Below are 54,340 nucleotides of genomic sequence, written 5' to 3' on the forward strand. Positions count from 1 at the left end.
TAGTCAAGGATTTGGGGCGGCTTTCGTGCTCCAGGCTCGCTGTCGTCGCCCGGCTTCACCGGGCGATCCAGTACGCCGAGACGGCCGTGATTGACCAGAGGGGCCGCGGCGTACTGGATGCCCCGGTCAAGCCGGGGCATGACAGCGGAATGGGGGGACGGAGCTGCGCGCTACTGACCCACCCTCCGATCACCAAAATGGCAATGATTAGCGCGCCTTACCATCACATAAAGGGCGCAATCGCCGCTGATGAGTTGGCTCAAGTTCCGCAGCCGCGCGCCCGGACGCATTGCCTGCCGCCAATTTCGGCTTAAGTAACTCTTCGATTGGCGCCCCGATTGGAAAGCTTCGTGCCCACCCCAACCCTTTTTTCGCCCCGGCTCGGCTCTGCCGGCCGGCTGGTCCTGGCGGCTCTTTGCGCGCTGGCCCTGGCATGGGAAGCGCGGCCCGCGGCCGCGCAGGGCAAGCTCGAGGCGCAGTATGAGGCAACGCTATCAGGCATTCCCGTCGGCAGGGGCGCCTGGAACATCGACATCGGCGACGACGTGTTCGCGGCCGCGGCCTCGGGCGGCACCACCGGGCTTTTGAAATCGTTCGCGGGCGGGTCCGGCACCGGCGCCTCGCAGGGGCGCGTGGTCAACGGCGCGCTGGTGGCGACCGGCTACCAGGCCTCCACCACCACCTCGAAGAAGACCGAGGAGATCCGCATCACCCTCGACAAGGGCAATGTGAAGGAATTCGGCATCCTGCCGGAGCCGCCGGTCGATCCCGACCGCATCGTCGTCACCGACGCGCATCGCCGCGGCGTCTGGGACCCGATGACGGCCTCGATGCTGCGCGTGCCCGGCACCGGCGATCCGGTCTCGCCGGAGGCCTGTCACAACGGAGCGCCCGTGTTCGACGGCCGCATGCGCTACGACCTCAAGCTCGATTTCAAGCGCATGGAGAGCGTGAAGGCGGAAAAGGGCTATCGTGGCCCGGTGGTGGTCTGCGCGCTCTATTTCGTCCCTGTCGCGGGCTACATCCCCGACCGCCCCGTGATCAAATATCTCGCCGCCCAGCGCAACATCGAGATCGCCTTCGCCCCGGTGGCGGGGACGCGCATCCTGGTCCCGTTCTGGCTGAAAGTGCCGACCCCCCTGGGGCCGGCTATGCTGGAAGCGACCAGCTTCATCACCTCGCCCCAGCCGCCGCGCGTGGCGAAGACGCAGTAAACTCCGCCGTCATTCCGGGGCGCGCGCAGCGCGAACTACGGTGCGCAATTGCGCACCTGAGAATCCATCGGGCCACAGAGACGGCCTCACGATGGATTCCGGGTTCTCGCTTCGCGAGCCCCGGAATGACGAGGAGATGATTTTCGAAATCTAAAAACTCTTGTAAGTACAATAACTTACCTACTGTGCATGGGGTTGTTTTCGCACTTTTTGTTTCGCCGGGGTCAGCGCTTCCTGAATCCATTTGACTCCACCCCGATTCTGATTCGACTCCACGCCATCCCCAACTTAAGGGATTCCGTCATGGAAACGCCGCTTGTGCGACAGGGCAAAACTCCATCTAGTGCGCAACCAATACGAGTCCCGCGACATGTTGCGTGAACGGAACAGGACTCAAATGGGAGTCAGCGATTCGGCCGCGATTCGTTCTAGAGTCGTTCCGAAGCTTAAGGCCAACGGGAAAAGCGTCGCAAAGTGAAACAGTTGCGCGAGGTTTGGGGAAGGCGCTCCTACCCATTCGGTGTCATCGCCCGGCTTGACCGGGCGATCCAGTACGCCGAGGTGGCTGTGGTTGAGCGGATGGGCCGCGGCGTACTGGATGCCCCGGTCAAGCCGGGGCATGACCGCGGGGTGCGTGGTCGGCGCCATGCACCTCATCGCCCCAGACAGCACTGACATTCGCCCCAATCGCCACTACCTAATCCCTGGACATGGCCTTCTCTCCCTCCCCCTTCGCTTCCGAGCGCGCACCCGGCGCGGGCGTCACCGCGGTGCTCGGGCCGACCAACACCGGCAAGACCCATCTCGCCATCGAGCGGATGCTGGCGCATCCCAGTGGCATGATCGGCCTGCCGCTGCGCCTGCTCGCGCGCGAGGTCTACAACAAGATCGCCGCGCGGGTCGGAGCCGAGGCCGTCGCGCTGGTGACGGGCGAGGAGAAGATCAAGCCGAAGAACCCGCGCTATTGGGTCTCGACCGTCGAGGCGATGCCGCGCGATCTCGACTTGTCGTTCCTCGCCGTCGACGAGGTCCAGATCGCTTCCGATCTCGAACGCGGCCACGTCTTCACCGACCGCATCCTCAACCGCCGCGGCCGCGACGAGACGCTGCTGCTGGGGGCTGCGACGATGCGCCCGATCATCGAGCGCCTGTTGCCGGGCGTGTCCATGATCACGCGGCCGCGCCTGTCGCAGCTGGAATTCGCCGGCGACCGCAAGATCACGCGCCAGCCGCGGCGCACCGCCATCGTCGCGTTCTCCGCGGATGAAGTCTACGCCATCGCCGAGCTGATCCGCCGCCAGCATGGCGGCGCCGCCGTGGTGCTGGGCTCGCTGTCGCCGCGCACCCGAAACGCGCAAGTGGCGATGTTCCAGAATGGCGACGTCGACTATCTCGTCGCCACCGACGCCGTCGGCATGGGCCTCAATCTCGACGTCGATCACGTCGCCTTCGCCTCCGACCGCAAGTTCGACGGCTACCAGTTCCGCCGCCTGACGCCGGCCGAGTTCGCGCAGATCGCCGGCCGCGCGGGACGGGCCACGCGCAACGGCACCTTCGGCACCACGGGCCGCTGCGCGCCGTTCGAGCCCGAGCTCGTCAATGCGCTCCAGAACCACACCTTCGACGCCGTGAAGATGCTGCAATGGCGCAATTCGAAGCTGGATTTCTCCTCGCTCGGCGCGCTCCAGGTGTCGCTGAACCTCGCCCCCGGCCACGAGGCCTTGACGCGCGCGCCGATCGCCGAGGACATGCGCGTGCTCGACCACGCCGCCCGCGACGTCGAGGTGCGCGATATCGCGCATGGCAAGGCGGCGGTGGAGCGGTTGTGGGAGGCCTGCCAGGTCCCGGATTACCGCAAGCTGTCGCCGGCGGCCCATGCCGAACTCGTGACCACGCTGTACGGCTTCCTGATGCAGAAGGGATGTATCCCCGATTCCTGGTTTGCCGCCCAGGTCGACCAGGCCGACCGCGTCGACGGCGACATCGACACGCTGTCGGCCCGGATCGCGCAGATTCGCACCTGGACCTTCGTCGCCAACCGCCCGGACTGGCTGAAAGACCCCGAACGCTGGCAGGGGATCGCACGGGAGGTCGAAAATAAACTATCGGATGCGCTCCATGAACGCTTGACTGAGCGTTTCGTTGATCGTCGGACCAGTGTATTGATGCGCCGCCTGCGGGAGAACACGAGCTTGAATACGGAAATCGGCAAGACCGGCGAAGTCATCGTCGAAGGCCATGTCATCGGCCGCCTCGATGGCTTCACCTTTGCACCGGATGCGGCGGAAGCCGGCTCCGATGCGAAGGCATTGCAGGCTGCCGCGCAAGCGGTGCTCGCCGGCGAGATCAACGCGCGCGCCGAAAAACTGGGCAACGCGCCGGACGAGCAGTTCGTGCTGACCTCGGAAGGCACCATCCGCTGGACCGGCGATGCCGTGGCGCGGCTGTCTGCCGCAGAGGAGGCGCTGCATCCGCGCATCCGCATCATCTCGGATGAAAGGCTGACCGGGGCACCGCGCGAAAAAGTGCAGGCCCGGCTCGACCTCTGGCTCAAGACGCATATCGAAAAATTGCTCGGACCGATGTGCGAGCTCGGCAAGGCCGAGGACGTCACTGGCATTGCCCGCGGCATCGCCTATCAGCTGGTCGAGGCGCTCGGCGTGCTCGAGCGTCCCAGAATCGCGAACGAGCTGAAGGATCTCGACCAGCCCTCGCGCGCCACCTTGCGCAAATACGGCGTCCGCTTCGGCGCCTATCACATCTATTTCCCCGGCCTGCTCAAGCCCGCCGCGCGTGCGCTCGCCGCGCTGTTGTGGGCGCTGAAGCAGGACAATGTCGATCTCTCCGCGCTGTCAGGCGCGCAGCATCTGGCATCTTCGGGCCGCACCTCGTTCCCGGTCGACAAGCAGCTGCCGCGCGATGCCTATCGCGTGCTCGGCTACAAGCAGGCCGGCGAGCGTGCCGTGCGCGTCGACATCCTGGAGCGGCTTGCCGACCTGATCCGCCCGGCGCTGGCCTGGCGCGAGAACTCGCCCGGCGAAAAGCCCGCCGGCGCATTCGACGGCCGCAGCTTCGTGGTGACGCAGGCGATGACCTCGCTCACGGGCTCTGCGGGCGAAGATTTCGCCTCGGTGCTGCGTGCCCTGGGCTATCGCATGGAGAAGCGCCCGCCGCTGCCGCAAAAGCCTGTCGTCACCGAGACGGTCGCGGCCGAGGCGCCGCCCACCGAGGGCACCGCCGAGAGTTCGACCGAGACATCCCCCGAGACGGCCGCTGAGGCCGTCGCCGGCCTGCCGGCAGAGCCGGCTGCATCCACCGAGATCGCTGCTGAAGCCGTCACCGTCGAAGACGCGCCCGGCATGGAGCAGGAGGACGAGGGCGCGCACGAGGAGCCGGCGCTGGACGCATTGCCCGAAGCGCCCGTCACGCCCGAAGATGCCCCCGGCATCGCGCCGCCGGCCGAAGAGGCCGCCGTGCCCACGGAGGCTGCCGGCCTCGAAGCCGCACCCGCCGAGACCGCCGCGGTGGAAGCGGCTGCATCGGCCGATGCAGCAGCGCCCGTCGAGGCCGCAGCGACGCCCGCCGAGCCCGAGCTCGTCGAGGTCTGGCGTCCGGGCGGCCGGCACGAGGATCGCAAGCCGCGCCACGAGCGCCATCGCCACCAGCGTCATCATCACCGCCCGCAGGCTGGTGCTGAGGCAGGTGCCGCGCCCGCGGAAGGCGAGGCCGCGCAAGGCGCCGACGGCGAGAGGCGCGGCGAGCGCCATCGTCACGGTGGTCATCGCCGCGATGGGGCCAAGGACTTTCGCAAGCCGCGCGAGGGTGGTGCCGAAGGCGCGCCGCGCCAGGAGGGGCGCGACGACAGGAATCGCCGTTTCGAGGGCAAGGACCGCGACAACAGGGATCGCGATCGCAACCGCGACAACAAAGGCAAGTTCGGCGGCGATCGCGACAAGGGTCGCGAGCATCGTGGCCGTGACCGCGACAAGGGCCGCGACCGGCGCGACCGCGAGTCCGGCCCGTCGCTGCGGCCCTATGCCTCCAGCGCGAATCCGCGCGAACGCGATCGTCCGGTCGATCCGAACTCGCCCTTCGCAAAGCTCGCCGCGCTGAAAGAGCAGCTCTCCGGCCGGAAGGAGTAGCATAGCGTTTTTGAGCGAAGTGCGGAGCGGTTCGCGTGAAGAAAACGCGTCAGAAGGAATAGAGCCACGACCACCGAGCGGCAGCGCATCGACAAATGGCTGTGGCATGCGCGGGTGGTGAAGGCGCGCACCTCCGCGGCCGAGCTGGTCGTCACCGGCCATGTTCGCGTCAACGGTGCACGCGAGACGTCGCCGGGGCATGCGATCAAGATCGGCGACGTGCTCACCGTCGCGCTCGATCGCACCGTGCGGGTCTTGAAAGTGACCGCCTTCAACGCGCGCCGCGGCGATGCGGCCTCGGCACGCGTGCTCTACGAGGAGCTCGGCGACGCCAAGCGCAATTCGTAATCAATTGCGCTTTGTATTCATTTCTTGGCCGATCAAACGCACACAACTGTCATGATCGGCCGTTCCCGACCTTGCAGCGCCGGGCCATCCGCGCTACGCAAGCCGCGACTTTTAAAAGAGCTTTTCGGAGCGTTGGATGACTTACGTCGTCACTGAAAACTGCATCAAGTGCAAGTACACCGACTGCGTCGAGGTCTGCCCGGTCGACTGCTTCTACGAGGGTGACAACATGCTGGTCATCCATCCTGACGAATGCATCGACTGCGGCGTGTGCGAGCCGGAATGCCCCGCCGACGCCATCAAGCCGGATACGGAACCGGGACTGGAAAAGTGGCTCCAGGTCAACGCCGACTACGCCAAGAGCTGGCCGAACATCACCCAAAAGAAAGAATCACCCGCCGACGCCAAGGAATTCGACGGCATGGAGGGCAAGTTCGAGAAATATTTTTCTCCGAACCCTGGATCCGGAGACTAATCGGGCTCAAACTTAACCCTAATACCTTCGTCAGCGCTGAAAAGCAGTCACAAAAGCCCCTAAATCATTGATTTTTGCGGGAAATGTGCTATATTGGGCACATTAAGCCGAACCCCGTCAGCCCCGTTGGCCCCTCAGGGTTCCCGTGAAACCAAATGTCGAACAGGGGCGTGGCAGTTTCCGCGCGCAGGCTGTGTCACAGAAAACGCGTAAAAAGAGTACTTCAGCGAGGGCTTCCCATAAGGAGGCCAAAAAAGTCGCCGCGGCCAGCCGTAGCGCATCCAAGGGTCGGACCGCGACGAAGGCGCCGGCTGCAAAGTCCTCGAAGAACAAAAGAAGCGCAATGCCTAACAAGACTGCCAAACCGGCCGCGAAAGCGACCGTTGCCAAGCCTGCTGCCAAGCCCGCTATTGCCAAGGCTCACGCTGCCAAGCCTGCTGCGCCGAAGGCACCCGTTGCTGCTCCTGCCAAGGCTCCCGTCGCCGCCAAGCCGGCTGTGAAGCCCGCCGCTGCGCCGAAGGTCGAGGAAAAGAAGGTCGTGACCCAGCGTCAGGGCTTCAAGGCCAACGAATTCGTCGTCTATCCCGCTCACGGCGTCGGCCAGATCCTGGCCATCGAGGAGCAGGAGATCGCCGGTGCCAAGCTCGAACTGTTCGTCATCAACTTCATCAAGGACAAGATGACGCTGCGCGTTCCGACCGCCAAGGTCGCCAATGTCGGCATGCGCAAGCTGTCCGAGCCCGCGCTGGTGAAGAAGGCGCTGGAGACCCTCAAGGGCCGCGCCCGCGTCAAGCGCACCATGTGGTCGCGCCGCGCCCAGGAATACGAAGCGAAGATCAATTCGGGCGATATCGTCGCGATCGCGGAAGTCGTGCGCGACCTCTACCGCTCGGAGTCGCAGCCCGAGCAGTCCTACTCCGAACGCCAGCTCTATGAAGCGGCGCTCGATCGTCTGTCCCGCGAGATCGCGGTGGTCCAGCACTCGACCGAGACCGAAGCGGTCAAGGAGATCGAGGCCCAGCTCGCCAAGAGCCCGCGCCGCACCAACGCCAAGGCGGAAGCCGCCGACGGCGAGGCCGACACGGATGCCGAGGGCGATACCGACGATACCGATGGCGACGACACCACCGTCGCCGACGAGGCTGCGTAAGCGCCTCTCGCGTCGATCGCAACAGAAAAGCCCGGCCGTTCGGCCGGGCTTTTTTGTCGGACTCGTGACACGGTGGCGTCAGGTACGATCGGCCAGCTGCGAGCCGCGCGCTTGGGTCCATATTCCGATCGGCCGCTGGATTCCTCGGATGGTCTGCGGCTCCCGCGCCATCAATGGCTGAAATGTTTCGGCTGCGTTGCCAAGTTCGGCCTTGGCGCGGCTGACGAGATCCTCGCTTGCAACCAGCGCACAATCGAACGTGCGGGTCAGCGCCTCAAGACGGCTTGCCGTATTGACGGTCGCGCCGATCACTGCAAATTCCAGACAGGTCTGCCCGATATCGCCGAGCACCACCGGCCCATAATGCAAGCCGAAGCTCACGCGCAACGGCGGCTCACCGGAAGCTCGTCGTTGTTCGTTCCAGCCGTCCGCCGCGGTGATCATCGCCTGGGCACACCGCAGCGCGTTGCTGGCATCGTTCGCGCCGGCAAAGGGCGTGCCGAACGTCGCCATCAAACCATCCCCGAGATATTTGTCGAGGGTGCCGCCATGGCGGAAAACCTCCTGCTCCATCAATCCGTGGAATTCGCGCAACGTTCGCACCACCTCCTGCGGCGAGCGCGCATCGGCAAAGGCCGTGAAGCCGACGATGTCGACGAATAGCACCGCCGCATGTTGCGTGCGTACCTGCTTCAGCGGCTCGTCCTGCTTCGACAACTCCGCCACCACGTTGGGTGAGAAGTAGCGGGCAAGATTGCCGCGTTCGCGCTCCACCGCGGCATGCCGGACCAGCAGCTCATTGCTGCGGCGGACCGCGAGCGCCAAGGTGGCGGCCACGATCATGAACACGACGATTTCCTGGATGCGAACGTGGAATCCGATCGCATTGGGCGAGATCATCGCGAACAACCGGTGATCGCTGCCCACTGCGGCTGCGATGCGGGCCGTCAGCGCAGGATCGCGGTCGGGTGTCCACCATACCCAGGCCATGCCGATCATCCAGAGCGCCGCGGTCCACGTCCCCATCGCAATCACGGTCCGCCATGAATAGGCCAGCGTGGCGCCAGCGAGCAGTACGAAGAAATAGATGAAGTTGCCGAAATGGTACTGCATAGCGACCGGCCAATGCGCAGTTCCGAATGGATTGGGGACCACGATGATCAAAGTGAGCAGCGCAAGATCGCAGAACAGCAGCGCCAATTCTGGACGTGATACGCCCACTCGCCCAACCCTGACCTGGGCCCAGCCAATCAGCGCGAACAGGCCGAGCAACGCGACGTAGTAGAGCTGCTCCCAAGCGGGGTTGATAACCAGCAGCAGGCAGCCAATGACGGCGAGAGCGACATAGCGCGCCCGCACGGCAAGTTGCAGGCCTTCCTGCTTGGCGGAAACCAGGGCGGCTTGTGCGAACTGAACTGTTTCAGCGTCGCGCCTGCTCGGCGTAGCCGAAAGCGTGGCCGGCAGGTTGAAGCGCTCGACGAGCATTGTCACGGAAGTCTCCTCGCTTGGGTCCTCGGCCGCCTCAATTCTTCTGCGTCGTTGTCGAAACGCGAATTTCATCCCCACGGCCATCTCCGTCAGCCGTGGCCGCAACCGACGCCCACCAGTCCCCCAATCCATCGATCAACGGCACGAGCGAGCGACCGGCGGACGTCAGATCGTATTCCACCCGCAGCGGGTAGCCGGCGAACTCGGTGCGGGTGACGACACCGGCGTCCTCCAGCTTGCGAAGCTCAAGTGCTAGCATCCTGTGCGAGATGGTCGGATTGTCCCGGCGCAAGTCGCTGAAGCGCTTGGTACCCTGCTTCAGATAATAGATCAGAAGCGTAGGCCAGCGACCGCTCAGAATCTGCATCACCTCCTCGATGGGGCATCTGGAAACGAGATCTTTCATCGGCGACTCCAGGTTACAAAAAAGTTCGTAATTTACTTGACCCAGCGAGTGACTACGGTCCGCAGCAACGCTGCGCAGCGTGATCAGCAGAAATCACGGAGAATGGATCATGGATCCGATCTTAATCTATGGCTTCCCGATGGGAAGCTCCATGGGACTCGTCGCGGCGCTCGAATGGCTGGGCAAGCCATATCGGCTATGTCGCGTCGACATGCTAGGCGAGATGCGGAGCCCGTCCTACGCCCGAATCAATCCGCGACATGAGACGCCCGCGTTCATCACCGGACAGGGCGAGGTGTTGACGGAAACAATGGCGATCGTGGCATGGCTCGAAGCCAGGGACGCCGAACGGCGCATCAGCTTCGATCCGCTGTCGCGACAAGCCGACCGCATGCATCAGCTCATGGCGTTCGTGAATACCGGCTTTACCGCTGCCTTCGCGCCGCTCTGGGCCGCAATGGAAGGTGAAGCGATGGAGCCTGCCATAAAGTCGGCCCTGCGGGCCTTTGGCGCTCGGAAGGTGATTGAGCGCCACGACAAGCTCGAACAGATGATCGGATCGCGAGAATTCCTGCTCGGCGACCGGCCGACCCTTGCCGACGCCTTGCTCGCAGGCGTCGCGCGCTGGCTCGACGTCCACGCGGTTGCGGAGAGCAGCCGTTGGCCGAAGCTCGCGGCCGTGCGCATTCGCCTCGAAGCCGATCCTGCGGTCCTCTACGCCATGGCTCTGGAGAACGGCGACTCCGATCCGGGAACAGGATTGTGCGCAGGCCACATCGCGCTGGCCGATGTGATTGCGCGGTTTGGCAAATAGGAAGGCGGAGCGTCGAGGCAGCTCCTCTTACTTCACCGGCCGCTTTTCCAGCTTTCTCGCCAGCGTGCGCCGGTGCATCCCGAGCCGCCGCGCCGCCTCCGAGATGTTGAAATCGGTCTCGATCAGGGTCTGGTGGATGCGTTCCCATTCAAGGGTTTTGATCGAGGTCGGCCGCGCATCGAGTGCGACTTCGGCGTTGCCTTCGGCCTTGTGGAAGGCAGCTTCGATGTCGTCGGTGTTCGATGGCTTTGCCAGATAGTGGCAGGCGCCCAGCTTTATCGCCTCGACGGCGGTGGAGATGCTGGCAAAGCCGGTCAGCACCACGATCAGCATGTCGGGATCATGCGTGTGCAGCAGCTCGACACAGGCGAGCCCAGAGGCCCCGCCGAGCTTGAGATCGACCACGGCGTGGCCGAAAGAGCGGTCCTCCAGCACTTTCTGGACCTCTTCGATCGAGGCCGCCAGCACGACCTCGTAGCCGCGGCGCTCGAACGAGCGTTTCAGCGTGCGCGCGAAGCCGGCATCGTCCTCGACGACGATGAGCGAACGGTCAGGCGTCAAAATTCCCTCCGATCGCGAGCGTTGCGAGCGGCAGCGTCAGGCGGACGGTGGCGCCGCGCTTCCGGTGGTTCTCGGCGGTCACGGTGCCCCCTAGCTTGCGCACGACGTTCACCACCAGGAACAGGCCGAGCCCGCCGCCGGCACGGCCCTTGCTCGATTGATAGGGCTTGCCGAGCTGCGCCAGCATCTCCGGCGCAAAGCCCGGGCCGCGATCGCTGATCGACAGCACGAGATTGTCGCCCTCGCGTTCGGCGAGAAGCTCGACCCACTCGCGCGAGACCTCGTAGGCGTTGTCGAGCACGTTGAAGATCACCTGCTTCAGCGCGATGTCGGAAACGATCGCAACGTCCTCGCCGAACGTGTTGACGAAGTACAGCGTGCGCGCCGAGCGCGCGTTGCGCCATTCCTCCACCAGCGCGGTGACGAAGTCCGCCACCGTCGTCGGCGATGAGCCCTCGCCGCGCGCTTCGCCCGCCGACACCAGGATGCCCGTGACGATCGATTTGCAGCGTTGCAGCGAGGTTTCCATCTCCGCGAGATCCTCGGCGAGCTCCTGATCGGCGGCGAGGTCCGGCATGCGCCGCCAGTCGCTGAGGATCACCGACAGCGAAGCGAGCGGCGTGCCGAGCTCGTGGGCTGCGCCGGAGGCGAGCAGGCCCATGCGCACGATGTGGTCCTGCTCGGCCGCATGCTGGCGCAGCGCCGCCAGATGCGCGTCGCGCTCGCGCAAATTCCTGTTGATGCGGGTGACGAACACCACCAGCAGCACGGCGTTGAGCACGAAGCCGAGCAGCATGCCGGTGACGGTGAGGCTATAGGTCTCGCTGATGGGATTTGGCGGCAGGTCGAGCGGCCGGTAGGCGAGCGTCAGCCACACGAAGCTCGCGCAGGTCAGGGCGACCAGCGACCAGGTCGAGCGGCCGTCGAGCAGCACCGCGCCGAGCGTCACCTGGAGCAGGAACAGCGAGGTGAAGGGATTGGTGGCGCCGCCGGAGAGGTAGAGCTGCGCGGTCAGCGCGGCGACGTCGAGCATCAGCGCGACCAGGAGCTCGTTGTTGGTGATTGCGGCGCGATGGCGCACCCAGACCAGGCTGGAGACGTTGAGCAGCACCAGCGCGCCGATCACCGCGCCCATCCGTTCCAGCGGCAGGGGAATGCCGAGCCCGAAATGCACGCCGCCGATGGTCACGATCTGCCCGACCACCGCGGTCCAGCGCAGCTGGATCAGCAGCGCCATGTTCTTGCGATTGGTCTCGTCGTCGGTCGGCGTAGCGCCGATCAGCTCGGTGCGTGCATCCGCCTGCGATAGCAGCGTGACGACCGGCTCGCCGCCATGGGCAAGCATCCGGGGAAGCGACTTTCCGTCGTCAGGTCGGCTCGACGATCGTTCCAGCATCTGATCCCGTCCTGCGGGCAGCGGCATCCGAGCCGCCGGCCGGTTCTTGGACGAAGCGCCCGCGGCGGAACAGCCCGCCGCCGAACGTGACGAAAAGTTTACCGGCCAGCATCAACGCCAGGGCAAACCACGTCAGCGCGTAGATCAGGTGGTTATTGGGAAAGCGCACCACGGTCAATCCGCCGATTGGACCGCCGGCGCTTTGTGATCCGGCGTCGGCATCGATGAAGAAGGGGGCGACCTCGTGAAGGCCGCGTGCCGCCGCGATCGCAGCGACATCCCGCGAGTACCAGCGGTTGTGCTGCGGAACGTTGTTCCTGAGGAATCCGCCCTTTGGCTCGGTCATGCGCAACAGACCGGTGATCTCGACCTTCCCGTCCGGATTGCCGTCCCGGCGTGTCGATGCGTCGCGCCGTTCGGACGGCACGAAGCCGCGGTTGACCAGGACCTGCGTGCCGTCGTCGCGCTGAAGCGGCGTCAGCACCCAATAGCCGGGGCCTTCCTCGGTGACGGCCTGAACCAGCGTCTCGCGGTCGTGCAGGAAGCGGCCGGCGACGCTGACGTGCCGGTACTCGTCGTTCGCGGTGGAGACCATGGGCCATGCCGCCGGCGCGGGAATCGGCTGGGCCGGGGCATGGACGCGCTGCTCGACGCGGTCGATCAGCGCCAGCTTCCAGGCGCGGCGCTCGATCTGCCAGACGCCGAGAGCGATCAGGGCAACGAAGGCCGCGAGCGAGAGGACCGTGAGCCACAGGGAGGGGCGCGCAGCATTGCCACGCGTCCCGCCTGCCTTGCCCGTCACGGTCCAGGTCTTGTTCACTTCAGAGTCTCGCTCACTTCATTCCGCTCATCTGGTGGATCGGCATCATGTTGCTGTTGAGGTGGTTCATCACCCACAGCGAGCCGGACAGCGCGATCACCACCATGACGATGGTGAAGATCAGCGCCATCATGCTCCAGCCGTTCTCCGACGTCGTGTTCATGTGCAGGAAGTAGATCATGTGCACGACGATCTGCACGACGGCGAAGGCCATGATGACGAGCGCCGTGATCTGCTTGCTCGGCAGCGCGCCACTCATCACCAGCCAGAACGGGATCGCGGTGAGCACGACCGAGAGCACGAAGCCGAGCATATAGGTCGAGAACGTGCCGTGGGCGTGGCCGTCGCCGTGGTGATCGTCCGCGTGCGCTGTGTGGGTATCGGTGTTCATCGCAGAACTCCCAGGAGATAGACGAAGGTGAAGACGCCGATCCAGACCACGTCGAGGAAGTGCCAGAACATCGACAGGCACATCAGGCGGCGGCGGTTGGCCTCGATCAGGCCGAACTTCCAGACCTGCACCATCAGGGTCACCAGCCAGATCAGGCCGCAGGAGACGTGCAGGCCGTGGGTGCCGACCAGGGTGAAGAAGGCGGACAGGAAGGCGCTGCGCTGGGGCGTGGCACCCTCATGGATCATGTGGGCGAACTCGGTGAGTTCGATGCCGATGAAGGCGAGGCCGAACAGGCCGGTGATCGCCAGCCACATCTGCGTCTGCGCGACCTTGTTCTGCTGCATCGTCAGCATGGCGAAGCCGTAGGTGATCGACGACAGCAGCAGCATCGACGTGTTCACCGCGACCAGATTCAGGTCGAACAGATCCTTCGGTGCGGGACCGGCGGCGTAGTTGCCGCCGAGCACGCCGAAGGTGGCGAACAGGATCGCGAAGATGAGACAGTCGCTCATCAGATAGATCCAGAAGCCGAGCGAGGTGCTGTAGCCTTCCGGATGCGGGTGCTCGTCGGCGAGGTAGAAGACCGGCTCGCCCGATTGAGTGGGATTGATCGCGACAGTCATTTACTTGGCTCCGGCGAGCAGTTTGGTGCGCGCGTCCTCGGTCCGGATGACGTCTTCAGCCGGAATGTCGAAGTCGCGGTGATAGTTGAAGGTGTGACCGATACCGACGACGAGCATCGCGATGAAGCTCACGGCGGCCAGCCACCACATGTACCAGATCAGGCCAAATCCCATCGCGGTGGCGAGGCCGGCGAGGATGATGCCGGTGCCGGTGCTGCTGGGCATGTGGATCGGCTTGAACCCGGTGAGCGGCCGCTGGTAGCCGCGCTTCTTCATGTCCCACCACGCGTCATTGTCGTGAACGACGGGCGTGAAGGCGAAGTTGTAGTCCGGCGGGGGCGAGGAGGTCGCCCATTCCAGCGTGCGCGCATCCCAGGGATCGCCGGTGACGTCCTTGAGTTGCTCGCGCTTGAGCAGGCTGACCGCGAACTGCATCAGCATCGAGAGGATGCCGATGAAGACGAAGACGGCTCCGATCGCGGCGATGACGAACCAGATCTGGAGCGAAGGATCGTCGAACACGCGCAGGCGGCGGGTCACGCCCATCAGGCCGAGCACATAGAGCGGCATGAAGGCGAGGTAGAAGCCGGTGACCCAGAACCAGAACGACATCTTGCCCCAGAACGGATCGAGCTTGAAGCCGAACGCCTTCGGGAACCAGTAGTTGATGCCGGCGAAGGCGCCGAACACCACGCCGCCGATGATCACGTTGTGGAAGTGCGCGATCAGGAACAGGCTGTTGTGCAGGACGAAGTCGGCCGGCGGCACCGCGAGCAGCACGCCGGTCATGCCGCCGATCACGAAGGTCAGCATGAAGGCGATCGTCCACATCATCGGCAACTCGTAGCGGATGCGGCCGCGATACATCGTGAACAGCCAGTTGAACATCTTCGCCCCTGTCGGGATCGAGATGATCATCGTGGTGATGCCGAAGAACGAGTTGACGCTGGCGCCCGAGCCCATCGTGAAGAAGTGATGCAGCCAGACCAGGTACGACAGGATCGTGATGACCACCGTGGCATAGACCATCGAGGTGTAGCCGAACAGGCGCTTGCCGGAGAAGGTCGAGGTGACTTCCGAGAAGATGCCGAAGGCGGGGAGAACCAGGATGTAGACCTCGGGATGGCCCCAGATCCAGATCAGGTTCACGTACATCATCGGGCTGCCGCCGAAGTCGTTCGTGAAGAAGTTGGTGCCGACGTAGCGGTCGAGCGAGAGCAGCGCGAGCACGACGGTCAGGACGGGGAAGGAGGCGACGATCAGGACGTTGGTGCAGAGCGAGGTCCAGGTGAACACCGGCATCTTCATCATGGTCATGCCGGGGCAGCGCAGCTTGACGATGGTGCAGATCAGGTTGATGCCGGACAACGTTGTGCCGACGCCGGCGACCTGCAGCGCCCATATGTAATAGTCGACGCCGACGTCAGGACTGTAGCCGATGTTCGACAGCGGCGGATAAGCCAGCCAGCCGGTGCGGGCGAATTCGCCAATGAACAGCGAGGCCATCACCAGCACCGCGCCGCCGACCGTCATCCAGAAGCTGAAGTTGTTCAGGAACGGGAACGACACGTCGCGCGCGCCGATCTGGAGCGGCACGACGTAGTTCATCAGGCCCGTCACCAGCGGCATCGCCACGAAGAAGATCATGATCACACCGTGGGCGGTGAAGACCTGGTCGTAGTGATGGGCGTTCAGATAACCTTCGGAGCCGCCAAAGGCGAGCATCTGCTGGCCGCGCATCATCAGCGCGTCGGCAAAGCCCCGCAGCAGCATCACGATGCCGAGGATCATGTACATGATGCCGATGCGCTTGTGGTCGACGGTGGTGAACCACTCGCGCCACAGATAGCCCCAGAGGCGGAAATAGGTGAGGCCGCCCAGCAGCACGGCGCCGCCGAGCGCCACCACCACGAAGGTGCCGACGACGATCGGCTCGTGCAGCGGCAGCGATTCGAGGCCGAGCCGGCCGAAGATGAGCTTGAGAAGATCAGGAGACATGCGGGATCTCTTTAGGAGTCTGACTTCGGACGCTGTCCGAGGAAGAAGGACGAGGACTTCAGCGGCGTGAAGGTCGGCCGCTTCAGGCCGGCGCCGAGCAGCGGCGCGGTGTCGAGGGGTGCCGTGATGGAGGCGGTGGTCTTGCCCTGCGGTGCATCGGGCGTGCAGGTGCCGGCGACGAAGCTCGGCTCCGGTCCAAGCGCGGTGCCGCGGCGGGCGTACTTGTCGTAGGCCAGCGGCAACGTGTTGTTCAGGCCCTGATGGCCGGCGCCGCCCTTGGCGTCGATCGCCATCATCTCGCTCTGGCACATCTTGCCGGTCTCGACGCACATGTTGAGGATCAGGCGGTAGAGATCGGCATCGATGGTGCCGTAGCGGCGCACCGGCTCGTTCTGGCTGGGCTTCTCGAGCTGGAGATATTCGGCGCGGCCGAGCGAGCCGCCGGCCGATTTGGCGCTGGCGATCCAGGCGTCAAAACCCTTGTCGTCGAGGCCCTGGAAGTTGAAGTGCATGCCGGAGAAACCGGCGCCGCTGTAATTCGCGGAGAAGCCCTTGTAGGTGCCGGCATGGTTGACGACGGCGTGGAGCTTGGTCTCCATGCCCGGCATCGCGTAGATCTGGCCGGCGAGCGCGGGGATGTAGAACGAGTTCATCACCGAAGAGGCGGTGATGCGGAAGGTGATCGGACGATCGACCGGAGCTGCCAGCTCGTTGACGGTGGCGATGCCGTAGTCCGGATAGATGAAGAGCCATTTCCAATCGAGCGCGACGACGTCGACCTCGAGCGGCGCCCTGGACTGGTCCACGGCGCGCTCCGCATGGATGCGGCCGAGCGTGCGATAGGGATCGAGCAGATGCGTGCCCATCCAGGTCAGCGCGCCGAGGCAGACGATGATCAGCAGCGGCGCCGACCAGATCACCAGCTCGAGCTTGGTCGAATGATCCCATTCCGGCTCGTAGCGGGCCGAACTGTTGGACTGCCGGTAGCGCCAGGCGAACAGTACCGTCAGCGCCATCACGGGGGCGACGATCAGGAGCATCAGGACGGTGGAGATGATGACGAGGTCGCGCTGCTGGGCAGCGATGTCGCCGGCTGGCGCCAGCACGACGTAGTCGCAGCCGCTAAGCACGGCAGCCAGAGGTAGTAGCGCCAGGATCTTGAGACGAGACACGGGCCGAGCCTTATGAGAATGAGTTTCCTTTGCGGGGCCAACGGGTAGCTGCGACGCAGCAATCCGGACATTGGACAATTTGTCCAATGTTGCAGTGCGGAATGTTGGGTCAGAGAAGCCTAGATTGCCTGGCTCCCGCCGGGCGGTCGGCTTTGGTTTTCAGGACGTTAAGGGCGCACGAATGGCGACGGCACAGACCCCCGCAATGGCAGACCTCCACTCGGGCGAGCATGGCCATGACCAGGCCAGTCCCGGCGAGATCGCCATCGGCGTCATCATCGGCCGCACCTCCGAATTCTTCGACTTCTTCGTGTTCGCGATCGCCTCGGTGATCGTGTTCCCACGCCTGGTCTTCCCGTTCACGAGCGAGCTGACCGGTACGCTCTATTCCTTCATGATCTTCGCGCTGGCCTTCATGGCCCGGCCGATCGGCACCGTGATCTTCATGACGGTCGACCGGAGTTACGGCAAGGCGGCCAAGCTGGTCTCGGCACTGTTCCTGCTCGGCACCGCCACCGTCGCGCTCGCGTTCCTGCCCGGCTATCACGACATCGGGAGCGCCGCGATCTGGCTGCTGGCGCTGGCGCGTATCGCGCAGGGTCTGGCCTGGGGTGGCGCCTGGGACGGTATGGCCTCGCTGCTGGCGCTGAACGCGCCGCCCTCCAAGCGCGGCTGGTACGCGATGGTGCCGCAGCTCGGGGCCCCGCTCGGGCTGATCGTTGCGAGCGCGCTGTTCGCCTATTTCGCCGGCAACCTCTCGGCCGATGATTTCTTCGACTGGGGCTGGCGCTATCCGTTCTTCGTCGCCTTCGCCATCAACGTCGTGGCGCTGTTCGCGCGCCTGCGCATGGTGACGACGGAAGAATATGCCTCGCTGTTCGAGACCCGCGAACTCCAGCCCTCGCGCATCTCCGAGACGGTCGCGCGCGAAGGCCAGAACATCATGCTCGGCGCTTTCGCGCCGCTGGCGAGCTTCGCGCTGTTCCACATGGTCACGGTGTTTCCGCTGTCCTGGGTGTTCCTGTTCACCCGCGAGAGCCCGGTGCGCTTTCTGATCATCGAGATCGTCGCCGCCGTGTTCGGGGTCGTTGCGATCGTGCTCTCCGGCATCATCGCCGACCGCGTCGGCCGCAAGTCGCTGCTGATGGGATCGGCGATCGCGATCGCGATCTACAGCGGCTTCGCCCCGCAGCTGCTCGACGCCGGCGCGTTCGGCGAGACCATCTACATGGTGATCGGCTTCATCCTGCTCGGCCTGTCCTTCGGCCAGTCCTCGGGCGCGATCGCCTCGAATTTCAGGCAAGCGTATCGCTACACGGCTTCGGCGCTGACTTCGGACATGGCCTGGCTGTTCGGCGCCGGCTTTGCTCCGCTCGTCGCTCTGCTGCTCGCGACCAATCTCGGCGTCATCGCCTCAGGTGCGTATCTGCTGTCAGGCGCATTCTGGACGCTGCTCGCGCTCTGGCTCAGCGGCCAGCGCGAAGCGGGCGATATGGATGCGGGCAGATAGGCACAAACAGCCGCCATAAGGCAGACTTGTAGGGTGGGCAAAGGCGCGGAGCGCCGTGCCCACCATCTTTCAACGATCACGATGGGGAATGGTGGGCACGCTTCGCTTTGCCCACCCTACGGCAGTTATGCTTGCCCGACGACGGCGGAGCTTGTGGCCGTAGCCCGGATGGAGCGAAGCGTAATCCGGGTAAGTCTATCCGCGAGGGGCGATTCCCGGATTGCGCTGCGCTCCATCCGGGCTACGACGCGCGCTTAGCGCCTCAATCCGCCACGATCTTCACGCGGTCGCGCACCTTGACCTGCGCGGTGCGATCGAGGCCGTTGAGCACGCGGAAGCGTTCGGCGGGGTGATCGACGCCGGCCATGCGGTGGGAGAGCGATTCCACGGTGTCGCCGGGCTGCACGGTGATGACCTTGATGCGCAGCGGGCGCGCGGCCTGGATCTCGTCGAGCGTCAGGCGGCGGAATGAGTTGACGGTCTCGCGCGCGTTACGCTCGCTCTCGGTCGATTTCTGCCGTGCCGCGAAGATGAAGCGGTAGACGTCGCTGCCGAAGCGAAGCGCATAGACCTTGAACTGCCACTGATCGCCCTTGGCGGTGGCGGAGGCGGCCGGGAAACCGTTGATGGTGAGGTCCTCGGTGGAGGCCTTCTCGACGCCTTCCATCCAGCCGGAGTTCAGGTAATCGCCGAGCGACTGCTCGGCCGGCACCCGCACGACGTCGAAGCGCATCGCCTGCGAGCCGCCGTCGCGCACGCCGATCACCGCCTGCGCGGTGTTGTCGAGCGTGAAATTGTCCGGCGCCTGGAAGGTGAAGCCGAGCTTGGGATGCAGGAAACGCCGGCCGCGAACGAAACCTTCGCTGGGGTCTTCGCCATAGACGAGGTTGTCGATTGCGGCCAGATAGCTTTCGCGGTCGCGTTCGGCGCCCTCGGGCGCAGCATATTGCCGCGCAATGTTCTGCGCATTCTGCACGCGCTCGGGCGTTGCCGGATGCGACGAGGTGAAATCCTGCGCGCGCGGATCGAGCGAGGTCTTGCCGGCTTTCAGCTCGGCATTGCGCTCCATCGCCGAAAGGAACCGGGCAGCACCATACGGATCGAAATGCGCCTTGGCGGAAATGCCCACGCCAATGCCGTCGGCCTCGAACTCCTGATTGCGCGAGAAGCTCGCCATGGTGAGCTTGGTCTTGGCGAGCGCAAGCGCGGTGAGATCGGGGTCGTTGCTCATGTCGGTGACGACGCGGGTGACGATTGCGGCCTGGCGGGCCTGGTCCTCGCGCATCGCGGCGTGCTTGGACAGCACATGCGCCATCTCGTGGCTGAGCACGGACGACAGTTCCGACGTATCGCTGGCAAGCGCGAGCAGGCCGCGCGTGACATAGAGCTGGCCGTTCGGCAGCGCGAAGGCGTTCACCGCGCCGGAATTGAGGATGGTGACCTTGTAACCCTGGTCGGGGCGGTCGGATGCCGCGACCAGCCGGTCGACGGTCTTGCTGACGAGTGATTCGAGCCTGGGATCGTCATAGGTGCCGCCATAGCTGGCCAGGATGCGCTCGTGCTCCTTTTCGGTGGCGGGGGTCTGCGCGACAGCCGGCTTGGGCTTGGGCATCGCGACGGCGGGCGGGGCCGCCGCGGTCTGGAACCGGCCCATGTCGCCGCAGCCCGCAAGCGCCGTGCCCAGCACGAGGCATAGCGCCGCCGGCGCAGCCCGCAGGCGGCGGCGTTCACACCTCTCGTGCCCTTCTAGCACCCCATTCACGTCGCTTAACCCGTGCCTGGCCCGTTTTAGGGCCTTACCCCTGTCGGCTCGTTTGTGCCGAGCAACTCGACTTGTCCCACGAGGCGCACATCGATACGCGGCCCCGCATCCCCCTCGACCCAGCCTCGGACTCGAATACGCCTATTTTCCAAAGACTTAAGGGCAATCCCGGCGCCCTCGAATGCCGGTAACGTGCGCTTTGAAATAGTCACGGCAAAGCCGCGTGTCCAGTTCCGTCCGAAGTTGAGGTAGGTCATTGCCCCAGCTTGCCGGACCGACAGGACTTTGCCCTCGACCACCATAAAGCGCCCGATCCCCGCCAAAATATCGTCCGGACTTTCCGCGTTTTTTATGGCCGACAGGTCAGCCCAATTGCCCTTTTTTTGGCGCCGGGCCTCGGCTTCGGACGACATCAGGGCGGCCGCGCAGTCCTTGTCGGCGATTTCCGCGGAGACGATAGCGTCGCCCTGGGCGAGGAGCATGGCCTGCACCGGGATGTCGGCCTCGCCGACGAAGACCAGCGCGCCCTGGCGGCCATAGCGGTCGGGTGTGTCGTCGGTGCTGCGGAGGGTCACGTCGCGTCCGGCGAGCAGCGATGCCAGCGCCTGCTTCGTCGTCGCCGTCGGCTCGATTCCGGTGAGGCGGATCTCGCGGCCGTCATCGAGACGGACGCTGCGCGCATCGACGATGGCGACGACGCGGCCGTCGCCTTGAGACTCGAACTGACACGGGCTCGCGAGCGCGGTGTGACTCGCGACGAGAAGAATTGCGACGGTGAGATGAAGCAGTCGCGTCACGTTGCCCGGAGAGGTTGCGTTGCGCTTCCGTCTTAACTCAAGCGCGGCGGGATGCGAAGATGCTTCGTCACACTTCGTCATTGCGAGCACAGCGAAGCAATCCAGAATCCCCTCCGCGGAAAGACTCTGGATTGCTTCGCTGCGCTCGCAATGACGTGGAAGCATTTATCCGCGCCTGACCATTCCGTTTTGCGGAAAACGTGCGCGATCATCGTGCTCGCATAAGGTCGCTCGCGCTTGCTGCGCTCTCGCGCATGCGGCATGATTGCGGCAAGAGAAATAACCAAGCCGCCGTCAGAGCAAGGCGATCAAGGGAGGTCTTTTTCGATGAAGAGAATTTTGCCGGGCATTTTTGCCGCAGCGTTTGCCCTCGGTGCGAGCGCCGTGCAGGCGGAGGACAAGCCGCCGCTCAAGATCGGCGGCATCCTCGACATGTCGAGCCTCTATGCCGACATCACCGGCCCCGGCAGCGAGACCGCGGCCAAGATGGCCGTGGAGGATTTCGGCGGCGAGGTGCTGGGCCGCAAGATCCAGGTGCTGGCGGCAGATCATCTCAACAAGGCGGACCTGTCCGCCAACATCGCCCGGGACATGCTCGACAACCAGGGCGTCGAGATGATCTACGACGTCGCGGCCTCCGCGACCGCGCTTGCCGCCGGCGAGATCGCCAAGGCGCGCAACAAGATCATCATCTTCAACGGCCCGGGCTCGATCCGCCTCACCAACGAGGCCTGCGGTCCCTATACCGTGCACTACGTGTTCGACACGTTCGGCCAGGCCAACGTCACCGGCCTTGCCGCGGTGAAATCCGGCCTCGACACCTGGTTCTTCCTCACCGCCGACTACGCCTTCGGCCAGGACCTGGAAAAGGACACCAGCAACGTCGTGACCAAGACCGGCGGCAAGGTGCTCGGCGCCGTCCGCCATCCGCTCAACACGTCCGATTTCTCGTCGTTCCTGCTCCAGGCCCAGGCCTCCAAGGCCAAGGTGATTGGCCTTGCCAATGCCGGTGGCGACACCGTCAACGCCATCAAGCAGTCGGCGGAGTTCGGCATCACCAAGGGCGGCCAGAAACTGTCGCCCCTGCTCGCCTTCGTCACCGACATCGACTCGATCGGGCTGGAGACCGCGCAGGGCCTCTTGCTGGCGGAGGCGTTCTACTGGGACATGAACGACGAGACGCGCGCCTTCTCGAAGCGCTTCCAGGAGCGCGTGAAGCGGCCGCCGACCTCGGCGCAGGCCGGCGTCTATTCGTCCGTGACGCATTACCTCAAGGCGGTGAAGGCGGCCGGCACGACCGATGCCGCCGCCGTGATGAAGGTGATGAAGGAGACACCGATCAACGACTTCTTCGCCAAGAATGGCAAGATCCGCGAGGACGGCCGCATGCTCCACGACATGTATCTGTTCGAGGTGAAGAAGCCGTCGGAGTCCAAGGGCCGCTGGGACGACTACAAGCTGCTCGCCACCGTTCCCGGCAGCGAGGCGTTCCAGTCGCTGGAGCAGTCGCGTTGCCCGCTGGTGAAGAAGTGACGCGAAGCGTCATCCCGGGGCGCGAAGCGAACCCGGGATCTCGAGGTTCCGGGTTCGATGCTTTGCATCGCCCCGGAACGACGGAGATGAGCAACAACTAGAGGGAGACGTCCTGTGAGCAACGACATGGTCCTGCAGAAGCTCGAAGGCGGGCTGCTCACCATCACGATGAACCGTCCCGAGCGCAAGAACGCGCTCAACCCGGACATGGTGCGCGGGCTGGTCGAGGCTGCGCGGCGCGCGGCTGACGATCCGGAGGTGCGTGCGGTGCTGTTCAAGGGCGCCGGCGGCTCGTTCTGCGTCGGCGGCGACGTCAAGTCGATGGCGGAGGGGCGGGCGCCGCTGCCGTTCGAGCAGAAGCTCGCAAACCTGCGCCGCGGCATGGAGGTCTCGCGCATCCTGCACCAGATGCCGAAACCCGTGGTGGCGCAGCTCGACGGCGCAGCGGCCGGCGCCGGTCTGTCGATGGCGCTGTCCTGCGACCTGCGCATCGCCTCCGAATCCTGCAAGATCACCACTGCCTTCGCCAAGGTCGGCTTCTCCGGCGATTACGGCGGCACCTATTTCCTCACGCAACTGCTCGGCAGCGCGCGGGCGCGCGAGTTGTACCTGATGTCGCCGGTGCTGACCGCGAAGGAGGCCCACGCGATCGGCATGGTGACCAGGGTCGTGCCCGACGCCGAGATCGACGCCGCCGCGCACGAGGTCGCACTGTCGCTGGCCCAGGGGCCGTCGATCGCGCTCGGCTTCATCAAGCGCAACATCAACAATGCCGAGCATCTGGCGCTGGAGGATTGCTTCGATGGCGAGGCGATCCATCACACCCGCTGCGGCGAGACCGAGGACCACAAGGAGGCGGCCAAGGCCTTCGTCGAGAAGCGCAAGCCGACCTTCAAGGGCGCATGACGATGGCACCCTACATGCGGCTGCGGCAGATCTGCCTCGTCGCGCCGCAGCTCGCGCCCGTGATCTCCGACATCGCCGAGATCATGGGCCTCGCTGTGTGCTATCGCGACGGCAATGTCGCGAAATACGGCCTGGAGAATGCGCTGCTCCCGGTCGACACGATCCTGCTCGAGGTGGTCGCGCCCTTCAAGGATGGCACCACGGCCGGCCGCTTCATCGAGAAGACCGGCGGCCGCGGCGGCTACATGGCGATCTTCTGCTGCAACGATCCGGATGAGCGCGGCCGCAATGCCAACGCGATGGGCGTGCGCACCGCCAACGTCATTGACCATGCGCCCTATCACGGCGTCCAGCTCCACCCCCGCGACTGCCGCGCCGCCTTCATCGAGTTCAACCACACCGAAGGCAGCGACGACGTCCTGGGCCCCTATCCTCCGGCGGGTCCGGACTGGCAACAATTCATCCGCAAGGATGTGACGCAGGCGCTGACGGCCGTGGAGCTGCAGAGCCCGGATTCGCAGGGTCTGGCCGAGCACTGGGGCAAGATCATCGGCATTGCGCCGAGCGGCAATGCCGAACTGAAGTTGCCCAATGCAACCTTTCGCTTCGCCAAGGGCGCCAGCGAGATCATGAGCGCGCTGGAATTTCGGGTGGCTGATGTCGCGCAGGTGCTGCACGCCGCCAAGGCGAAGGGGCTCGCGGTGGCCGGGAACGAGTTTTTGCTGGGCGGAGTGACGTTCCGGGTGAGTTGATCGTTATCCGTCACCCTGAGGTGCTCGCCTCTTCGGCGAGCACCTCAGGATGACGGGTAGAGAGTGAGTGCGGAACGGCTGAAGAAAGACAAAAGGGATTACCCGGCCATGCCGCATCCGCTCGACAGCTTCTTCGCGCCCGCCAGCATCGCGCTCATCGGCGCCTCGCGCAATCACGAGAAGATTCCGGGCATCGAGCTCAACCCGGTGCTGGTGCACGCCGAGGGACAAGGCGTGACGATCGTCGATGCGCTGGTGGTGGGACGGAAGTAGCTAATTAGCCACAACCACCGCCGTCGTCCCGGACAAGCGCGCCTCAAGCGCGCGCCGATCCGGGACCTCCGCGCGAGCGCTTGCGCTCGTCGCGATAACCACAGGATTTGGTTTTGCGAAGACTCGTGGTTGCCGATTTTGCGTTACAACCGCTCCCTGTGGTTATGGGTCCCCGCGTTCGCGGGGACGACAGGGGAGAATGTCGCGGCGCCGGAGTAAAACGTTGACTACCTTCCCCTGAAATTCGCCGCCCGCCGTTCTTCCGTGGCCTTCACGCCTTCCTTGAAATCCTCCGTCGCGCGCAGGCGGGTCTGCTCGGCGAGCTCGTGATTGGTCGCGGCCAAGACGCGATCGGCGAGGCTGGCGCGCATCGTGGCGCGGGTCGAGAGCAGGCCTAGCGGCGAGCATTCGGCGATCTCGCCGGCGAGCTTCATTGCGGCGGCCTTCACCTGGTCCTGCGGCACCAACTCGTTGGCGAGGCCCCACTTGACCGCTTCTTCGCCGGTAACGCGGCGGCTGGTGTAGAACATCAGCTCGGCGTTGTTCTTGCCGATCAGCTCCGGCAGCGTCACGGTCAGGCCGAAGCCGGGATGGAAGCCGAGCTTGGTGAAGTTCGCAGAGAAGCGGGCTTCGGGACAGGTCACGCGGAAATCGGCCGAGACCGCGAGGCCCAGGCCACCGCCGATGGCTGCGCCCTGCACGGCCGCGACGATCGGCTTCTTGGCGCGGAAGATGCGCACGGCCTGGATATAGAGATGGCTGATCGGCCCGAGGTTGTCGGCCGGATCGCCCTTGGCGGTCTTCTCGGCCTCGCGCGCTTCCTGCGCCTGCCGCGCCGGATCGCCAAAATTGGCGCCGGCGCAGAACGCCTTGCCCTGTGCCGACAGCACGGAGGCGCGGATATCGATGTCGCGATCGAACTCGTCGAGCGCGTCTGCGATCTGGTTGATCAGCGAGATGTCGAAGAAGTTCAGCGGCGGGCGGCGTATCTCGATGGTGCCGACGTGCCCGACCTTCTCGACGCCGATATCTTTAAAGGTGCTCATGATGTCCTCGATGAGTTAGCGCAGGCCAAGTCCGCGCGACTAGCGCAAACCAAGTCCGCGGGCGATGATGCCGCGCAGCACCTCGGTGGTGCCGCCCTGGATGGTGAGTTTCGGTGCGGTCTTGATCGCGAAGTCGAGCTGCCGCTCCAGCGTCTCGCGGTTGGTCGCGGTCTCCTCGACGAAAGCGGCGAGATCGCGCACGCGGTGCGGCAGCTGCTGCTCCCAGACCGTGCCGATGTCCTTGACGATGGAAGCTTCGACCACTGGCTCCTTGCCGGCTTGCAGCATGCCCGCGACCGAGACCGACATGCGCCGCATGGTATGGAGCTGCGCCACGAGCCGCCCGATGCCTTCGGCGCTGCGCGTATCCGGATTGGGGCCGACCGCGCGGACCAGTTCGGTCAGCACGTAATAGGTTTCCAGGAAGCGTTCCGGGCCGGACCGCTCGTAAGCAAGCTCGCTCGTGGCCTGCTTCCAGGCGCCGTCGACCTCGCCGAGCACGTGATCGTCGGGAATGAAGTGGTCGGTGAAGACGACCTCGTTGAACTCGTACTGGCCGGTAATCTGGCCGATCGGGTTCACCTTGATGCCCGGCTGCTTCATCTTGACCAGAAATTGCGTCAGGCCGTGGCGGCGATTTTCCTTGGTCGGCGGCGAGGTCCGGAAGATCGCGATCATGTAGTCGGCGATATGCGCCGAGGAGGTCCAGATCTTGGTGCCGTTGATGAGATAGCCGCCGTCGGTCTTGGTCGCGCGCGTCTTGGCGGCGAACAGGTCGGAGCCGGAGTTCGGCTCGCTCATGCCGATGGCAAAGCAGATCTCGCCGCGGCAGATGCGCGGCAGGATCTCCATCTTGATGTGTTCGGGCGCGTATTTCAGCAGCACCGGCCCGCTCTGGCGGTCGGCGACGAAGAAGCGCCGCGTCGGCGCATTGGCGACGCGCATCTCCTCGGTCACGACGTAACGTTCGAGGAAGGAGCGCTCCTGCCCGCCGTATTTCTTCGGCCAGGTCATCCCCAGCCAGCCCTTGGCGCCGACCCGTCGGGAGAATTCCGGCGCGTCGGTGTCCTCGCGGTTCGGCTTGTGCGGATCGAAGGTGCCGGCGGCGATTTCCTCGGCTAGGAAGGCGCGCACTTCCTTGCGCAATTGCTCGCACTTTTCCGGCAGGCGGATCGGATCGAAACGGAGGGCCGCGGTCATGTGTCTCGTTCCCTGATCAGCGTGAAGCCACGAGCGGCCACAATTCGTCGGCGCCGCGATGTGCGACCAGTTTGCCGAGCTCGACGGCCCAATGGCTTTCCGAGCCGAAATCGTCGCGCCAGGCCAGCGCCCGCAGCGAGTAGCGGTGCAGGATGTGCTCCATGGTGAAGCCGATCGCGCCGTGCACCTGGTGCGCAATGGCGCCGCCTTTTTCCGCCGCTTCCGCGCAGCGGATCTTGGCCGAGGCGGCTTCGAGATAGACCTCGTCGTCAAATGCCTTGGCGTTCGCGATGGCATCGGCCGCCGATGTCGCGGCCGCGAGCGCCGCGGCGGACTCGCCGGCGAGGCGGGCGAGGTTGTGCTGCACGGCCTGGAATTTCGAGATCTTCTTCTCGAACGCGACGCGTTCGTTGGAGTAGCGTACGGAGATGTCGAGCATGGACTCCAGCGCGCCCGCGATCTGGAGGCTGCGCGCGACGCCGCCCAACAGCATCAGCGTGGTCTGGTCGAAACCCTTCGGCGCGGGCTTGAGGGTGACAGGCTGGACCTTGTCCAGCGTGACGGTGTCGCTGTGATCGTAACCGACATTGAGACCGGCCTCGATCCGCGCCTTGGCCGCATCGACCAGCGCGATGGAAACACCATCCTTGCCGTGCGCAAGCACCGCAAAATGCTTCGCCGCCTTGGCGAACGGCACGCCGCGGGTGCGGCCTGAGAGCGAACCGTCGGCATCGAGGGTGATGCGGTCCTTTGGCGAGGCCGGCAGCACCGTCATCTCGCCTTCGGGGGAGGCGATCCTGGCCTGTGCCAGCAGCCAGCCCGCCAGCATGGTCTCGGCCAGGGGAACTGCGACGGCGAAACGGCCGGCGGCGTTCAGGAGCGCAAACCCGTCGGCGAGGCTCGCGCCGGAGCCGCCGAGATCGTCAGGCACCCAGGACAACGGCAGACCGGCTTCGCTCAGCGCCTGCCACAGCGGCGCCTGCCAAGAACCCTTCTTGTCGTTGTTGATGGTTTGCGGATCGGCGAGATCGGCGAAGATTTTTTCCGCGGTCTCGACGACGATATTGTCACTCTCCGCCACAGCGTTCCCCGTGTTTTACCATTGGCGCGTCCTGCCAGGTCAAGCGGGCGCGCAGGTTCTTCTTGCGCCCGATGATCGGAAAAAGCCATGGCCCTGACAAGCGTTGATCGCAGGTCAACCTGCGGGGCAGGCATGGGCGATAAGCTAATTCCGCTTAGCGGAGTTTGCTCGATTTGCAGCGCGCGGCAAACTCGCTAAACAAGGCCAGCTACCTAAGGCTTGCGTCAGATACAGGGGAAGGACATCAGGGATGGCAAAGGACAGCTTGTGCGCAATCGTAACGGGGTCCGCATCCGGCCTGGGTGCTGCGACTGCGGAAATTCTCGCGCGGGGCGGGGCGCGCCTCGTCATCAACTATTCGTCGAGCCAGAAGGAGGCCGAGGCCACGGCAGAGCTCTGCCGCAAGGCGGGCTCGCCGGAAGTTCTGGTCGCGCAGGGCGACGTTTCCAGGGATGAGGATTGCCGCAAGATCGTTGCGGCAGCCAGCGGCTGGGGCCGGCTCGATATCCTCGTCAACAATGCCGGCACCACCAAGCATGTCGCGCATGCCGATCTCGACGGATTGTCGGCGGAAGATTTCCAGCGGGTCTATGGCGTCAACACCATCGGCCCGTTCCAGATGGTGCGCGCGGCGCGCAGCCTGCTGGAAGCCGGCGCGAAGGCGTCGGAGCGGCCCTCCGCCGTCGTCAACGTGTCCTCGGTCGCCGGCATCAGCGGCGTCGGCTCGTCGATCGCCTACGCCGCGAGCAAGGGCGCACTGAATACGATGACGCTATCGCTGTCGCGCGCGCTGGCGCCGCTGATCCGCGTCAACACGGTGTGCCCCGGCTATATCGATACGCCCTGGTTCACCAAGGGCCGCGGCGAGGCCGGCGCAAAGCAGGTGCGCGACAGCGTGGTGGCGAAGGTGCCGCTGAAGGTCGCTTCAAGCGCGGAAGACATCGCGCAGCTCGTCTGCTTCCTGGCGATGCCGGCCTCCAGCAACATGACCGGCGAGGTCGTGCGCATGGATGCCGGGATGCATTTGATTACGTGACGCTCGTCATTGCGAGCGAAGCGAAGCAATCCAGAAAGCGTCCGCGGGGACAGGCTGGATTGCTTCGTCGCAAGAGCTCCTCGCAATGACGAAGTCTGAGGCGGCAGTGTGCCTCTATCTGACGGCCTGTGCCGTCACCCCTTGATCACACCGCTCGCCACCAGCCGGTGCCAGATGAACAGCACCACCACCGCGCCGACCGTGGCCATGATGAAGCCCGCGCCCTGGTCGGGACTGTAGTGACCAATCGACTGGCCAACGAAGGTCGCCAGAAACGCGCCGGCGATGCCGAGGACGGTGGTGAGGATGAAGCCGCTCGGGTTGTTCGGTCCGGGCGCGAGCCAGCGCGCGATGAGGCCGGCGATGAAGCCGACGACAATGATCCACAACAGGCCGCCGAAACTCATGACAGTGCTCCCCTTCCTGAATTCGTAGATCAGACTTCTACTAAATTCTGCCTGACAGTTCGTTCTCCGTCGGCAGCCTTCCGTCCGGGGTCAGGTGATCGATCACCTGCGGCAGGTACTGGCTGAGGCCGGAGAGCAGCTCCTCGCGCGACAGGCCGCTCTGGGCGGACAGGCTGTCGATCTGGTCGGCGCCGAGCGCGCTGGCGAGATCGCCGGGGGCGATCGGCTTGTTCTCGCCCTTGCCGACCCAGGAATTCGCGGCGTCGCCATGGCCGCCCTGCTGGAGCTGGTTGAGGAGATCGCCGAGCCCGCCGCTGAGTACGGTGCCGGCCGCGCCACCCGCGAGCAGGCCGCCGAGGCCGCCCTTGAGCAAATCGCTGAGACCGCCGCCGCTGCCGGGAAGCGTGGTGTTGCCCGTATTCACCGGTGTCGGAGGCGGTAGCGGCGACCGCTGCTGCGGCGCCTGCGCCGCGCCGGGCTGGCCTGCCGTCAAATGCTTGAACGCCTTCCAGGCGATCAGGCCGAGCAGAGCCATGGTCATCGGCGACATGCCGCCGGAGGATTTCTCGGAGCTGGGTGCGCTGGGGCCGCGCGGGCCATTCTGCATGCCATTGAGGACGTCGAGTAGACCCATGGTGCTCTCCTTTGGCGTCTCGTTCGGCGAGCGTTCGCCGCTGACATCGCCCCCGGGGCGAAAACATATGGGGCTCTCATGACGGTTACAAGGCGGACCCGTCGCGATGGGCAGCTGGCCCCGCCTCTGCTATCGAAGGCCGGTCATTCAGGGAGCAGGGTGCGGTGGTTACGGATCGACCGATCGTGGTGGCCGGCGCGGGCGCCATCGGCTGTTTCGTCGGCGGCGTGCTGGCGGCCGCCGGCCGTCGCGTCGCGCTGCTGGTGCGGCCGCGGGTGAAGACCGAAATCGAGCGGTTCGGCCTGCGGCTGACCGATTTCGACGGCTCCGAGAAGAAGCTCGGTGCGGGCCAGCTTGCACTGTCGGAGGACCCTTCGATCTTCCACAGTGCCGGCATCGTGCTGGTCACGGTGAAGAGCGCCGACACCGCCGATGTCGCCGATCAGATCGCGCAGCATGCACCGCAGGATGCCGTCATCGTCTCGCTTCAGAACGGCATCGGTAACGTCGCAGTGCTGCGTGAGCGCCTCGGCGGCCGCCGCGTGCTCGCCGGCATGGTGCCGTTCAACGTCATCGCGATGGGCGAGGGCCGCTTCCACCGCTCGACCTCCGGCGACATCCATGTCGCAGAGGATGCGGAGAGCACGGCTCTCGCGCTCTCGGCGCCAGGGCTCACGGTGCGCGCGAGCCGCGACATCACCGGCGTGCAATGGGGCAAGCTGATCATCAATTTGAACAATGCGCTCAGCGCACTGTCCGACATGCCGCTCGCCGCGCAACTGGCGGACCGCGACTGGCGAAGGCTGTTCGCCGACCAGATGGCGGAGGGCCTGGCCGCGCTGAGGGCCGCCGGCATCACGCCGGTCTCGGCGACGCCGATCCCGATGAGCTGGACGCCGACATTGCTGAAATTGCCCGACGGGATATTCAACGCGATCCTCGGCCGCACCATGAAGATCGATCCGGAGGCGCGCTCCTCGATGTGGCAGGATCTGAAGCAGGGCCGCAAGACCGAGATCGACTACCTCCAGGGCGCGGTGATCGCGCTTGCCGAGCAAAACCGTGTCGATGTGCCGCTGATGCGCCGCATTGTTGCGTTGATCAAGCAGGCCGAGGCTGCGGGCAAGGGCCCGCCCGCGCTGACGCCGCAGCAGATTCGCGGGTAGCGCTTGAGTGTGATGGAGGAGGGCGATGACGCGTTGTCTGATGATCGGGTTCGTATTGGCCGCACTCTGCGGCGCATCGACACTCGCTTACGCCAGGCCGCCGACGGTCGTGAGCTCGCCCGGCTATGACGCGCGCTTGCAGGAGAGCCGCAAGGCGTTGAGCAATTCAGGAACGACAGCGGAGCCGGCGAATGCGCCGGTGGCCAAACCGAAGCGAGTCAAGAAGAAGCACACGAATTGAGGCCAAACTCTCGCTGTCGTCCCGGACAAGCGCGCCTCAAGCGCGCGCCGATCCGGGACCCATAACCACAGGGAGAAGTTTGGCGAAGACTCGTGGTTGCCTGTGCGCGCAGCAACTACTCCCTGTGGCTATGGGTCCCGAATCTGCGCTTGCGCTTGTCCGGGACGACAGCGGAGTTTGTGCCGTCTCAGCTCACCCCTTCTTCGCCGGCTTGCTCGATGTCGGGTTGAACAGCTTCTTCAACTCGTTCAGGCTTTCCGACAGCCGCGGCCATTCGCAGGAGAACGAGCCCTTGGCGCAGGGGGCGCCCTTTGGCCGCGGCTGCGCGTCGCTGCCTGCGGCCCGGAGGATTTTCGGCCGCTCGACCGGCACAGGCACGCGCGCGCGCTCGACTTCGGTTCGCAGCGCGACCTGCTGAAGCTGCTGCGCCTGCTGTTCCTGCTGCTCGCGCTGCAGGCGCGCGGCGGCCTGGGCCGCTTCATTGCTGCGCCGCTGACTGGCGAGATAGGCGGTGTAGGATTCGTCGATCTTCTTCTGCTCCTCCGGCGTCGGATTGGGACCGGCGATGTCGAAGGTGCGGTCCTGGAGGAAGTCGTAGTAGGTGTAGCCGCCGCCCGCCTTGCGTCGGCCCGCGAACTTGGCGTTGCATTCGGCAAGCGCCGCCGTCTTCTCGGCCTTGGTCGAGGATTTCTCGGCGGCGTCCGCGCATTCCTCGAAGTCGACCGGCGCGCGCTTCCACCATTGCGCCTGGGCATGCGGCAGCGTCAGCAAAAAAATTCCCGCGGCCGCAACGACAAGCGGCGCCGCACGACGCGATGCAAACACGACCGACATTCTACGAGAGCATTCCTTGCCAAACTCAACCCGAACTGAGTCGAGCCGGATTTTTGCCCCTTTATCGCCGGCTTGTCACGGGTGGAACTGGGGAATTTCATGGCTGTGATGCTGACATTTTTTGCTTGACGTGGCCCGGGAGTCACAGCCGTGCGGCACATGATGCGCTTAGACTTTTATCGATTTGAATCGAGGGGGAATGTCCCGTCATGAGAACGCTGGCCCGTCTCGTCGCAATCGCGTTGGTGCTGACTTGTGGCCGTGCCTGGGCGGCGGACGAAATTGCACCCAACCGCAAGCCGGTGAGGGCCGTCGCCGATGCGCGGCTGTCGGTCGGCGGCCGGGGAATTCTGCCGCTCTATCTCTCCAGCGACTGGTCGATGCCGCTGCCGGCGATCTCGCGCGCGATCATCGTGCTGCATGGGCGGCTGCGCAATGCCGACGAATATTATCTGTCGGCCAACACCGCGCAGCTCGCAGCGGGCGACGACGGCAAGCACGCGCTCATGATCGTGCCGCAGTTCCTGGCGGAGATCGATGTCGACGCGCACAAGCTGCCGGCCGATATGCTGCGCTGGTCGCTGGAGGGCTGGGAGGGCGGTGACGCCGCGCTGGCGCCCAATCCGGTCTCCTCGTTCGAGGCGCTCGATGCGATCCTGGCAAAACTCTCCGACCGGCGGATCTTTCCGAACCTGAAGCAGGTCGTGGTCGCCGGCCATTCCGGCGGCGGCCAGGTCGCGCAGCGCTACGCCGTCGCCGGCAAGGGCGAGGCGCGGCTGTCGCGCCAGCACATCGAGATCCGCTATGTCGTCGCCAATCCCTCGTCCTACGCTTATTTCAGCGCCGAGCGGCCGGTGCCCGCCATGGCCGCATCCTGCCCTGGCTACAACAATTGGAAATATGGCATGGACGAGCGCCCGCCCTATCTTGCGGACGCAACGCCGGCCGCGCTCGAGCAGCGTTATGTCGAGCGCGAGGTGATCTATCTGCTCGGCACGCTCGACACCAATCCGGAGCACCACGCGCTCGACAAGAGCTGCATGGCGAAGGCGCAAGGCCCCACGCGTTACGCCCGCGGCCACGCCTATGCGGACACGATGGCCAAGCGCGACCAGGGCACGCCCAATCATAGGGTTTGGGACATCCCTGGCGTCGGCCATGACGGCGACAAGATGCTGACCTCGAAATGCGGGCTCGCCGCGCTGTTCGATATTCCGGGCTGCGGCGCGGAGCGCTGACGCGGCGGGCGCACGCCGAGTAAGAAAGATCACGGAAGGATTTTAGGACATGACGATCACCATCGCCGCGAACAGCGTGCCGAAGCCGCCCGCCGACATCATCGAGGGCTTTCGCGGTGCACCGACCTCGGTCATCTCAGACAATCTCGCCCGGCTGCCGGGCGCGGTGGGGCTGAAGCCCTATCATCGCGGCGGCAAGCTGGTGGGCACGGCCTTCACGGTGCGCACGCGTCCCGGCGACAATCTCGCCATCCACCGCGCGCTCGAGCTGGTCGGTCCCGGCGACGTCATCGTGGTCGATGGCGGCGGCGACGAGACGCGGGCGCTGGTCGGCGAGATCATGAAGAACATCGCGCAGTGGCGCAAAGCCGAAGGCTACGTCATCGACGGCGCGATCCGCGACGTCGCGGCCTTCGCCGCTGACGACTTCCCCTGCTATGCCCGCGCCGTGATCCATCGCGGCCCCTACAAGAACGGCCCCGGCGAGATCAACGTGCCCGTGACGATCGGCGGCAGCGTGATCTCGCCCGGCGACATCGTCGTCGGCGACGAGGACGGGGTGGTGTCGTTCCCGGCCGCGGGCGCCGCGGCGCTGCTGGACGCCGTGCGCGCCCAGGTCGCGCGCGAGGAGGAGACCATGAAGGCGATCCGCGAAGGGCGTTACCAGGGCTCGTATGGAAAGTCCTGATCACAGAAACGCAAGGGAGAGTAGCGTGAGCCAGAAGGACGAATTCCACAACGTCGATAATCCCGATGACGGCCTGTTCCGCGAGCTCGCCGCCGGCGTGACCACGCGCATCTTCTCCGGCGAGCAGGCGATGCTGTCGGTGGTGACGCTGGCGCCGCATGCGCAGGGCACGCTGCATCATCACCCCGAGGAGCAGTGGGGCGTGCTGCTCGACGGCTCCGCCATCCGCGTCCAGGGCGACGAGGAAATCCCGGTGAAGAAGGGCGATTTCTGGCGTACGCCCGGCAACGTGCCGCACACCATGCGCGCCGGCCCCGACGGTGCCCGCGTGCTGGACATCTTCAGCCCGCCTCGGCCAGAATACAGAAAAGCGGGGTCGGGCTTCGGGACGACCTAAAGCGCTTCGCGCTTTGGGATATTTTCTTGAGCATGATCTTTTCGGAAAACCGCTGCACACTTTTCCGGATCATGCGCTAGCGCCAAAGAGCAAAAGCCAGGCGCAAGATAAAAAGGGAGGGAATCATGACGATCACACGACGCATGCTGCTGGCCGCGCCCGCCATCCTCGCGATGGCACCGGCGGTGGCCCAGGCTTCGAAAATCACGCTGGTGGTGCCGTTCCCGCCGGGCGGCTCGACCGATGCGATGGCGCGACTGCTCCAGAGCCATCTGCAAACCAAGCTTGGCCGCATCGTCGTGGTGGAGAACAAGTCGGGCGCCGCCGGCGCCCTCGGAGCGGCGCAAGTCGCAAAAAGCCCGGCGGACGGCTCGTCGTTCTTGGTCACCTTCGATTCCCACGCCGTGATCCCGTCCATCCTCGACAAGCCGCCGGTCGACGTCGAGCGCGAGCTGATGCCGGTTCTGCTGATCGGCACCGCGCCTTACGTCATCGCGGCGGGCGCCGGCCGTCCCTACAAGAGCTTCGCCGACGTGGTGGCTGCCTGCAAGGCGACCCCCGGCGCGGTGAAATACGCCTCCGTCGGCATCGGCACGCTCGGCCATCTCGCCATGACCGTGCTCGGCACCAAGGCCGGTGTCGAGATCATGCACGTACCCTACCGCGGCGGCGGTCCGGCCATGAACGATGTGCTCGGCGGCCATGTCGATCTGATCGCGGGGTCGGCGGCGCTGGTCTCAGCCCAGCTCGGCACCAATATGTTGCGGCCGATCCTGCAGCTCGGCCGCGAACGGCTGCCCGGGCTGCCGGATACGCCGACCGCGATCGAGGCGGGATTTCCGGATTTCGAGACGCTGGCCTGGTGGGGCATCTTCGCGCCCACGGGCACGCCGCCTGATGTCGTCTCGGCCATGGCGACGGCGTCCAGGGAGATCCTGAGCGAGCCCGCGACCGCCGCCCAGCTCAAGGAGACGCAACAGATGACACTGCTGCTCCAGGATGGTCCCGCCTTCAAGACCTTCTTCGACAAGCAGGTCGCCTATTGGGGCAAGGTGGTGAAGGACAATAATATCAGGGCATGAGGTCTCTTCCCGGGACACCATCCCAGGTCCAGTGCACTCGCGCGGGCTTGAGCGTCAGAGCATCTTGCTGACGATATTAGTCATATCCGCTGCCGAGAACGCGCGCAGCGTTTCGGAGCGGATATTGCCGAGTGCGCTGACACTGAGGCCGAGCGACATTGCGGCAACCTCATCCGGAGCTTCGAGAACGGTCACAACGTCATATCGTCCCTGCGTCCAGACGATCTCTTTCACGGTCACGCCGAACGATTTGGCCATCTCCTTGAAGGCCTCGGCCCGCTTCGGCGAGTCCTTGACGTTGCGGACTCCCTGATCAGTGAAATTTCCCAGCACGACATAGGTCACCATGGCCGTCCTCCCTGGTTAGAACCCAGATGCCATTCTCGCTTGAGGAAACCGCGCCGAGCTTGCCACAGCGCCTGAGACAGCGCTACCTGCACCTTGGGGAACGTCAGCGACCGCGACTTATGCGTCAGGACAACGGCCGCGCGAAACTGAGCTCATGGCCGTCCGGGTCGGTGAGATGGAAATAGCGCTCGCCCCATTCCGCATCGCGCGGTGTCGTCGACGGATGCCACCCGGCGGCGCATGCGCGCTCATAGGTTTCGTCGACATCGGCGACGTAGAAGATGACGCGGCCCCACCAGGACCAGCGCTTGTCGTCCGGCTGTGCCGTCAAGTTGAGATAGCCGGTGCCGGCACGAAAGCTGGTGAATGCCGCGGCTTCGCCGCCATAAAGGAGCTCAAACCCCAGCGAGCGGTAGAAATGCACGGCACGCCCCATGTCATGCGTGCCGAGGGTGATGGCGCTGATGCTTTCGATCATGTGAGCTGCTCCGCCGAGAGGGGTCTGGAAGCGATTGTACAGCCGCCTTGTTCGGGGTTGACGATGATCCGCCTTGCGGCTGGCGAACCCTATGCTGCTCTGCTATGAGGGGCCGAACCCGCCGGCCGGCGGGTTCCGCGGTCCCGTAGCTCAGCCGGATAGAGCGACGGTTTCCTAAACCGTAGGTCGGAAGTTCGAGTCTTCCCGGGATCGCCATTATCTCAGATACTTAGCGTATCGCTCGCCGGACCCTCGGCCCTGCCCCACGCACCTTTTCCCGCTTCGCAGCTTCGGCTTCAGCATCGTTCGCTCGCTGCGCCCCGCGGGTGGCAATGGCGCGGCAGCCGGCTAGCAGAAGAGTAGCGAAAGGACTATCGTACTCGCTCTTTGGTTGAATATCTGGCAGCCCTGTTCATAGCGAAGCAGCTTGCCGCGATCATTTCTGCGGGGCCGCCCTCATCATCATTCTTTCAGGACATTTTGGCCGTGACCAAGCAAAAGCCGAGCGGAAGCGACCGGAACGGGCCGGGTCCCTTTCTGGACGACAATAGAGATTTCGAGCGCTGGCTGCGCTCCCAGTGCAAGGTCGTCGAACACGACCTCGACGAGAAGCACGAAAAGATGAAAGACGACCCGTTCGTCTTCCTTCGTGCAACCTTCTTCCGCTGGGCCAGGTGCATCGAAGCGCTCTGTCCGGAGTTGAAGGACGCACCGCGCGTGCCGTCGGTGGGCGACACCCATATCGAAAATTTCGGAACCTGGCGCGACGCGGAGGGGCGCCTCGTCTGGGGCGTCAACGATTTCGATGAAGCCGCAACCATTGCCTATCCCTTCGATCTCGTGCGCCTTGCAACGAGCGCCCGGCTCGCGCCAAAGGCCAGGAAGAAGAAGGCGAGGGCCATGACCCACGTCGGCAATGGCGACGCCGCAAAGGCGATTCTCGACGGTTACAAGAAGGGTCTGATGCGGCCGCAGCCCTCGCTCCTCGATGAGCAGGCGAGCTGGATGCGCGTTTACGTGACATGCACCGATGACGAGCGCCGCGAGTTCTGGGATGAGGTGAAGAAATATCCGCGAGCCAAGCCACCATCTCCCGTTGCCGCAGTGCTCCGCAAGAAATTGCCGCCTGAGGCCTCGTTTGGTCACTTCGCGATGCGCGTGGCAGGTGTCGGCAGCTTGGGCCGTCCGCGTTTCCTCGCCATCGCCGAATGGCGCGGTGGCAAGGTCGTCAGGGAGGCCAAGGCGCTGGTGCCGTCGGCCTGGGATTGGGCGCATGACCAGCAGGGCAAGCTGCGCTTTCTCGATCTCGCAAAAGGTCGGTATCGAGCCCCCGATCCGCACCTCGCGCTCGAGCGTCAAGGCCGGTTCGTGATCCGGCGCCTCGCGCCCGACTCCCGCAAGATCAATCTTGGAGATCACGCGAACATGAGGCTGGAGCTCGATCTGCTCAACGTCATGGGCTTCGACATCGGCGCCATTCATGCCGCCCAGGGCACGTCGGAGAGGATCGTCGCAGACCTGAGAAAGCGTGACGATGCTTGGCTCCATGTCGCCGCAAAGGCCGCTGCTGCGTTCGTCGAAGATGATTTCAGCGAGTGGCGCAGGCACGGTTGACCGGTGAGCGACGGGCTCCGGTCTCGATCATCCCCGCGCTTTGCCTGGTTGGTGCAAGATTTGCTATAGGCAATTTGATCGCGGCAGGAAGCGGCTCGGCCCGCACCCGCCATGCCCTGCCAATCCCGGAGACAATGATGCCTTTCGACTTGATCCTGCGCGGGGGGCGGGTGATCGACCCGTCCCAGAAGCTCGATGCCGTGACCGATGTGGCCTTTGCGGGCGGCAAGGTAGCGGCGATCGGCAGCGCCCTGAAGGCGGATCCGGGCACCGACGTGCGCGACGTCCCGCAGCTCATCGTGACGCCGGGGCTGATCGATCTCCACACCCACGTCTATTGGGGCGGCACCTCGCTCGGCATCGATGCCGAGGAATTCTGCCGCCTCTCCGGCGTCACCACCGCCATCGACACCGGCAGCGCGGGCCCCGGTAACTTTGCCGGCTTCCGCAAGCATGTGATCGAGCCGAGCCAGGTCCGCATCCTCGCCTATCTGCACGTTTCGCATGCAGGCATCTTCGGCTTCTCGCACCGGATCATGGTCGGCGAGAGCGAGGAGTTGCGGCTGATGAATCCGATCGAGGCGGCCAAGGTGGCCGATGCCAACCGCGACCTCATCGTCGGCATCAAGGTGCGCGTCGGCCTGCACTCCTCGGGCACGTCGGGGACAGTGCCGCTCGACATCGCGCTCCAGGTTGCCGACGAGGTCGGCATGCCCCTGATGGCGCATATCGACCATCCGCCGCCGAGCTACGAGGAGGTGCTGGCGCGCCTGCGTCCCGGCGACGTGCTCACCCATGCGTTCCGTCCCTTCCCCAACACGCCGGCGACTGCGCAGGGCACGGTGAAGAAGGCGGTGCTGGACGCCCGCGAGCGCGGCGTGCTGTTCGACATCGGCCACGGCAAGGGCTCGTTCGCGTTCAAGACCGCGCGCGCCATGCTCGCCAATGGCTTCTATCCGGACACGATCTCGTCCGACATCCACATGCTGTGCATCGACGGTCCGGCCTACGACCAGGTCACGACCATGTCGAAATTCCTGTGCATGGGCATGGAACTGTCGGATGTGATTGCGGCCTCGACGGTGAATGCGGCAATGGCGCTGCGGCGCCCCGAACTCGGCAGCCTCAAGCCGGGCAGCGTCGGCGACGCCACGCTGATCTCGGTGAGGGCGGGCCAGTTCGATTATGAAGACGCCGTCGGCGAGCACCTGATCGGCGATCGCAAGATCGTCTCGGAGGGCGTCGTCATCGGCGGCCGCTGGTGGCATCCGAAGTGACCGGCGCTCACGGATGGTGAGCGCCGTCACGGGCTCAGTCGCGTCCCGCCTCCATGATGGCCCTGGCGAGGCGTGCCGGATCGGAGAAGCACAGTTCGTGGCTTCCCGGCACCTGCACCAGGCGGAACAGGCCGAGCTTCTCCGACAGCCGCGGATGCCAGGAATAGCTGTGCGGCAGCGCGGTGTCCTCGGTGCAGTTGATGTAGGACTTTGCCAGCGGCATCTCGGCCGGGTTGGCCTTGAGCGCGATCTTGTCGCTGAAGGTCGCGAGCGGATGCGGATTGAGCACGTCGTAGGCGCGCTGCGCCGTCTCCAGGTCGGCATCGTTGATGAAGGCCTCGCGCCAGATCGGGAATGGCAGCACCACGGAGCCGTCGCCGCGTTCGGCCGCGATCATGTCGAACAGGCCGATGTAGTGCGGGGGCACCATGTCGTTGAGCGACTCGCCATTGTTGGGCACGAAGGCGTTCCAGTAGACCAGGCGGCGGATGCGTTCGGGCACGAGGTCCGCGACGCCGGTGATGACCATGCCGCCATAGGAATGGCCAAGCAGGATCACGTCCTTAAGATTGTTCTCGGCGAGATAGTCGGCGATCGACAGGATCGCCTGCTTCAATCCCGTCGTCTTGGCATCGCCCGGGCGATTGCCCTTGATGGTCGGCGTATGGACCTGATGGCCGGCCGCACGAATGGGCGCGGCAACGGGTTCGAGCTCGGCTCCGGTGTGCCAGGCGCCGTGGACGAGGACGTAGGTCGACATATTGTGGCTCCCTTGGAAGATTGGTTAGATCGGTGCGGCAATGGCCTTGCCGGGTTCTGGCCGGCTGCAAGCCGGTCTTGATTGCAGGCATATTGAACCGATCGGGAGCCGCGCGCTTGTCCCGCGCTGAACCGGATTGGTCTCGGAGCGAACTGATGGAGCAGGTCAATCCCACAGGCCGGCCGCGGCATGTGATCTGGAATACCGCGGAGACCCGGCCGGACGAGCAGTTCGCCTATTACCGCGAGGCCATCTGCCAGGCGTTCATGAACCTGACGCCGGAATCGGCGACCATGTCCCGTTTTCCGGCGACGGTCGAGACGATCAGGCTGGGCGCCGGCGCGATCAACCGCGTGGTGTTTCCCGAGCACACCGTGAATCGGTCGCGGGCCGACATCGCGGCGTCGGGCGAGAGTTGCTTCTATCTCAACTTCAAGCTCACCGGCCGCTGCCGTATGCTCCAGGGCGACCGCGAGGTCAGCCTGTCGCGCGGTCAGGTCGGGATCGTCGACAGCGATCGGGAGGTCACGCTGCTGCATGACCGTGGTCCGACGCTGGAGGTCGCTTCGTTCTGGGTACCGTCGCGTGCCCTGCGCGACCGGCTGCCGCATTCGTTCGATTTCGGCGCGGAGCGCGTTTCCGACGATCCCCATGTCGGCCACCTCATCGTCGAGACCGCACGCTCCTTGAATTCCGGCGCGCTGCGGATGACGGAGGAGGACAGCGTCCGGCTGTTCGACGTGCTGCTCGACCTCGTTGCGCTGAGCCTGTCGCGGCGCTCCCGGGCTCGCGCAGCGGAGTCCGTCAATTTTACGGACGCGACCGGGCTCGCATTGCGGCGTGCCGTTCACGAGCGGCTCCGCAAGCCGGGGCTGACGGTCGCGGCGGTCGCGGGCGCCGTTGGCATCAGCGAGCGCTATGTGCACAAGCTGTTCGAGCGCTCCGGCACGACGTTTTCGGACTATGTCATGGGGCGTCGCCTCGACGGTGCCGCGGCCGACCTGAAGGATCCGGCACTGGGTGGCCGCGAGATCGGCACGATCGCCTTCGACTGGGGATTTTCCGATCTCTCCCATTTCACCCGGCGCTTCAAGCAGCGCTTCGGCTGCCGGCCCCGGGACTGGCGAAGTCACTGAGCTCCGCAGGTCGCGCCTGCCTGGTTCAGGCTTGCTCGCGATAGAATTGCAGCAGGCGCGCGCCCGCAGGCGAGAGCCAGTCGGGCGCGCCCGTGATGTAGCCCTCGACGCGACTGCTCGTTCCGACGAGATAAGTGATGGGCATGCCGACGAGGGTGAACATCACACTCGATGCTTCGGCCGCTGCGCCATGAGCATCGACATAGCAGGCGAGGTTTTTCACGGCGAGGCCGCCGAGAAAGTTGCGAATCCTGCGCAGATCCCTGGTGTCCGTGCAGATCGCGACGATGTCGAGCCGCTCCGGCCGCGAGCCCGCAAGGCGAGCGAGCATTGGCAGATCGAGCCGGCAGGCCGCGCACCAGGTCGCCCAGAAATTGACCAATGTGATGCGGCCCGCCTTCGCGGTCACGACGACGTCGCTGCCGCCGATATCCTGGAGCCGGAGCGGCGGCATCGCCGCGCGAGGCCGCACCACCGTGAACTGGCTGCGGCCGGCCTCGAACACCGGCGGCCAGGACGGGGCGTCGTCCTGCGCCCGGCCTGCGCGCGGAAAAGCAAGTAACGCTGGCGCAGCCATCAGGATCGATCGTCGCGACAGCGCCGGAACGCGTTTGCGCACCTCGTCATGCATGGATATAGGCCCAGCCCTTCAATTGCAGATCGACCGCGCGTCCGATGCCGAACGGGACGAGGCTCGCGCCCGCTATCAGCGGAATCGAGACCTGCTCCTTGGCTTCCGCGATGAGTTTCGAGGACGCGCACATGCTGTAGGTCAGGTTCGGCAGCGACTGCCGCAAGGTTGCGAGCGGCTCGGCCAGCGGAGTCTTGTCCGCCCTGAACAGCTCGATGCCCTTGCCGTTGGCGACGACCTCGATCAGCAGCTTTGCACCCTTGTCGGCGAAGTGCTTTGCAAGATTGGCGGAGTAGCTGATCGCGTGTCCCATGACATAGGGCTCGTTGCTGTCGACCAGGATTACGACGCCGTCGACGAGGCGATCCTCCTTGGCTGCGGCGGTGCCGCCGGCCGTGAGGATCGATGCGCCGGCGAGTAATCCCCGGCGTGACAAACCATTGGAAAGTGTCGTCACGTGTGGCGTACCCGCTTTCGGATCAGAACTGACGCGGTGAAATCGGGGCCCTGCTCTCGCGTCCCCACAGCACGAAGACAGCGAGCGCAAGCAGGACGAGGTTGAGCGGTGTCGTCGCGGCTTCGCCGCGCGCGATATGGAAGACGAATGCGAAGACCTGGAGCACGCTACAGCCCAGCGCGGCCAGCACCGTCAGTCGCGGCAGGATCCGGGTCAGTGAAGGCAGGAGAATGCCGATGCCACCCGCGAGATCGACCAGGGCGACGGAACGGACGAACGTTTCGGAATACTCGCCCGCAAATGGCATCATGGTGGCGAGCTGGGGAATGGGCGTGAGCAGCTTGACCAGCCCGGCCGAGACGAAGACGAAGGCGAGAAGGACCTGCGCGATCCAGAGGCCGACGCGGAGGGCGCGGCCAGGCGTGGCAGTCTCGAGGGCGGTGGTGGACATGGTGGTGCTCCGATCATTGATTGCTGCCACCATTTGATGGTTTCACCATCTTTCATCATTATATGTTCCGGGATTGGTTCCTTTCCCAGGTGTTGATGATCGTATGGATTCTCTGGTCAGCATGCGGGTGTTTTGCCTCGTCGCGGAGCTGAAGAGCTTCGCGGCCGCGGCGCAGCGCCTGCGCATCTCGCCCGCCATGGCGAGCAAGCACGTAATGCAGCTCGAGAAGCGGCTGGGCACGCGGCTGCTGAACCGGACCAGCCGGCGCGTCAGCCTGAGCGAAAGCGGCACGCTCTATTTCGAGCAGGCCCGGCAGATGCTCGATTCGCTGGACGAGGTCGAGGCCGCCGTCAGCAAGGCGACCGTCGTTCCGCGTGGCACGTTGCGGCTGACCGCACCGGTATGGATGGCGAATTCGATCTTCGCCGGCGTGCTGGCGGACTACCAGGCCCGCTATCCGGAAGTGCGCCTCGACGTCGATCTCAGCGGCCGGCTGGTCAACCTGGTCGAGGAGGGATTCGACCTCGCTTTGCGCGCGACCGGCGCGCCCGACGAGGCGTTGATCGCACGGTCCATCACCAACGTCCCGTTCTACCTGGTTGCCGCGCCCGCCTTCCTCAAACGCGCCGGCCGCCCGGCGACCTTCGCCGATCTCGCCGGTCAGGCTTTGTTGCACTACGCGCTTTATCCCGGTGAGAGCTTCTCCTTCCAGGGCGAGCACGGCCCCGAAACCGTCAAGCTCAATCCGGTGCTGCGCAGCGGCAACGAAACACTGCTGCACATGGCCGCGCTGGAAGGCATGGGCCTCGCCTTCCTGCCGAAATGGCTGGTTGCCGAGGACATCGCCGCCGGACGCCTCGAACACCTCATGCCCGAGCAGGTCATCCTCGAGGGAAAGCTGTTCGCGGTCTATCCGAGCCGCAAATATCTTTCCGCGAAGGTGCGGACCTTCATCGACTTCATCGCCGCCGATCCGCGAATGAAGTAGCCGCGTTACAGCGACCGGATCAAAGCGATCTGGCGATCAACAGCTTCATGATCTCGTTGGTGCCGCCATAGATCTTCTGGATGCGGGAATCGATGAAGATGCGCGAGATCGGGTATTCCTGCATGTAGCCATAGCCGCCGAACAGCTGGAGGCATTCGTCGGCGGTCTGGACCTGCTTGTCCGAGCACCAGTATTTCGCCATCGACGCGGTGACGGTGTCGAGATCCTTGACGATCAGGCGCTCGATGCACCAGTCGACGAAGACCCGCGCGATCATCGCCTCGGTCTTGCGCTCGGCGAGCGTGAAGGCGGTGTTCTGGAAGTCCATCAGCGGCTTGCCGAACGCTTTCCGCTCCTTGGTGTAGTCGGTGGTGAGCTTCACCGCGCGCTCCATCGAGGCGACGGCGCCGACCGCGAGCGCGAGGCGCTCCTGCGGCAATTGCTGCATCAGCTGGACAAAGCCCTGGCCTTCCTCCTTGCCGAGCAGGTTTTCCGGCGGAACCGTGACGTTGTCGAAGAACAGCTCGGAGGTGTCGGAGGCATGCAGGCCGATCTTGTCGAGGTTGCGCCCGCGCTTGTAACCATCCGCGCCCGCGGTCTCGACCACGAGCAGCGAGATGCCCTTGGCGCCGGCATCGCCGGTGCGCGCGACCACGATGACGAGATCGGCGGCCTGGCCGTTGGTGATGAACGTCTTCTGGCCGTTGATGACGTAGGAATTGCCGTGCTTCTTCGCCGTGGTCTTCACGGCTTGCAGGTCCGAGCCGGTGCCGGGCTCGGTCATGGCGATGGCGCCGACCATCTCGCCCGAGGCCATTTTCGGCAACCAGCGCTTCTTCTGCTCCTCCGAGCCGTAATTGAGGATGTAGTGGGCGACGATGGCACTGTGCACGGAGACGCCGGTCGTCAGCTCCGGCACCGTGCTTTCGAGGTCATCGAGCACGGCGGCATCATAGGCGAAGGTCGCGCCCAGCCCGCCATATTCCTCCGGTACGCTCGCCAGCAGCGCGCCCATCTCGCCGAGCCCGCGCCAGGCGAAGCGGTCGACCATCTTCTGCTCGCGCCATTTCTCGGCATGCGGCGCCAGGTCCTTGGCGAGATATTTCCGGAACTGGTCGCGGAAGATTTCGAGCTCTTCGGTCATCCAGCAGGAGCGGTAGGACATGGAAACCTCGATTGTCACCTTGCGAGAGAGCCACCGCGTCAGGCCTGCCACAGCGACCGGCGCGAGCGCAAGCCCGACGCCCGTGATACGTCAATCGAGATCGCATTGAATTGTGTTTTCAGGCTGCATCCGATCTAGCCGCCATGAGCGGTCTTGCCGCCGTCGATCACGAACTGGCCGCCGGTCGTGTAGGGATGATCGTCGGACGCCAGCACGAGCGCAAAGGCGGCGATCTCCTCGGGCGTCGCCACGCGCTGCAACCCCGGAACGTTGGATTTCGCCCATTGCGCGATGCCGACATGCCAGGCGGCGTCCGGGAGACCCTCCATGCCGGCGAGGCGGCGAATCATCGGTGTGTCCGTGGTGCCGGGTACCAAGGTGTTGATGCGGATGCCGTGCCTTGCATAGTCGAGTGCCGCGGCCTGGACCAGGCCGACCAGCCCGCGCTTGGCTGCCGAATAGGCCGAGCGTTTGGCCGTGGTGGCGATGGCATTCGACGACGAGGTCACGACGATCGAGCCGCCTTTCTCCAGCATGTGCGGGATTTCGTACTTCATCGACAGGAACACGCCGCGCAGATCCGTGCTGATCACGTCGTCGAATTCGGCCGCGCTGTACTCGTGCAGAGGCCTTTCGATCGAGATGCCGGCATTGTTGAAGGCGACGTCGAGCTGGCCGTAGCGTTCGATGGTGTTGTCGACCAGTGCTTTCACCTCGGTCTCGTTGCGGACGTCGGCACGGACGAAGATTGCCTCGCCTCCCGCCGCACGAACCTCGTTCTCGACCTGCTTGCCACGATCGGCGTTGCGACCGCAGAAGGCGACCCGGCCGCCCTCGGCCGCGAACATGAGCGTCGCTGCCCGGCCGATGCCGGAGGTGCCGCCAGTCACGATGACGACCTTGCCCTCGAATCGGCGCTTGCCGCTGGGCTTCTGTTGAGGCAGCGTCGCGCCCTGGCCGAGTGCCACGCCGCCGGCGAGGCCGCCGACAGCGCCTGCGAGCATGCCCAGAGCTACGCCCCCGACCAGATGACGACGCTTTACCGGGCTCGCCACGGTGATATCCTGAATTTCGGTCATTTCGAACTCCGGCCGATCTATCTGAACAGTGTTAAGATAGATACGGCGCAATCTGAACAGTGTCAAGTTACATGAAAAAACGGGTCTCTTCCGCGAAGCGCAGCACCGGGGTCACGCGGCCAGGGCCGGAGCCCGGTTATCATCACGGAGAATTGCAGGAGGCGCTGATCGCCGCGAGTGAAGCCATTCTCGCCGAGCAGGGCGCTGAAGGTTTCACGCTGCGCGAAGCCGCGCGCCGCGCCGGCGTCTCGCCAGCCGCGCCATCGCACCATTTCGGTAACGCACAGGGCCTTTTGACCGAGGTGGCGATCCGCGGTTACGACGCGCTCGCCGGCGCCTTGCGGGAGGCCGCGTCCGGAAAGCCGGGCGCGCGCGAAAAGCTCCATGCACAAGGCCTCGCCTATGTCGATTTTGCGCTGAGACATCCCGGCCGTTTCCAGATGATGTTTGCCAACAAGCGCCTCGTTGCCGACGACGCACGTCTCAGGCAGGCGAGCAGAGCCGCCGGCCACGCGTTCGAGATTGTCGTCGCCGAACTGGTCGGCGGCACGCCGAAAGGGGCGAAGACAGCGGCTGCGGCGGCCTGGTCGACCGTTCACGGCTTTGCCAAGCTTGCGCTTGAGGAGAAATTCGGTTCTGTGAAGAACGAGGCCGGACGCCGCGAGGTCATGATGACGCTCAATCAGGTCCTGAACTATCTCTGGCCGGCGAGCGGCCCGCGCCCGCAGGCGTAGACCGAGGTTTCGTCATGATTGACAAGACGACAGAGCTCAAGCTCGACATCGCGCGTATCGGCACGGTCTCGGCGATCCTGACGCAACCGGCCAACGCGCGCGCCTGTTACGTGCTTGCGCACGGCGCCGGCGCCGATATGCGGCACTCGTTCATGAACAAGGTAGCGGAAGGTCTCGCGGACCGTGGCATCGCGACGTTCCGCTTCAATTTTCCCTATATGGAAAAGAAGCTGGGGCGTCCCGACCAGCCGGCGGTCGCGCACGCCGCCATCCGCGCGGCGGTCGAGGAGGCGGCGCGGCTGTGCCCCGGATTGAAGCTCGTCGCCGGCGGAAAATCGTTTGGCGGGCGCATGACCTCGCAGGCGCAATCCAAGGCGCCGTTGCCGGGCGTGAAAGGGCTCGCCTTCCTCGGCTTTCCCCTGCATGCCGCCAAGAAGCCATCGGCGGAGCGCGCCGAGCACCTTGCCGGCATCGCGATTCCCATGCTGTTCCTGCAAGGGACGCGCGATGGGCTTGCCGATCTCGGCACGCTCAAGCCGGTCATCGAGGCGCTCGGGCCGAAGGCAATGCTGCATGAGATCGAAGGCGGCGACCACTCCTTCGCGGTGCTGAAAAAATCCGGCCGCAGCAACGACGAGGCGCTGACAGAAGTGTTCGACACGCTGGCGGCCTGGATCGACGGTCTTGCCTGAAGTTCATGCCGAATAAAGCCCCTTGTCGCGCGCCTTCTGGATCGCGAGCGCGGCGATCAGGTCGAGCGTCGGCGTCGACAGGCCGGCTGCGCGCGCGAAGGCGGCGGGCGCCTTCACCAGCACGTCGATCTCCATGGCGCGGCCGAGCTCGTAATCCTGGAGCAGCGACGGCTTGTGGTTGGGGGCGGGGCCGCTGCGCGTCACGCGCTTGACCTCGGGGATGAAGTGCTGGGCGATGTCGTTGGCCTCGTTCAGCATGCGCGGAATGACCTCGGCAAACGCAGGGTCATCGCGCACGCCGCGCGCGGTCTGGCCGGTGAGCAGGCACAGCACCGACAGCGACATGTTGGTCAGCAGCTTTGACCAGATCGCCTCGCGGATCTCGGCGACCGGCGGCGATTCCAGCCGCGCGTCATTCAGGATCCCGCGGAGCTTGGTGATGCGTTCGCAGTTGCGGTCGTCGCATTCGCCGATCAGCAGGCGGTTGCGGTCGGGCGTGAGGTTGTGCACCACGCCCGGCGCGGTCACCTCGTTGGAGGAGAAGACGACCCCGCCGATGATCCGCTCTTTCGGGATGCAGGCGCGCAGGCGTCCGCCCGGATCGAGGAAGGAAATGTCGGGCGGGGCGGGGTGGCGCGGCGGCAGGCCGATGCCGTACCACCAGGGAATGCCGTTCTGCGCGAACACGATCGCGGTGTCGTCCTGGAGCAGCGGCTTGATGCTGGAAACCAGCCCCGGAAGCGCGGTCGCCTTGAGCGTCGAGATCACGACGTCCTGCGGGCCGAGTTGCGCCGGATCGCCTGACGCGTTCACCTTGGCACTGACCTCGGAATCGCCGACGCGCAGCTTGAGGCCGCCGGCGCGAGCCGCCTCCAGATGCGCCCCCCGCATCACGCAACTGACCTCGTGGCCGGCGCGTGCCAGCCGGACCGCAATGTGGCTGCCGACGGCGCCCGCGCCAAAAATGCAGATGCGCATGTGATGTCCCGTCCCTGATCCCTTGATGCCGCCCGGAGCCAGCATGACACAAGCCGCCATGCGATGGGCGCGGCCGCCCCACGCCGGAAAGATATGGATCAGGGCGAGCGGCCTCGGTCATAGTGCGGGGCAACCAAGATGACCGGAGGATCGCCGATGACCGCCAACCCTGTCCTGTGGAGCCTCGATGCGCGCGGCGTCGCCACCGTCACGTTGAACCGGCCGGAGGTCAACAATGCCTATGACGGCGCCCTGATCGCGGGCGTGCTCGCGGCCATGGATGATCTCGGCCAGAAGCCCAATCTCCGCGTCGTCGTGCTCAGGGGCAACGGCAAGCATTTTCAGGCCGGCGCCGACCTCAAATGGATCAACGGCGTGCGGCCGCAATCGGCTGACGCGAACGAGGCCGCATCGCGCGCGACCTTCGAGGCCGTGCAGCGGCTCAACACCTTGCCGATCCCGACGGTCGCGCTGGTGCAGGGCGGCTGCTTTGGCGGCGGCACCGGCGTGATCGCGGCCTGCGACGTCGTGATTGCCGCCGACAATGCGCTGTTCTCGATCACCGAAGTGCGCTGGGGCCTGACCGCGGCCATCATCATCCCGCAGCTCTGCGACGCCATCGGCGTGCGGCAGGTCCGCCGCTACGCGCTGACCGGCGAACGCTTCGGCGCCGAGGACGCCCGCCGCATCGGTCTCGTCCATGACGTCGTGCCGCTCGCCGAGCTCGAAGCCGCAGGCAGCAAGGTGGTCGAGCAGCTGCTCGCCAACGGGCCGGAGGCAATGGCCGAAACCAAGCGTCTGGCGCTGGAGAGCTCGTTCGGCGGCATGGCGGTGGACGATGCGGCGTACACGCGGCTCGTGCACCTGCATTCGGTCAAGCGCCAGAGCGCGGAGGCGGCGGAAGGGCTGGCCTCGTTCGCCGAGAAGCGGTCGGCGAATTGGGGAGGCAGCAAAGGCTGAGCGTCAGCCGCTCAGCAGCCGCGGCAGATGTTGTTGATGCTGCGATAGACGGCATCATCGTCCTGTCGCATCTGGCGCTGCGTTTCGAGCGCCCTGCTCTCGTCGGTCACAGGCGCGGGCTTGCGCTTCGCGGCAAGCTCTTCCTCCTGGCGCTTATAGCAGCCTTCTCGCTCGGCCTTGGCCTGGATGAAGCGGCAGTTCTGCTCCAGGGTCGCGGCGGGGGGCGCCGACAGCGCAAGAGCGATAAAGACGAGTAGGGCGTGTTTTACAAATGTCGAATCCATGGCGGGCCTTCTCTCAGGTTTGTCTCTCGGGAGCAACCGCGCCGTATGCAGCGTGTAGCCCGGATGAGCGAAGCGACATCCGGGAATGCCGCGAGCGGTCCCGGATGTCGCTTCGCTCATGCGGGCTACGGCGCGCCGCCAGGCCTACAGCGACGGCGCGAATGACGTTTTCAGCAAAGCGAGCAGCGCCTGCACCGCAGCCGCATTGCGCCGGCGCTCGGGGATGGCGGCCTTCACCCACAGCTCGGGAATCGGAAAGTCGCGCAGCACCGGCTTGAGCGTGCCGTCACGCAAGGCATCGGCGACGAGATAATGCGACATCAGCGCGATGCCGTTGCCGGCGATGGCGCTGCGCGCCAGCACATGTCCCTCGTTGGAGGAGAGCAGCGGGCTGACCTGGATGCTGATGCGGCCGCGCGGGCCGTCAAAGATCCATTCGGGGCCGGTCGGCAGAAAGCTGAGGCAGCGATGCTCGACGAGGTCGCGCGGATGCTTTGGTGTGCCGTGCTTCTTCAAGTAAGCCGGCGATGCGCAGAGCAGCCGCTTCAGCGGGCACAGCGGCTCGTCGACCACGCCGCCGAAGGAATGCGGGAAGGCGCCGATCGCGATGTCGAAACCCTCGGTCACCGGATCGACCGGGCGATCGATCATCACGATCTCGAGCTTGAGCCGCGGGTTCTGGGTCTGGAACGCGCTGAAGGCGTCGGCGAGCCGCGCCACCGTCAGTGAGGTCGGCGCCTTGATGCGGAGGTGATCGACGAGGTCGTGGCCTTTCTCGCCCATGCGCGAGAGCAGGTCGGTGGCGTCAGCGACGACGCCGCGGGCGCGATGCACGTAGCGCTGGCCGGCTTCCGTGAGCCGCAATTGCCGGGTCGAGCGGTGAAACAGCGGCGCGCCGATCCGCGCTTCCAGCTGCGTGACGCGCTTAGCGACGACCGAGGTCGAGACGCCGAGCTTTCGCGCGGCGGCGGAGAAACCGGCCGCGTCGGCGGTGGCGAGGAAGGCCTGCAGGTTCACCAGGATGTCCATGTCGACCTTTCGCGATTCGAGAAAGCTGATCGCATATTCTGGTAGATTGTAGCTGGACACGCGTTAATTCATAGTCGCCCCCAAGCAAAGGATTTTGGGAAGGGACGCGCCATGCGGGCCATGACGATCGAAGAACCTGCGCGCAAAGTGCCGCTCTACGGCGAATATGAAGTCGTGGTCCTCGGTGGCGGCCCGGCCGGCATTGTCGCTGCTGCCTCGGCCGCGCGCGCCGGGCGGAAGACACTCCTGATCGAACGCTACGGCTTTCTCGGCGGCATGGGCACGGCCGCCGGCGTCACCAATTTCTGCGGCCTGCATGGCAATGTCTTTGGCAAGGCGCACCGGCTGGTGCAGGGCATGGCGTCGGAGCTGCTGGCGCGGATCGACCGGCTCAACGGCCTCAACGCGCCGCATCTGATCCTCGGCAAGGTGTTCGCCCAGGCCTACGACACCGCGGCCTACAAGATCGCGGCCGACGAACTGCTTGCAAGCCACAAGGTGCACATCCTCTTCCACGCCCTCGGCGCCGGCGTCGTGATGGGCGATAACAGCCGCATTGACGCGCTGATGGTCGAGACCAAGGCCGGCCGGCAGGCGGTGCGCTCGGAGATCTTCATCGACTGCTCCGGCGACGGCGATCTCGCGGTCTGGGCCGGCGCGCCGTTCGAGATCGGTGACGAACACGGTCATCCGATGTACCCCTCGATGATGCTGCGCCTCAACGGCATCGATCCGGAGAAGGCCGGCGATGCCTGGCGGACCATCCCGCAATTGATGGAAAAGGCGACCGCGGCCGGAACGCACAAATTCCCGCGGAAAAGCGCGATCGTGCGGCCGCAAAAGTCCGGCATCGAATGGCGGGTGAATTTCACGCAGGTCGCGCGCGAGGACGGCCATGCCATCAACGGCGTCGAGCCCGATGACCTCACCCGAGGCGAGATCGAGGGCCGCAAGCAGGCGCTCGCCGCGTACGAGTTTCTGCGTAGTGCCGTGCCGGGCTTCGAAAAGTCCTACATCGTCGATCTGCCGCCGCAGCTCGGCATCCGCGAGACCCGACGCATCAGGGGCGGCTACCAGCTCAGCGGCGAGGACGTGCTCGGCTGCGCCTCCTTCGAGGATTCCATCGGCGTCAATGGCTGGCCGATCGAGGCCCATGTTCCCGGCGACGTCGTCTTCACGTTTCCGCCGATCCCGGAATCGCGCGGCTATAACGAGCTGCCCTACCGGATGCTGGTGCCGGAAGGCGTCGACAATCTGCTGGTCGCCGGTCGCTGCGCCTCGATGACCCATGAGGGCCAATCGGCGGCGCGGGTCTCCGGTGCCTGTTTTGTGATGGGCGAGGCGGCCGGTTCCGCCGCGGCGCTGGCGCTCTCGGGCAATCGAATCCCGCGTGACATCCCCGTTGAAAAATTGCAGGAAACGTTGAAACAACAGGGCGCCTTCATCGGGCGGGACCAGCCCGTGCCCGAGGGCCTGTAACGCACTGCAAGAGAACGACGAGGGAGAACACGGGATGATCGGGATTGCACGGCTCGCGGTAGCCAGCCTTTTGGCGATCATGGCGATGGGAACGGCGCGGGCCGAGGATGCGCTGAAGGCCAAGATCGGCGTGCTCCGCCTGTCCTCCTCCGCGCCGGTGTTCATCGCGCAGGACAAGGGCTATTTCCGCGAGGCCGGCTTGGAGGTCGAGCTGAAATTCTTCGATGCGGCGCAGCCGATTGCGGTTGCCACAACCTCGGGCGACGTCGATTTCGGCATCACCGCCTTCACCGCCGGCCTCTACAATCTCGCCGGCAAGGGCACGCTGAAGGTGATCGGCGGCATGAGCCGCGAGAAGGCCGGCTATCCCCTGATCGGCTATTTCGCCAGCAACAATGCCTATGCCGCCGGCCTGAAGACGCCGAAGGATCTCGCGGGCAAGCGCGTGGCGATGACGCAGGTCGGATCAAGCTTTCACTATTCGCTCGGCCTGCTCGCCGACAAATACGGCTTCAAGCTCTCCGAGGTGAAGATCGTGCCGCTGCAATCGCTGTCGAATGCCGCCGCCGCCCTGAAGGGCGAGACCGTCGATGCGGCGCTGCTGCCGATCTCGACCGCGCGCAAGCTGATGGACGAGGGCGGCGCGAAATTCCTGGGCTGGGTCGGCGACGAGACGCCCTGGCAGCTGGGGGCGGTGTTCGCCTCGCCGAAGACGCTGACCAACAAGGCGCTGGTCACCAAGCTGCTCGGCGCGCTGGCGAAGGCGGATCGCGAATATCACGACACCATTCTCGCCGCGATGAAGGACGGCGTCGCGCCGATCAACGACAAGACGAAGCCGCTGCTGGAGATCATCGCAAAATACACCAACCTGCCGGTCGAGCAGGTGGTCGGCAACTGCGCCTATATCGACCCCGACGGCAAACTGGACGTGAAGAACGTCGACAACCAGATCAAATGGCTCCAGGAGCAGGGCTTCGCCGACAAGGGCTTTGACGCGAACGCGATCATCGCGAAGGACTATGTGAAGGCGGATTGAACATCACCCGTCATTCCGGGGCTCGCGAAGCGAGAACCCGGAATCTCGAGGTTCCGGGTCTGGTCCTTCGGACCATCCCGGAACGACCGAGGAGGAGAGTGACGAGAAGACAATGGACCTGATCGCCAACCACATCAGCCACCGCTTCGGCGACCTCGCCGTGCTCGACGACGTCTCGTTCACCGTGGGTGCCGGCGAGGTGGTGGCGATCGTGGGGCCGTCCGGCTGTGGCAAGAGCACGCTGCTGTCTATCCTTGGCGGGCTGTTGCAGCCGAACTCGGGCGCGCCCGAGCTGCGCGGCGCGCCGCCGGCGGACAGTCTCAATCCGCTGACCTTCGTGTTCCAGGACTTCGCGCTGCTGCCCTGGGCCACGGTGGAGGAGAACGTCGAATTCCCGCTGCTGCACACCCAGCTCTCGGCCGTGCAGCGCCGCGCGCTGGTCGACGATGCCCTGCGCCGCACCGGCCTGACCGATTTTCGCCAGACCTATCCAAAGCAGCTCTCCGGCGGCATGCGCCAGCGCGTCGGCATTTCGCGCGCGCTTGCGGTCAAGCCTGCGATCCTGCTGATGGACGAGCCGCTGTCCGCGCTGGATTCGCAGACCCGCGAATTGCTGATGGAGGATTTCGTCCGTCTGCTCGCCGATGGCGGCATGGGCGCGGTCTATGTCACGCACAATCTCGAAGAGGCGGCGCGGCTCGCCGACCGCATCGTGGTGCTGTCGCGCCGGCCCGGCCGCATTCGCGAGGTCGTGACCGTGCCGATGACGCGCGCCGCGCGCGGTGAAGCGGCGGCGCGTGAGAAGCTGCTGGCGCTCCAGAACCAGATCTGGTCGCTGATCCGCAACGAGGCGATCGACGCCGAGCGCGAGGTCCAGCATGCTTGATCGCGCGACGACGGAGTCAGCCGCGAAGGACGCCACGACGCGTCGCGTCCGCTTCCGCGGCGCCGGCTTCGTGCCTGCCTCGAGCCGGTTCGGCGGCTGGATCGCGCTCGCGCTCGTGATCGCGATCTGGCAGGCCGCCGGCAGCGTCGGCCTCGTCAATCCGCTATTCCTGCCGGCACCGTCGGCGATCGCGCGCGCGATCTATCAGCTCGCGATCTCGGGTGCGCTCTGGCAGCACCTCTCGGCGTCGCTGCTGCGCATTGGCGTCGGCTGGCTGCTGGGAACGGCGGC

The 54,340-nt window shown here is 65.2% G+C and carries 59 protein-coding genes and 1 tRNA gene (1 of these 60 cut by a window edge); 31 read left to right on the top strand and 29 right to left on the bottom strand.

Annotated features, from left to right (window positions below):
- On the top strand, positions 1–314 hold a 314-nt coding region (locus GPL20_RS39220; protein WP_205751218.1), incomplete at its 5' end, for a hypothetical protein.
- Positions 315–404: 90 nt separating this feature from the next.
- Positions 405–1,214 (top strand): DUF3108 domain-containing protein, encoded by an 810-nt coding sequence (locus tag GPL20_RS31935; protein WP_167533310.1) that lies wholly within the window; start codon positions 405–407, stop codon positions 1,212–1,214.
- A 393-nt stretch (positions 1,215–1,607) separates the two neighbouring features.
- On the opposite strand, the gene GPL20_RS31940 is transcribed toward GPL20_RS31935, so the two are convergent.
- Positions 1,608–1,862 (bottom strand): hypothetical protein, encoded by a 255-nt coding sequence (locus GPL20_RS31940; RefSeq protein ID WP_157335307.1) that lies wholly within the window; start codon positions 1,860–1,862, stop codon positions 1,608–1,610.
- Positions 1,863–1,924: 62 nt separating this feature from the next.
- Between GPL20_RS31940 and GPL20_RS31945 the strand changes: the two genes are divergently transcribed.
- The 4 genes from GPL20_RS31945 to GPL20_RS31960 all read left to right on the top strand — a co-directional run bounded on the left by GPL20_RS31945 (position 1,925) and on the right by GPL20_RS31960 (position 7,329).
- A complete protein-coding gene (locus GPL20_RS31945) occupies positions 1,925–5,356 on the top strand; it encodes a helicase-related protein (RefSeq protein WP_157335309.1) in 3,432 nt (1,143 codons plus the stop codon).
- Between the two features lie 87 nt (positions 5,357–5,443).
- Entirely contained in the window at positions 5,444–5,704 is a 261-nt protein-coding gene (locus GPL20_RS31950) for an RNA-binding S4 domain-containing protein (RefSeq protein ID WP_309143221.1), read from the top strand.
- A 136-nt stretch (positions 5,705–5,840) separates the two neighbouring features.
- Positions 5,841–6,179 carry a ferredoxin FdxA gene (gene fdxA / locus GPL20_RS31955; protein ID WP_018643465.1) on the top strand — a complete coding sequence of 113 codons (339 nt, stop codon included), beginning with the start codon at positions 5,841–5,843 and terminating at the stop codon, positions 6,177–6,179.
- A 343-nt stretch (positions 6,180–6,522) separates the two neighbouring features.
- The gene (locus GPL20_RS31960; protein WP_157335311.1) at positions 6,523–7,329 is read left to right on the top strand and encodes a CarD family transcriptional regulator; all 807 of its coding nucleotides are present in this window, start codon (positions 6,523–6,525) and stop codon (positions 7,327–7,329) included.
- A gap of 78 nt (positions 7,330–7,407) precedes the next feature.
- Here GPL20_RS31960 and GPL20_RS31965 read toward each other — a convergent pair whose 3' ends face one another.
- On the bottom strand, positions 7,408–8,814 hold the full coding sequence (locus GPL20_RS31965) for an adenylate/guanylate cyclase domain-containing protein (RefSeq protein ID WP_157335313.1): 1,407 nt from the start codon (positions 8,812–8,814) through the stop codon (positions 7,408–7,410).
- A gap of 37 nt (positions 8,815–8,851) precedes the next feature.
- Positions 8,852–9,223 (bottom strand): winged helix-turn-helix transcriptional regulator, encoded by a 372-nt coding sequence (locus tag GPL20_RS31970; protein ID WP_157335315.1) that lies wholly within the window; start codon positions 9,221–9,223, stop codon positions 8,852–8,854.
- Positions 9,224–9,332: 109 nt separating this feature from the next.
- Here GPL20_RS31970 and GPL20_RS31975 point away from each other — a divergent pair, with 109 nt between their 5' ends.
- Complete coding sequence (locus GPL20_RS31975) at positions 9,333–10,037, top strand: glutathione S-transferase family protein (RefSeq protein ID WP_157335461.1); 705 nt, start codon at positions 9,333–9,335, stop codon at positions 10,035–10,037.
- Between the two features lie 27 nt (positions 10,038–10,064).
- Here GPL20_RS31975 and GPL20_RS31980 read toward each other — a convergent pair whose 3' ends face one another.
- The 7 genes from GPL20_RS31980 to cyoA are packed head-to-tail and all read right to left on the bottom strand — an operon-like array spanning position 10,065 to position 17,001.
- Positions 10,065–10,598 (bottom strand): response regulator transcription factor, encoded by a 534-nt coding sequence (locus tag GPL20_RS31980; protein WP_157335317.1) that lies wholly within the window; start codon positions 10,596–10,598, stop codon positions 10,065–10,067.
- Complete coding sequence (locus GPL20_RS31985; RefSeq protein ID WP_167533306.1) at positions 10,588–11,994, bottom strand: ATP-binding protein; 1,407 nt, start codon at positions 11,992–11,994, stop codon at positions 10,588–10,590. Before GPL20_RS31985 ends, GPL20_RS31980 begins: the two co-directional genes overlap by 11 nt.
- Entirely contained in the window at positions 11,966–12,814 is an 849-nt protein-coding gene (locus GPL20_RS31990) for an SURF1 family protein (protein WP_254125466.1), read from the bottom strand. Before GPL20_RS31990 ends, GPL20_RS31985 begins: the two co-directional genes overlap by 29 nt.
- Positions 12,815–12,827: 13 nt before the next feature.
- Positions 12,828–13,205 carry a cytochrome o ubiquinol oxidase subunit IV gene (gene cyoD / locus GPL20_RS31995; RefSeq protein ID WP_157335321.1) on the bottom strand — a complete coding sequence of 126 codons (378 nt, stop codon included), beginning with the start codon at positions 13,203–13,205 and terminating at the stop codon, positions 12,828–12,830.
- Positions 13,202–13,831, bottom strand: coding sequence for a cytochrome o ubiquinol oxidase subunit III (cyoC, locus tag GPL20_RS32000; RefSeq protein WP_157335323.1), 630 nt, complete (start codon positions 13,829–13,831; stop codon positions 13,202–13,204). Before cyoC ends, cyoD begins: the two co-directional genes overlap by 4 nt.
- Positions 13,832–15,829 (bottom strand): cytochrome o ubiquinol oxidase subunit I, encoded by a 1,998-nt coding sequence (cyoB, locus tag GPL20_RS32005; protein WP_157335325.1) that lies wholly within the window; start codon positions 15,827–15,829, stop codon positions 13,832–13,834.
- 11 nt (positions 15,830–15,840) lie between these two features.
- Positions 15,841–17,001, bottom strand: coding sequence for a ubiquinol oxidase subunit II (gene cyoA / locus GPL20_RS32010; protein WP_254125464.1), 1,161 nt, complete (start codon positions 16,999–17,001; stop codon positions 15,841–15,843).
- A 181-nt stretch (positions 17,002–17,182) separates the two neighbouring features.
- Between cyoA and GPL20_RS32015 the strand changes: the two genes are divergently transcribed.
- Positions 17,183–18,511 carry an MFS transporter gene (locus GPL20_RS32015; RefSeq protein WP_157335328.1) on the top strand — a complete coding sequence of 443 codons (1,329 nt, stop codon included), beginning with the start codon at positions 17,183–17,185 and terminating at the stop codon, positions 18,509–18,511.
- Positions 18,512–18,773: 262 nt separating this feature from the next.
- Here GPL20_RS32015 and GPL20_RS32020 read toward each other — a convergent pair whose 3' ends face one another.
- Positions 18,774–20,264: a M48 family metalloprotease gene (locus GPL20_RS32020; RefSeq protein WP_488226135.1), complete on the bottom strand. Its 1,491-nt coding sequence runs from the start codon at positions 20,262–20,264 to the stop codon at positions 18,774–18,776.
- A 35-nt stretch (positions 20,265–20,299) separates the two neighbouring features.
- Positions 20,300–21,151, bottom strand: a complete 852-nt coding sequence (locus tag GPL20_RS32025) for a thermonuclease family protein (protein WP_157335330.1) — start codon at positions 21,149–21,151, stop codon at positions 20,300–20,302.
- Positions 21,152–21,397: 246 nt separating this feature from the next.
- On the opposite strand from GPL20_RS32025, the gene GPL20_RS32030 reads away from it, so the two are divergent.
- The 4 genes from GPL20_RS32030 to GPL20_RS39065 all read left to right on the top strand — a co-directional run bounded on the left by GPL20_RS32030 (position 21,398) and on the right by GPL20_RS39065 (position 24,534).
- A complete protein-coding gene (locus tag GPL20_RS32030; RefSeq protein ID WP_157335333.1) occupies positions 21,398–22,603 on the top strand; it encodes an ABC transporter substrate-binding protein in 1,206 nt (401 codons plus the stop codon).
- 114 nt (positions 22,604–22,717) lie between these two features.
- Positions 22,718–23,509, top strand: a complete 792-nt coding sequence (locus GPL20_RS32035; RefSeq protein WP_254125462.1) for an enoyl-CoA hydratase — start codon at positions 22,718–22,720, stop codon at positions 23,507–23,509.
- Positions 23,510–23,511: 2 nt separating this feature from the next.
- Positions 23,512–24,261, top strand: a complete 750-nt coding sequence (locus GPL20_RS32040) for a VOC family protein (RefSeq protein ID WP_167533311.1) — start codon at positions 23,512–23,514, stop codon at positions 24,259–24,261.
- Between the two features lie 108 nt (positions 24,262–24,369).
- A complete protein-coding gene (locus tag GPL20_RS39065) occupies positions 24,370–24,534 on the top strand; it encodes a hypothetical protein (RefSeq protein WP_167533307.1) in 165 nt (54 codons plus the stop codon).
- A 227-nt stretch (positions 24,535–24,761) separates the two neighbouring features.
- Here the strand turns inward: GPL20_RS39065 and GPL20_RS32045 are convergent, their stop codons facing one another.
- From GPL20_RS32045 to GPL20_RS32055, 3 genes are read right to left on the bottom strand one after another with little or no spacing between them, the layout of a single operon-like run.
- Positions 24,762–25,580, bottom strand: a complete 819-nt coding sequence (locus GPL20_RS32045; protein WP_157335338.1) for an enoyl-CoA hydratase/isomerase family protein — start codon at positions 25,578–25,580, stop codon at positions 24,762–24,764.
- 39 nt (positions 25,581–25,619) lie between these two features.
- Positions 25,620–26,780: an acyl-CoA dehydrogenase family protein gene (locus GPL20_RS32050; RefSeq protein WP_157335340.1), complete on the bottom strand. Its 1,161-nt coding sequence runs from the start codon at positions 26,778–26,780 to the stop codon at positions 25,620–25,622.
- 16 nt (positions 26,781–26,796) lie between these two features.
- Positions 26,797–27,861 (bottom strand): acyl-CoA dehydrogenase family protein, encoded by a 1,065-nt coding sequence (locus GPL20_RS32055; RefSeq protein WP_254125460.1) that lies wholly within the window; start codon positions 27,859–27,861, stop codon positions 26,797–26,799.
- A 250-nt stretch (positions 27,862–28,111) separates the two neighbouring features.
- Between GPL20_RS32055 and GPL20_RS32060 the strand changes: the two genes are divergently transcribed.
- The gene (locus GPL20_RS32060) at positions 28,112–28,897 is read left to right on the top strand and encodes an SDR family NAD(P)-dependent oxidoreductase (RefSeq protein WP_157335342.1); all 786 of its coding nucleotides are present in this window, start codon (positions 28,112–28,114) and stop codon (positions 28,895–28,897) included.
- Between the two features lie 134 nt (positions 28,898–29,031).
- On the opposite strand, the gene GPL20_RS32065 is transcribed toward GPL20_RS32060, so the two are convergent.
- Together GPL20_RS32065 and GPL20_RS32070 are read right to left on the bottom strand one after the other, a co-directional pair.
- A complete protein-coding gene (locus GPL20_RS32065) occupies positions 29,032–29,304 on the bottom strand; it encodes a GlsB/YeaQ/YmgE family stress response membrane protein (protein ID WP_157335344.1) in 273 nt (90 codons plus the stop codon).
- Between the two features lie 40 nt (positions 29,305–29,344).
- Positions 29,345–29,938 carry a YidB family protein gene (locus GPL20_RS32070; RefSeq protein ID WP_157335346.1) on the bottom strand — a complete coding sequence of 198 codons (594 nt, stop codon included), beginning with the start codon at positions 29,936–29,938 and terminating at the stop codon, positions 29,345–29,347.
- 164 nt (positions 29,939–30,102) lie between these two features.
- On the opposite strand from GPL20_RS32070, the gene GPL20_RS32075 reads away from it, so the two are divergent.
- Together GPL20_RS32075 and GPL20_RS32080 are read left to right on the top strand one after the other, a co-directional pair.
- A complete protein-coding gene (locus tag GPL20_RS32075) occupies positions 30,103–31,104 on the top strand; it encodes a 2-dehydropantoate 2-reductase (protein ID WP_254125458.1) in 1,002 nt (333 codons plus the stop codon).
- A 25-nt stretch (positions 31,105–31,129) separates the two neighbouring features.
- Complete coding sequence (locus GPL20_RS32080) at positions 31,130–31,345, top strand: hypothetical protein (RefSeq protein WP_157335349.1); 216 nt, start codon at positions 31,130–31,132, stop codon at positions 31,343–31,345.
- A gap of 192 nt (positions 31,346–31,537) precedes the next feature.
- Here GPL20_RS32080 and GPL20_RS39070 read toward each other — a convergent pair whose 3' ends face one another.
- Positions 31,538–32,179 carry a hypothetical protein gene (locus GPL20_RS39070; protein ID WP_167533308.1) on the bottom strand — a complete coding sequence of 214 codons (642 nt, stop codon included), beginning with the start codon at positions 32,177–32,179 and terminating at the stop codon, positions 31,538–31,540.
- A 209-nt stretch (positions 32,180–32,388) separates the two neighbouring features.
- On the opposite strand from GPL20_RS39070, the gene GPL20_RS32090 reads away from it, so the two are divergent.
- The 4 genes from GPL20_RS32090 (at position 32,389) to GPL20_RS32105 (ending at position 35,584) form a co-directional block, all read left to right on the top strand.
- Complete coding sequence (locus tag GPL20_RS32090; RefSeq protein WP_157335351.1) at positions 32,389–33,417, top strand: alpha/beta hydrolase; 1,029 nt, start codon at positions 32,389–32,391, stop codon at positions 33,415–33,417.
- 49 nt (positions 33,418–33,466) lie between these two features.
- On the top strand, positions 33,467–34,105 hold the full coding sequence (locus tag GPL20_RS32095; RefSeq protein WP_157335354.1) for an RraA family protein: 639 nt from the start codon (positions 33,467–33,469) through the stop codon (positions 34,103–34,105).
- Positions 34,106–34,130: 25 nt separating this feature from the next.
- Positions 34,131–34,502, top strand: a complete 372-nt coding sequence (locus tag GPL20_RS32100; RefSeq protein WP_254125457.1) for a dimethylsulfonioproprionate lyase family protein — start codon at positions 34,131–34,133, stop codon at positions 34,500–34,502.
- 125 nt (positions 34,503–34,627) lie between these two features.
- Positions 34,628–35,584: a tripartite tricarboxylate transporter substrate-binding protein gene (locus tag GPL20_RS32105; protein ID WP_157335360.1), complete on the top strand. Its 957-nt coding sequence runs from the start codon at positions 34,628–34,630 to the stop codon at positions 35,582–35,584.
- Positions 35,585–35,638: 54 nt separating this feature from the next.
- On the opposite strand, the gene GPL20_RS32110 is transcribed toward GPL20_RS32105, so the two are convergent.
- Together GPL20_RS32110 and GPL20_RS32115 are read right to left on the bottom strand one after the other, a co-directional pair.
- On the bottom strand, positions 35,639–35,932 hold the full coding sequence (locus GPL20_RS32110; RefSeq protein WP_157335363.1) for a GYD domain-containing protein: 294 nt from the start codon (positions 35,930–35,932) through the stop codon (positions 35,639–35,641).
- Between the two features lie 124 nt (positions 35,933–36,056).
- Positions 36,057–36,410 carry a VOC family protein gene (locus GPL20_RS32115; RefSeq protein ID WP_157335366.1) on the bottom strand — a complete coding sequence of 118 codons (354 nt, stop codon included), beginning with the start codon at positions 36,408–36,410 and terminating at the stop codon, positions 36,057–36,059.
- Positions 36,411–36,549: 139 nt separating this feature from the next.
- Here GPL20_RS32115 and GPL20_RS32120 point away from each other — a divergent pair.
- From GPL20_RS32120 to GPL20_RS32130, 3 genes are all read left to right on the top strand, one after another.
- Positions 36,550–36,626 (top strand) — tRNA-Arg (locus GPL20_RS32120).
- A gap of 270 nt (positions 36,627–36,896) precedes the next feature.
- Positions 36,897–38,024: a DUF2252 family protein gene (locus GPL20_RS32125; protein WP_254125456.1), complete on the top strand. Its 1,128-nt coding sequence runs from the start codon at positions 36,897–36,899 to the stop codon at positions 38,022–38,024.
- 137 nt (positions 38,025–38,161) lie between these two features.
- Positions 38,162–39,301: an amidohydrolase/deacetylase family metallohydrolase gene (locus tag GPL20_RS32130; RefSeq protein WP_157335374.1), complete on the top strand. Its 1,140-nt coding sequence runs from the start codon at positions 38,162–38,164 to the stop codon at positions 39,299–39,301.
- 34 nt (positions 39,302–39,335) lie between these two features.
- Here the strand turns inward: GPL20_RS32130 and GPL20_RS32135 are convergent, their stop codons facing one another.
- Positions 39,336–40,061 (bottom strand): alpha/beta hydrolase, encoded by a 726-nt coding sequence (locus GPL20_RS32135; RefSeq protein ID WP_157335377.1) that lies wholly within the window; start codon positions 40,059–40,061, stop codon positions 39,336–39,338.
- A gap of 155 nt (positions 40,062–40,216) precedes the next feature.
- On the opposite strand from GPL20_RS32135, the gene GPL20_RS32140 reads away from it, so the two are divergent.
- Positions 40,217–41,197 (top strand): helix-turn-helix domain-containing protein, encoded by a 981-nt coding sequence (locus GPL20_RS32140; RefSeq protein ID WP_157335380.1) that lies wholly within the window; start codon positions 40,217–40,219, stop codon positions 41,195–41,197.
- 25 nt (positions 41,198–41,222) lie between these two features.
- On the opposite strand, the gene GPL20_RS32145 is transcribed toward GPL20_RS32140, so the two are convergent.
- From GPL20_RS32145 to GPL20_RS32155, 3 genes are read right to left on the bottom strand one after another with little or no spacing between them, the layout of a single operon-like run.
- Positions 41,223–41,828 carry a TlpA disulfide reductase family protein gene (locus tag GPL20_RS32145; RefSeq protein WP_157335384.1) on the bottom strand — a complete coding sequence of 202 codons (606 nt, stop codon included), beginning with the start codon at positions 41,826–41,828 and terminating at the stop codon, positions 41,223–41,225.
- Complete coding sequence (locus tag GPL20_RS32150; RefSeq protein ID WP_254125454.1) at positions 41,821–42,285, bottom strand: DsrE family protein; 465 nt, start codon at positions 42,283–42,285, stop codon at positions 41,821–41,823. The genes GPL20_RS32145 and GPL20_RS32150 overlap by 8 nt, the downstream gene beginning before the upstream one ends.
- 22 nt (positions 42,286–42,307) lie before the next feature.
- The gene (locus GPL20_RS32155) at positions 42,308–42,736 is read right to left on the bottom strand and encodes a DoxX family protein (protein ID WP_157335387.1); all 429 of its coding nucleotides are present in this window, start codon (positions 42,734–42,736) and stop codon (positions 42,308–42,310) included.
- Between the two features lie 103 nt (positions 42,737–42,839).
- On the opposite strand from GPL20_RS32155, the gene GPL20_RS32160 reads away from it, so the two are divergent.
- Positions 42,840–43,724: a LysR family transcriptional regulator gene (locus GPL20_RS32160; RefSeq protein ID WP_157335396.1), complete on the top strand. Its 885-nt coding sequence runs from the start codon at positions 42,840–42,842 to the stop codon at positions 43,722–43,724.
- Between the two features lie 19 nt (positions 43,725–43,743).
- On the opposite strand, the gene GPL20_RS32165 is transcribed toward GPL20_RS32160, so the two are convergent.
- Positions 43,744–44,889 carry an acyl-CoA dehydrogenase family protein gene (locus GPL20_RS32165; RefSeq protein WP_157335398.1) on the bottom strand — a complete coding sequence of 382 codons (1,146 nt, stop codon included), beginning with the start codon at positions 44,887–44,889 and terminating at the stop codon, positions 43,744–43,746.
- A gap of 134 nt (positions 44,890–45,023) precedes the next feature.
- Positions 45,024–45,968 carry an SDR family NAD(P)-dependent oxidoreductase gene (locus GPL20_RS32170; RefSeq protein ID WP_157335400.1) on the bottom strand — a complete coding sequence of 315 codons (945 nt, stop codon included), beginning with the start codon at positions 45,966–45,968 and terminating at the stop codon, positions 45,024–45,026.
- Positions 45,969–46,039: 71 nt separating this feature from the next.
- On the opposite strand from GPL20_RS32170, the gene GPL20_RS32175 reads away from it, so the two are divergent.
- Complete coding sequence (locus GPL20_RS32175) at positions 46,040–46,702, top strand: TetR/AcrR family transcriptional regulator (RefSeq protein ID WP_157335402.1); 663 nt, start codon at positions 46,040–46,042, stop codon at positions 46,700–46,702.
- Between the two features lie 14 nt (positions 46,703–46,716).
- Positions 46,717–47,394: an alpha/beta hydrolase family protein gene (locus tag GPL20_RS32180; RefSeq protein ID WP_157335404.1), complete on the top strand. Its 678-nt coding sequence runs from the start codon at positions 46,717–46,719 to the stop codon at positions 47,392–47,394.
- Between the two features lie 3 nt (positions 47,395–47,397).
- Here GPL20_RS32180 and GPL20_RS32185 read toward each other — a convergent pair whose 3' ends face one another.
- Positions 47,398–48,372, bottom strand: a complete 975-nt coding sequence (locus GPL20_RS32185) for a ketopantoate reductase family protein (RefSeq protein WP_157335473.1) — start codon at positions 48,370–48,372, stop codon at positions 47,398–47,400.
- 156 nt (positions 48,373–48,528) lie between these two features.
- On the opposite strand from GPL20_RS32185, the gene GPL20_RS32190 reads away from it, so the two are divergent.
- Positions 48,529–49,332, top strand: a complete 804-nt coding sequence (locus tag GPL20_RS32190) for an enoyl-CoA hydratase-related protein (RefSeq protein WP_157335406.1) — start codon at positions 48,529–48,531, stop codon at positions 49,330–49,332.
- An 11-nt stretch (positions 49,333–49,343) separates the two neighbouring features.
- Here the strand turns inward: GPL20_RS32190 and GPL20_RS32195 are convergent, their stop codons facing one another.
- On the bottom strand, positions 49,344–49,736 hold the full coding sequence (locus GPL20_RS32195; RefSeq protein WP_246251122.1) for a hypothetical protein: 393 nt from the start codon (positions 49,734–49,736) through the stop codon (positions 49,344–49,346).
- Between the two features lie 24 nt (positions 49,737–49,760).
- Positions 49,761–50,645, bottom strand: coding sequence for a LysR family transcriptional regulator (locus GPL20_RS32200; RefSeq protein WP_157335477.1), 885 nt, complete (start codon positions 50,643–50,645; stop codon positions 49,761–49,763).
- Between the two features lie 111 nt (positions 50,646–50,756).
- Between GPL20_RS32200 and GPL20_RS32205 the strand changes: the two genes are divergently transcribed.
- From GPL20_RS32205 to GPL20_RS32220, 4 genes are all read left to right on the top strand, one after another.
- A complete protein-coding gene (locus GPL20_RS32205; protein ID WP_157335408.1) occupies positions 50,757–52,124 on the top strand; it encodes an FAD-dependent oxidoreductase in 1,368 nt (455 codons plus the stop codon).
- Between the two features lie 34 nt (positions 52,125–52,158).
- Complete coding sequence (locus GPL20_RS32210) at positions 52,159–53,163, top strand: ABC transporter substrate-binding protein (RefSeq protein WP_157335410.1); 1,005 nt, start codon at positions 52,159–52,161, stop codon at positions 53,161–53,163.
- A 112-nt stretch (positions 53,164–53,275) separates the two neighbouring features.
- Positions 53,276–54,049 (top strand): ABC transporter ATP-binding protein, encoded by a 774-nt coding sequence (locus GPL20_RS32215; protein ID WP_157335412.1) that lies wholly within the window; start codon positions 53,276–53,278, stop codon positions 54,047–54,049.
- Positions 54,042–54,340: the 5' portion of an ABC transporter permease gene (locus GPL20_RS32220; protein ID WP_157335414.1), read on the top strand. Its footprint extends 526 nt past the window's final position; the window shows 299 of its 825 coding nt (coding positions 1–299); the start codon lies at positions 54,042–54,044; the stop codon falls past the right edge of the window. The genes GPL20_RS32215 and GPL20_RS32220 overlap by 8 nt, the downstream gene beginning before the upstream one ends.

This window comes from Bradyrhizobium cajani (assembly GCF_009759665.1).
Classification (GTDB): Bacteria; Pseudomonadota; Alphaproteobacteria; order Rhizobiales; family Xanthobacteraceae; genus Bradyrhizobium; species Bradyrhizobium cajani.

What these genes read in the sequence shown, in the direction of transcription:
- GPL20_RS32175 (WP_157335402.1), top strand. Translation starts at nt 46,040, where the DNA reads ATGAAAAAACGGGTCTCTTCCGCGAAGCGCAGCACCGGGGTCACGCGG.
- GPL20_RS32115 (WP_157335366.1), bottom strand. Translation starts at nt 36,410, where the DNA reads ATGATCGAAAGCATCAGCGCCATCACCCTCGGCACGCATGACATGGGG.
- GPL20_RS32165 (WP_157335398.1), bottom strand. Translation starts at nt 44,889, where the DNA reads ATGTCCTACCGCTCCTGCTGGATGACCGAAGAGCTCGAAATCTTCCGC.
- GPL20_RS39065 (WP_167533307.1), top strand. Translation starts at nt 24,370, where the DNA reads ATGCCGCATCCGCTCGACAGCTTCTTCGCGCCCGCCAGCATCGCGCTC.
- GPL20_RS31970 (WP_157335315.1), bottom strand. Translation starts at nt 9,223, where the DNA reads ATGAAAGATCTCGTTTCCAGATGCCCCATCGAGGAGGTGATGCAGATT.
- GPL20_RS32050 (WP_157335340.1), bottom strand. Translation starts at nt 26,780, where the DNA reads ATGACCGCGGCCCTCCGTTTCGATCCGATCCGCCTGCCGGAAAAGTGC.
- fdxA (WP_018643465.1), top strand. Translation starts at nt 5,841, where the DNA reads ATGACTTACGTCGTCACTGAAAACTGCATCAAGTGCAAGTACACCGAC.
- GPL20_RS31975 (WP_157335461.1), top strand. Translation starts at nt 9,333, where the DNA reads ATGGATCCGATCTTAATCTATGGCTTCCCGATGGGAAGCTCCATGGGA.
- GPL20_RS32080 (WP_157335349.1), top strand. Translation starts at nt 31,130, where the DNA reads ATGACGCGTTGTCTGATGATCGGGTTCGTATTGGCCGCACTCTGCGGC.
- GPL20_RS32185 (WP_157335473.1), bottom strand. Translation starts at nt 48,372, where the DNA reads ATGCGCATCTGCATTTTTGGCGCGGGCGCCGTCGGCAGCCACATTGCG.
- GPL20_RS32060 (WP_157335342.1), top strand. Translation starts at nt 28,112, where the DNA reads ATGGCAAAGGACAGCTTGTGCGCAATCGTAACGGGGTCCGCATCCGGC.
- GPL20_RS31940 (WP_157335307.1), bottom strand. Translation starts at nt 1,862, where the DNA reads ATGGCGCCGACCACGCACCCCGCGGTCATGCCCCGGCTTGACCGGGGC.
- GPL20_RS32090 (WP_157335351.1), top strand. Translation starts at nt 32,389, where the DNA reads ATGAGAACGCTGGCCCGTCTCGTCGCAATCGCGTTGGTGCTGACTTGT.
- GPL20_RS32200 (WP_157335477.1), bottom strand. Translation starts at nt 50,645, where the DNA reads ATGGACATCCTGGTGAACCTGCAGGCCTTCCTCGCCACCGCCGACGCG.
- GPL20_RS32215 (WP_157335412.1), top strand. Translation starts at nt 53,276, where the DNA reads ATGGACCTGATCGCCAACCACATCAGCCACCGCTTCGGCGACCTCGCC.
- GPL20_RS32160 (WP_157335396.1), top strand. Translation starts at nt 42,840, where the DNA reads ATGGATTCTCTGGTCAGCATGCGGGTGTTTTGCCTCGTCGCGGAGCTG.
- GPL20_RS32095 (WP_157335354.1), top strand. Translation starts at nt 33,467, where the DNA reads ATGACGATCACCATCGCCGCGAACAGCGTGCCGAAGCCGCCCGCCGAC.
- cyoC (WP_157335323.1), bottom strand. Translation starts at nt 13,831, where the DNA reads ATGACTGTCGCGATCAATCCCACTCAATCGGGCGAGCCGGTCTTCTAC.
- GPL20_RS32030 (WP_157335333.1), top strand. Translation starts at nt 21,398, where the DNA reads ATGAAGAGAATTTTGCCGGGCATTTTTGCCGCAGCGTTTGCCCTCGGT.
- GPL20_RS32180 (WP_157335404.1), top strand. Translation starts at nt 46,717, where the DNA reads ATGATTGACAAGACGACAGAGCTCAAGCTCGACATCGCGCGTATCGGC.
- GPL20_RS32105 (WP_157335360.1), top strand. Translation starts at nt 34,628, where the DNA reads ATGACGATCACACGACGCATGCTGCTGGCCGCGCCCGCCATCCTCGCG.
- GPL20_RS39070 (WP_167533308.1), bottom strand. Translation starts at nt 32,179, where the DNA reads ATGTCGGTCGTGTTTGCATCGCGTCGTGCGGCGCCGCTTGTCGTTGCG.
- cyoB (WP_157335325.1), bottom strand. Translation starts at nt 15,829, where the DNA reads ATGTCTCCTGATCTTCTCAAGCTCATCTTCGGCCGGCTCGGCCTCGAA.
- GPL20_RS32210 (WP_157335410.1), top strand. Translation starts at nt 52,159, where the DNA reads ATGATCGGGATTGCACGGCTCGCGGTAGCCAGCCTTTTGGCGATCATG.
- GPL20_RS31960 (WP_157335311.1), top strand. Translation starts at nt 6,523, where the DNA reads ATGCCTAACAAGACTGCCAAACCGGCCGCGAAAGCGACCGTTGCCAAG.
- GPL20_RS32015 (WP_157335328.1), top strand. Translation starts at nt 17,183, where the DNA reads ATGGCGACGGCACAGACCCCCGCAATGGCAGACCTCCACTCGGGCGAG.
- GPL20_RS32190 (WP_157335406.1), top strand. Translation starts at nt 48,529, where the DNA reads ATGACCGCCAACCCTGTCCTGTGGAGCCTCGATGCGCGCGGCGTCGCC.
- GPL20_RS31965 (WP_157335313.1), bottom strand. Translation starts at nt 8,814, where the DNA reads ATGCTCGTCGAGCGCTTCAACCTGCCGGCCACGCTTTCGGCTACGCCG.
- GPL20_RS32195 (WP_246251122.1), bottom strand. Translation starts at nt 49,736, where the DNA reads ATGAGCGAAGCGACATCCGGGACCGCTCGCGGCATTCCCGGATGTCGC.
- GPL20_RS32145 (WP_157335384.1), bottom strand. Translation starts at nt 41,828, where the DNA reads ATGCATGACGAGGTGCGCAAACGCGTTCCGGCGCTGTCGCGACGATCG.
- GPL20_RS32065 (WP_157335344.1), bottom strand. Translation starts at nt 29,304, where the DNA reads ATGAGTTTCGGCGGCCTGTTGTGGATCATTGTCGTCGGCTTCATCGCC.
- GPL20_RS32135 (WP_157335377.1), bottom strand. Translation starts at nt 40,061, where the DNA reads ATGTCGACCTACGTCCTCGTCCACGGCGCCTGGCACACCGGAGCCGAG.
- cyoD (WP_157335321.1), bottom strand. Translation starts at nt 13,205, where the DNA reads ATGAACACCGATACCCACACAGCGCACGCGGACGATCACCACGGCGAC.
- GPL20_RS32040 (WP_167533311.1), top strand. Translation starts at nt 23,512, where the DNA reads ATGGCACCCTACATGCGGCTGCGGCAGATCTGCCTCGTCGCGCCGCAG.
- GPL20_RS32140 (WP_157335380.1), top strand. Translation starts at nt 40,217, where the DNA reads ATGGAGCAGGTCAATCCCACAGGCCGGCCGCGGCATGTGATCTGGAAT.
- GPL20_RS32025 (WP_157335330.1), bottom strand. Translation starts at nt 21,151, where the DNA reads ATGACGAAGTGTGACGAAGCATCTTCGCATCCCGCCGCGCTTGAGTTA.
- GPL20_RS31945 (WP_157335309.1), top strand. Translation starts at nt 1,925, where the DNA reads ATGGCCTTCTCTCCCTCCCCCTTCGCTTCCGAGCGCGCACCCGGCGCG.
- GPL20_RS32045 (WP_157335338.1), bottom strand. Translation starts at nt 25,580, where the DNA reads ATGAGCACCTTTAAAGATATCGGCGTCGAGAAGGTCGGGCACGTCGGC.
- GPL20_RS32070 (WP_157335346.1), bottom strand. Translation starts at nt 29,938, where the DNA reads ATGGGTCTACTCGACGTCCTCAATGGCATGCAGAATGGCCCGCGCGGC.
- GPL20_RS32110 (WP_157335363.1), bottom strand. Translation starts at nt 35,932, where the DNA reads ATGGTGACCTATGTCGTGCTGGGAAATTTCACTGATCAGGGAGTCCGC.
- GPL20_RS32170 (WP_157335400.1), bottom strand. Translation starts at nt 45,968, where the DNA reads ATGACCGAAATTCAGGATATCACCGTGGCGAGCCCGGTAAAGCGTCGT.
- GPL20_RS32155 (WP_157335387.1), bottom strand. Translation starts at nt 42,736, where the DNA reads ATGTCCACCACCGCCCTCGAGACTGCCACGCCTGGCCGCGCCCTCCGC.
- GPL20_RS31985 (WP_167533306.1), bottom strand. Translation starts at nt 11,994, where the DNA reads ATGCTGGAACGATCGTCGAGCCGACCTGACGACGGAAAGTCGCTTCCC.
- GPL20_RS32130 (WP_157335374.1), top strand. Translation starts at nt 38,162, where the DNA reads ATGCCTTTCGACTTGATCCTGCGCGGGGGGCGGGTGATCGACCCGTCC.
- GPL20_RS32205 (WP_157335408.1), top strand. Translation starts at nt 50,757, where the DNA reads ATGCGGGCCATGACGATCGAAGAACCTGCGCGCAAAGTGCCGCTCTAC.